Annotated in this window: 46 protein-coding genes and 4 tRNA genes (1 of these 50 only partly in view); 17 read left to right on the forward strand and 33 right to left on the reverse strand. The window is 32.9% G+C overall.

All coding sequences use genetic code 11. From position 1 onward, the window contains the following. Positions 1–330: the 3' portion of a YceI family protein gene (locus tag CHB81_RS16565; RefSeq protein WP_089352964.1), read on the forward strand. Its footprint begins 240 nt before the window's first position; 330 of the gene's 570 nt are visible here — the last part of the coding sequence; its start codon lies off the left edge, out of view; its stop codon occupies positions 328–330. Positions 331–333: 3 nt separating this feature from the next. Here the strand turns inward: CHB81_RS16565 and CHB81_RS16570 are convergent, their stop codons facing one another. Then, the gene (locus CHB81_RS16570; RefSeq protein WP_089352965.1) at positions 334–1,245 is read right to left on the reverse strand and encodes a TIGR01777 family oxidoreductase; all 912 of its coding nucleotides are present in this window, start codon (positions 1,243–1,245) and stop codon (positions 334–336) included. Between the two features lie 96 nt (positions 1,246–1,341). Here CHB81_RS16570 and CHB81_RS16575 point away from each other — a divergent pair, with 96 nt between their 5' ends. Both CHB81_RS16575 and CHB81_RS16580 read left to right on the forward strand, forming a co-directional pair. Then, positions 1,342–2,004 carry a TetR family transcriptional regulator C-terminal domain-containing protein gene (locus tag CHB81_RS16575; RefSeq protein WP_089352966.1) on the forward strand — a complete coding sequence of 221 codons (663 nt, stop codon included), beginning with the start codon at positions 1,342–1,344 and terminating at the stop codon, positions 2,002–2,004. After that, entirely contained in the window at positions 2,001–3,305 is a 1,305-nt protein-coding gene (locus tag CHB81_RS16580; protein WP_089352967.1) for an AarF/ABC1/UbiB kinase family protein, read from the forward strand. Before CHB81_RS16575 ends, CHB81_RS16580 begins: the two co-directional genes overlap by 4 nt. Before the next feature lie 156 nt (positions 3,306–3,461). On the opposite strand, the gene CHB81_RS16585 is transcribed toward CHB81_RS16580, so the two are convergent. The 12 genes from CHB81_RS16585 to CHB81_RS16640 all read right to left on the reverse strand — a co-directional run bounded on the left by CHB81_RS16585 (position 3,462) and on the right by CHB81_RS16640 (position 15,546). Further along, entirely contained in the window at positions 3,462–4,757 is a 1,296-nt protein-coding gene (locus CHB81_RS16585) for a deoxyribodipyrimidine photo-lyase (RefSeq protein WP_089352968.1), read from the reverse strand. A gap of 353 nt (positions 4,758–5,110) precedes the next feature. Then, a complete protein-coding gene (locus CHB81_RS16590) occupies positions 5,111–5,551 on the reverse strand; it encodes a sterol desaturase family protein (protein ID WP_089352969.1) in 441 nt (146 codons plus the stop codon). Positions 5,552–5,634: 83 nt separating this feature from the next. Beyond that, positions 5,635–6,474: a phytoene/squalene synthase family protein gene (locus CHB81_RS16595; RefSeq protein WP_089352970.1), complete on the reverse strand. Its 840-nt coding sequence runs from the start codon at positions 6,472–6,474 to the stop codon at positions 5,635–5,637. Positions 6,475–6,477: 3 nt separating this feature from the next. Beyond that, on the reverse strand, positions 6,478–7,944 hold the full coding sequence (locus CHB81_RS16600) for an NAD(P)/FAD-dependent oxidoreductase (RefSeq protein ID WP_089352971.1): 1,467 nt from the start codon (positions 7,942–7,944) through the stop codon (positions 6,478–6,480). A 37-nt stretch (positions 7,945–7,981) separates the two neighbouring features. Continuing rightward, the gene (locus CHB81_RS16605; protein ID WP_089352972.1) at positions 7,982–8,881 is read right to left on the reverse strand and encodes a MerR family transcriptional regulator; all 900 of its coding nucleotides are present in this window, start codon (positions 8,879–8,881) and stop codon (positions 7,982–7,984) included. Between the two features lie 72 nt (positions 8,882–8,953). After that, positions 8,954–9,916 (reverse strand): ion channel, encoded by a 963-nt coding sequence (locus tag CHB81_RS16610; RefSeq protein WP_089352973.1) that lies wholly within the window; start codon positions 9,914–9,916, stop codon positions 8,954–8,956. Positions 9,917–10,048: 132 nt separating this feature from the next. Further along, a complete protein-coding gene (locus tag CHB81_RS16615; RefSeq protein WP_254921142.1) occupies positions 10,049–10,549 on the reverse strand; it encodes a tetratricopeptide repeat protein in 501 nt (166 codons plus the stop codon). Positions 10,550–10,720: 171 nt separating this feature from the next. Then, positions 10,721–11,875, reverse strand: a complete 1,155-nt coding sequence (locus CHB81_RS16620; RefSeq protein ID WP_089352975.1) for an acyltransferase — start codon at positions 11,873–11,875, stop codon at positions 10,721–10,723. A gap of 101 nt (positions 11,876–11,976) precedes the next feature. Then, a complete protein-coding gene (locus CHB81_RS16625) occupies positions 11,977–12,879 on the reverse strand; it encodes a LytTR family DNA-binding domain-containing protein (RefSeq protein ID WP_089352976.1) in 903 nt (300 codons plus the stop codon). 414 nt (positions 12,880–13,293) lie between these two features. After that, positions 13,294–14,106 carry a hypothetical protein gene (locus tag CHB81_RS16630; RefSeq protein WP_141130414.1) on the reverse strand — a complete coding sequence of 271 codons (813 nt, stop codon included), beginning with the start codon at positions 14,104–14,106 and terminating at the stop codon, positions 13,294–13,296. A gap of 353 nt (positions 14,107–14,459) precedes the next feature. After that, positions 14,460–14,532: transfer RNA gene (locus CHB81_RS16635), tRNA-Lys, on the reverse strand. A 372-nt stretch (positions 14,533–14,904) separates the two neighbouring features. Then, on the reverse strand, positions 14,905–15,546 hold the full coding sequence (locus tag CHB81_RS16640; RefSeq protein ID WP_089352978.1) for a hypothetical protein: 642 nt from the start codon (positions 15,544–15,546) through the stop codon (positions 14,905–14,907). Positions 15,547–16,260: 714 nt separating this feature from the next. Between CHB81_RS16640 and CHB81_RS16645 the strand changes: the two genes are divergently transcribed. Further along, a complete protein-coding gene (locus CHB81_RS16645; RefSeq protein WP_089352979.1) occupies positions 16,261–18,201 on the forward strand; it encodes a right-handed parallel beta-helix repeat-containing protein in 1,941 nt (646 codons plus the stop codon). 487 nt (positions 18,202–18,688) lie between these two features. Here the strand turns inward: CHB81_RS16645 and CHB81_RS16650 are convergent. The 3 genes from CHB81_RS16650 to CHB81_RS16660 all read right to left on the reverse strand — a co-directional run bounded on the left by CHB81_RS16650 (position 18,689) and on the right by CHB81_RS16660 (position 18,999). Further along, a tRNA-Leu gene (locus CHB81_RS16650) sits at positions 18,689–18,771 on the reverse strand. Positions 18,772–18,812: 41 nt separating this feature from the next. Next, a tRNA-Lys gene (locus CHB81_RS16655) sits at positions 18,813–18,885 on the reverse strand. Between the two features lie 41 nt (positions 18,886–18,926). Further along, positions 18,927–18,999, reverse strand: a tRNA-Lys gene (locus CHB81_RS16660). 127 nt (positions 19,000–19,126) lie between these two features. Between CHB81_RS16660 and CHB81_RS16665 the strand changes: the two genes are divergently transcribed. After that, entirely contained in the window at positions 19,127–19,645 is a 519-nt protein-coding gene (locus CHB81_RS16665; RefSeq protein ID WP_089352980.1) for a shikimate kinase, read from the forward strand. Here CHB81_RS16665 and CHB81_RS16670 read toward each other — a convergent pair. Both CHB81_RS16670 and CHB81_RS16675 read right to left on the reverse strand, forming a co-directional pair. Further along, entirely contained in the window at positions 19,637–20,137 is a 501-nt protein-coding gene (locus tag CHB81_RS16670) for a phosphoribosyltransferase family protein (RefSeq protein ID WP_089352981.1), read from the reverse strand. The genes CHB81_RS16665 and CHB81_RS16670 overlap by 9 nt on opposite strands. Positions 20,138–20,206: 69 nt before the next feature. Continuing rightward, positions 20,207–20,596 (reverse strand): RNA-binding S4 domain-containing protein, encoded by a 390-nt coding sequence (locus CHB81_RS16675; RefSeq protein WP_089352982.1) that lies wholly within the window; start codon positions 20,594–20,596, stop codon positions 20,207–20,209. A 79-nt stretch (positions 20,597–20,675) separates the two neighbouring features. On the opposite strand from CHB81_RS16675, the gene CHB81_RS16680 reads away from it, so the two are divergent. Then, a complete protein-coding gene (locus tag CHB81_RS16680) occupies positions 20,676–21,857 on the forward strand; it encodes an FKBP-type peptidyl-prolyl cis-trans isomerase (RefSeq protein WP_089352983.1) in 1,182 nt (393 codons plus the stop codon). Between the two features lie 203 nt (positions 21,858–22,060). On the opposite strand, the gene CHB81_RS16685 is transcribed toward CHB81_RS16680, so the two are convergent. The 4 genes from CHB81_RS16685 to CHB81_RS16700 all read right to left on the reverse strand — a co-directional run bounded on the left by CHB81_RS16685 (position 22,061) and on the right by CHB81_RS16700 (position 25,470). Further along, positions 22,061–23,014 carry a transketolase family protein gene (locus CHB81_RS16685; RefSeq protein WP_089352984.1) on the reverse strand — a complete coding sequence of 318 codons (954 nt, stop codon included), beginning with the start codon at positions 23,012–23,014 and terminating at the stop codon, positions 22,061–22,063. Between the two features lie 78 nt (positions 23,015–23,092). Next, positions 23,093–23,941 carry a transketolase gene (locus CHB81_RS16690; RefSeq protein ID WP_089352985.1) on the reverse strand — a complete coding sequence of 283 codons (849 nt, stop codon included), beginning with the start codon at positions 23,939–23,941 and terminating at the stop codon, positions 23,093–23,095. Positions 23,942–24,184: 243 nt separating this feature from the next. Further along, entirely contained in the window at positions 24,185–24,484 is a 300-nt protein-coding gene (locus CHB81_RS16695; RefSeq protein ID WP_089352986.1) for a hypothetical protein, read from the reverse strand. A gap of 125 nt (positions 24,485–24,609) precedes the next feature. Beyond that, positions 24,610–25,470: a polysaccharide deacetylase family protein gene (locus CHB81_RS16700; protein ID WP_089352987.1), complete on the reverse strand. Its 861-nt coding sequence runs from the start codon at positions 25,468–25,470 to the stop codon at positions 24,610–24,612. A gap of 449 nt (positions 25,471–25,919) precedes the next feature. Here CHB81_RS16700 and tgt point away from each other — a divergent pair, with 449 nt between their 5' ends. The 11 genes from tgt to CHB81_RS16755 all read left to right on the forward strand — a co-directional run bounded on the left by tgt (position 25,920) and on the right by CHB81_RS16755 (position 37,424). Next, on the forward strand, positions 25,920–27,050 hold the full coding sequence (gene tgt / locus CHB81_RS16705) for a tRNA guanosine(34) transglycosylase Tgt (protein WP_089352988.1): 1,131 nt from the start codon (positions 25,920–25,922) through the stop codon (positions 27,048–27,050). A gap of 90 nt (positions 27,051–27,140) precedes the next feature. Then, on the forward strand, positions 27,141–28,229 hold the full coding sequence (locus tag CHB81_RS16710; RefSeq protein WP_089352989.1) for an LptF/LptG family permease: 1,089 nt from the start codon (positions 27,141–27,143) through the stop codon (positions 28,227–28,229). Continuing rightward, positions 28,216–29,103 carry a DMT family transporter gene (locus CHB81_RS16715; protein ID WP_089352990.1) on the forward strand — a complete coding sequence of 296 codons (888 nt, stop codon included), beginning with the start codon at positions 28,216–28,218 and terminating at the stop codon, positions 29,101–29,103. The genes CHB81_RS16710 and CHB81_RS16715 overlap by 14 nt, the downstream gene beginning before the upstream one ends. Before the next feature lie 111 nt (positions 29,104–29,214). Then, on the forward strand, positions 29,215–30,168 hold the full coding sequence (locus tag CHB81_RS16720) for an acetyl-CoA carboxylase carboxyltransferase subunit alpha (protein WP_089352991.1): 954 nt from the start codon (positions 29,215–29,217) through the stop codon (positions 30,166–30,168). 140 nt (positions 30,169–30,308) lie between these two features. Further along, a complete protein-coding gene (dnaB, locus tag CHB81_RS16725) occupies positions 30,309–31,853 on the forward strand; it encodes a replicative DNA helicase (RefSeq protein ID WP_089352992.1) in 1,545 nt (514 codons plus the stop codon). Between the two features lie 128 nt (positions 31,854–31,981). Beyond that, positions 31,982–32,338 (forward strand): hypothetical protein, encoded by a 357-nt coding sequence (locus tag CHB81_RS16730; protein WP_089352993.1) that lies wholly within the window; start codon positions 31,982–31,984, stop codon positions 32,336–32,338. A gap of 51 nt (positions 32,339–32,389) precedes the next feature. After that, a complete protein-coding gene (locus CHB81_RS16735) occupies positions 32,390–32,992 on the forward strand; it encodes a hypothetical protein (protein ID WP_254921144.1) in 603 nt (200 codons plus the stop codon). Positions 32,993–33,168: 176 nt separating this feature from the next. Continuing rightward, a complete protein-coding gene (locus CHB81_RS16740; protein WP_089352995.1) occupies positions 33,169–33,960 on the forward strand; it encodes a sensor histidine kinase in 792 nt (263 codons plus the stop codon). A 129-nt stretch (positions 33,961–34,089) separates the two neighbouring features. After that, complete coding sequence (locus tag CHB81_RS16745) at positions 34,090–34,851, forward strand: hypothetical protein (protein ID WP_089352996.1); 762 nt, start codon at positions 34,090–34,092, stop codon at positions 34,849–34,851. Positions 34,852–35,160: 309 nt separating this feature from the next. Beyond that, entirely contained in the window at positions 35,161–35,826 is a 666-nt protein-coding gene (locus tag CHB81_RS16750) for a response regulator transcription factor (protein ID WP_089352997.1), read from the forward strand. 338 nt (positions 35,827–36,164) lie between these two features. Beyond that, complete coding sequence (locus CHB81_RS16755) at positions 36,165–37,424, forward strand: asparagine synthetase B (protein WP_089352998.1); 1,260 nt, start codon at positions 36,165–36,167, stop codon at positions 37,422–37,424. A 1-nt stretch (position 37,425) separates the two neighbouring features. Here the strand turns inward: CHB81_RS16755 and CHB81_RS16760 are convergent, their stop codons facing one another. The 11 genes from CHB81_RS16760 to thrS form a co-directional block, all read right to left on the reverse strand. Then, a complete protein-coding gene (locus tag CHB81_RS16760) occupies positions 37,426–38,229 on the reverse strand; it encodes an endonuclease/exonuclease/phosphatase family protein (protein ID WP_089352999.1) in 804 nt (267 codons plus the stop codon). 114 nt (positions 38,230–38,343) lie between these two features. Then, a complete protein-coding gene (locus tag CHB81_RS26915) occupies positions 38,344–38,511 on the reverse strand; it encodes a hypothetical protein (RefSeq protein WP_158283865.1) in 168 nt (55 codons plus the stop codon). A gap of 143 nt (positions 38,512–38,654) precedes the next feature. After that, entirely contained in the window at positions 38,655–39,323 is a 669-nt protein-coding gene (locus tag CHB81_RS16770; RefSeq protein ID WP_089353001.1) for a response regulator transcription factor, read from the reverse strand. Between the two features lie 11 nt (positions 39,324–39,334). Continuing rightward, positions 39,335–41,110, reverse strand: a complete 1,776-nt coding sequence (locus tag CHB81_RS16775; protein WP_089353002.1) for a tetratricopeptide repeat protein — start codon at positions 41,108–41,110, stop codon at positions 39,335–39,337. A 2-nt stretch (positions 41,111–41,112) separates the two neighbouring features. Further along, positions 41,113–42,513, reverse strand: a complete 1,401-nt coding sequence (locus CHB81_RS16780) for a tetratricopeptide repeat-containing sensor histidine kinase (RefSeq protein ID WP_254921145.1) — start codon at positions 42,511–42,513, stop codon at positions 41,113–41,115. 489 nt (positions 42,514–43,002) lie between these two features. Next, positions 43,003–43,437: a carboxymuconolactone decarboxylase family protein gene (locus tag CHB81_RS16785; RefSeq protein ID WP_089353003.1), complete on the reverse strand. Its 435-nt coding sequence runs from the start codon at positions 43,435–43,437 to the stop codon at positions 43,003–43,005. Between the two features lie 78 nt (positions 43,438–43,515). Further along, positions 43,516–44,088: a Crp/Fnr family transcriptional regulator gene (locus tag CHB81_RS16790; RefSeq protein ID WP_089353004.1), complete on the reverse strand. Its 573-nt coding sequence runs from the start codon at positions 44,086–44,088 to the stop codon at positions 43,516–43,518. A gap of 143 nt (positions 44,089–44,231) precedes the next feature. Continuing rightward, positions 44,232–44,576, reverse strand: a complete 345-nt coding sequence (gene rplT / locus CHB81_RS16795; RefSeq protein ID WP_007810721.1) for a 50S ribosomal protein L20 — start codon at positions 44,574–44,576, stop codon at positions 44,232–44,234. Positions 44,577–44,677: 101 nt separating this feature from the next. After that, positions 44,678–44,875 carry a 50S ribosomal protein L35 gene (gene rpmI / locus CHB81_RS16800; protein WP_022827375.1) on the reverse strand — a complete coding sequence of 66 codons (198 nt, stop codon included), beginning with the start codon at positions 44,873–44,875 and terminating at the stop codon, positions 44,678–44,680. A 114-nt stretch (positions 44,876–44,989) separates the two neighbouring features. Further along, entirely contained in the window at positions 44,990–45,541 is a 552-nt protein-coding gene (gene infC / locus CHB81_RS16805) for a translation initiation factor IF-3 (protein WP_072974136.1), read from the reverse strand. Between the two features lie 22 nt (positions 45,542–45,563). Continuing rightward, entirely contained in the window at positions 45,564–47,510 is a 1,947-nt protein-coding gene (gene thrS / locus CHB81_RS16810; RefSeq protein ID WP_089353005.1) for a threonine--tRNA ligase, read from the reverse strand. Positions 47,511–48,200: the final 690 nt, after the last annotated feature.

Here is a 48,200-nt window from a genome sequence, read left to right on the forward strand (position 1 = left end):
GAAAATTATTTGGAAAGCCATCGATATCCTAAAGCTGTTTTTAAAGGTAAAATTCAAAAATTTGATTTAAAGGATGTGACTGAAGTTGAAAAAGAATATGAGATAAAAGGAAAGCTTATAATGCATGGGAAATCGAAAGAAGTCATCGTAAATGCTTTAATTAAAAAAACAGTTGACGGAATTCAGATAGTTTCTGATTTTCCTATTTTGGTAACTGATTTTAATATTCAAATTCCAAGCAGAATAGCAACTAAAATTTCACAAACAGCAAATACAGAATTAATTGGAGTTGTGCGAACTAACAACCCAGTGTATGTGACTTTAAAATAAAGATTAATTCAAACAACTTACCAGGGTTTTTTCAAGATCTGTAAACTGAAATTCAAAACCTGCTTTTTGAATCTTTTCAGATGAAACTCTTTGGCCTTTTAAAATGGCTATACTCATTTCGCCTAAAGCAATTTTTAAAATAAACGATGGAACTTTGGGTAACCAAATAGAATATCCAAACAAGTTTGCCAGCGTTTTTGAGAATCTTGAATTTGTTGTAGTGTCTGTTGTACAAGCATTATAAGCATCTTGCATTTGCTCGTCAAGAATTGCTTTGAGGTAGATTTGACATAAATCATCAATATGAATCCATGGTAAATATTGTTTTCCGGTGCCTAATACTGCGCCAAAACCAGATTTAAAGCTTGGTATAATTTTTTTCAGGAAACCTTCGTCTTTACCCAAGACGATTCCTGTTCGGATTTTTACAATTCTAACTCCTAATGAAGCAATTTTGTCGACAGTTTTTTCCCATTCCTTACAAGTATTGCCTAAGAAATCATCAGCTGCAGGTGTCGTTTCATCGCATATTTTGTGACTTGTAATGGCGCCATAAATCCCAACTCCTGATGCCGAAATAAAAGCATCCAGAGTTTTGTTTTTTTCTTTTAAAATAGAATGTATAAGATCAATTGGTTTAATACGGCTTTCTAAGAGCGCTATTTTACGTTTTTTAGTCCATCTTTTTTCTACAATACCTTCTCCTGCCAAATGAATAATATAATCTGCTTTTAGAATCGCTTCCTCATCAATAAAGTTTTTATTCAAATCCCATTTATAGTAGGTAATCGAAGGTGTGTTTTTTTGATCCGAACGGCTTAATACAGAGACCAAAAAGCCATTATTGATAAGTACATCAGTAAGATGCTTGCCAACAAATCCAGTGCCTCCGGTTAATAAAACATTTTTGGACATTATATTATAATATATTTAACAGTGCAAGCTGTTTGTGCATAAGTAAAGGTACTTAAACATTGCTTACCTTTAAGGCAAATTCTAAATTTTAATGAAATGGCAACTAAAAATAAGACAATCACAAGAGATGATATCGTTTCAAAATATATGGATGAGGTTTTAGAAAAAGGACAAAAGCCAAAATCAGTTTATCATTTTGCAAAAGAAAATGATTTTACAGAAGCTGAATTTTACTCGTTTTTTGGAACATTAGAAGGTTTAGAAAAAGAGATATTCAGGCTCTTTTTTGCCAATACAATCGATTTATTGCATAAAAATACAGATTATCAGGAATACGACATGAAGAACAAAATGTTGAGTTTCTATTTTACCTTTTTTGAGATTTTAACTGCCAACAGAAGTTATGTGCTGCAGGCATTAAAAATTGATAGAAATCCAATTAGAAATTTAGTGCAATTAACTTCGCTTCGTGAAGGATTTAAAGAATATGTTTCTGAAATCCTGACGGATGATTACAGACTTGAACAAGAAAAGTTTCAAAAATTTCAGGAAAAAGCCATTCAGGAATCTGCTTGGCTGCAATTAATGATGACCATAAAATTCTGGATGGACGATGAATCAGCGGCTTTTGAGAAGACCGATATTTTTATCGAAAAATCAGTAAATGCCTCATTCGAATTAATGAATGTTGCGCCACTGAATCATCTTTTAGATTTTGGAAAATTCTTGTTTAAAGAAAAAATATACAGCAAACAATGAAAACGATCGATTATATACCAACTTCAAAAATAGAACGAGCTGGTAAGCTAGTACAAACCGGCGCAAAAATTGGCGTAAACTATGTTAAACATTATGCCGAAAAAATGGTTAATCCAGACTTAACGAGAGATAAACTAAATGAAAATAATGCCGAGGATATTTATGATGGTTTAAAAAGTCTAAAAGGAAGCGCATTAAAAGTAGCTCAAATGTTAAGCATGGACAAGAATTTCCTGCCTCAGGCTTATGTTGAGAAATTCTCTTTATCGCAATTTTCCGTTCCACCACTTTCGGCACCGTTGGTTTTAAAAACTTTCAAAATTAATTTTGGTAAAACACCTTATGAAATATTTGATGAATTCAATGCTAATTCTGTTAACGCGGCAAGTATTGGTCAGGTTCATTTGGCATCTAAAAACGGTAAAAAACTAGCTGTAAAAATTCAATATCCGGGAGTTGCCAACAGTATTTCGTCAGATTTGGCTTTGGTGAAACCTATCGCAATTAGAATGTTTAACCTTCAGGGAAAAGACTCTGATAAGTATTTTAAAGAAGTCGAGGATAAACTTATCGAAGAAACCAATTATTTGCTCGAGCTCGAACAAAGTCAGGAAGTTGTTGCAGCTTGCAGTAAAATAGAAAATATATTATTCCCAAGTTATTATCCGGAGTTCTCGTCAGAGAAAATCATCACGATGGACTGGATGACAGGAATTCACCTTTCGGAGTTTACTGCAAAAAGTACAGATCGTGAAGTGGGCGATAAAATTGGTCAGGCACTTTGGGATTTTTACATGTATCAAATTCATGTTTTACGAAAAGTACATGCTGATCCGCATCCGGGAAATTTTTTGGTAGACGATCAAAATCGTTTGATTGCTCTGGATTTTGGTTGTATGAAACAAATTCCAGTTGATTTTTATGAGCCTTATTTCGAATTGATCAATAAAAATGTCATCACAGATCCAAAACTGTTCAATGAAAAATTGTTCGAATTAGAGATTCTTCGTCCAGATGATTCACCTTCGGAAATTGAATATTTCACGGAGATGTTTCATGATTTGTTATCGCTTTTTACGAAGCCGTTTCAAGATGAAACTTTCGATTTTGCCGATGAAACTTTCTTTGAAAGCATTGCCAAATTAGGCGAGCGTTTTTCTAACGATACAAATCTCAAAAAAATGAACGGAAACCGTGGTTCTAAACACTTTATTTACATGAATAGAACCTTTTTTGGTTTGTATAATTTAATGTTTGATTTAAAAGCTAAAATTAAAGTAGAGAATTATTTGAAGTATTAGACTGGAAAATTCCAATATAAAAATTCTAAATTCCAATGGTGTAGGAACCTTTGTAAAAGTTTTAAACTTTGACAAAGGTTTTTTTTATACATTTTTTGTCAGAAATGACAAGATTGCACAAAACAATTGGAATTTGGAATTTTAAAAATTTGGAATTTATTTAATTATTCCCCTTTTGTAAGTCTCAATTGCACGATCTCTTGCAAAAGCATGATTAACCATTGGTTCATAGTAACCCAAATCAAACTCAGGAATCCATTTGCGGATGTAGATTCCTTTTTCGTCAAATTTCTTTTGTTGAATCTCAGGATTAAAAACTCTAAAATATGGCGCAGCGTCGCAACCTGTTCCTGCAGCCCATTGCCAGTTTCCTACGTTTGAAGCCAATTCGAAATCTAGTAGTTTTTCGGCAAAATAAGCTTCACCCCATTGCCAGTTAATCAACAGATGCTTACATAAAAAACTGGCTACAACCATGCGAACGCGATTGTGCATGTAACCCGTTTCATTTAGTTGGCGCATTCCGGCATCAACCATTGGATATCCTGTAGTTCCGGAGCACCAACGTTTAAAATCGTCTTCGTTATTGTGCCACTGAATACCATCGTAAGCCGATTTGAAATTGTGATTCACCACATTTGGAAAGCTAAAAAGGATCTGAATAAAAAACTCTCTCCAAATTAACTCACTCAAAAATGTTTGGTTCTTTTTATTTGCCCAATTCACTAATTTCCGAATACTAACGGTTCCAAAACGTAAATGTGGCGAAAGATAAGAGGTGCTGTCTAAAGCCGGAAAATCTCGTGTTTCTTTATAATTGGCAATTTGAGTTAAATTGTGAGGAAGTACTTTTATGGTGCTTTTTTCAAAACCAATTTCTGATAAATCAGGAAATGGAAATTGCTGTTTGATAAAGTTTTTTAAGAATGGTTTCGTGTCATATTCCAGGGCTTGTCCCGTAAGATGGTATTTCTCGAGCCATTTGTTTTTGTATGGTGTGTAAATCGTATAGGGAAGTCCATCTGATTTGGTGATTTCTTTTTCTTCAAAAATAACATGGTCTTTAAACGGAAAGACTTCAATGTTGTTTTGTTTTGCTAATTCCTGAATAGCAAGATCACGTTTAATCGCAAATGGTTCATAATCTTTATTGAAGAAGATTTGCTGAATATTGTATGTTGAAAGAAGCGATTTCCAAACATCTAAAGTTTTTCCTTTTTTGATTAAAATAGAGGAATCAGTTGCATGAAGTTCTTGGTTTACTTTCTCTAGTGAATCGTAGATAAAAGCCACTCGCGCATCATTTTTTGGAAGATTTTCCAGGATATCTTCATCAAAAATAAAAAGCGGAATTACCGGATAATCTGATTGCATAACATGAAATAATGCAACATTATCGTCTAAACGTAAATCACGTCGAAACCAGAAAAAAGTAACTTTTTGTTTTGTCATTATTTTGTCTCCAGCTTTGTTTTAAGGAAATTTGATTTGGATTTTTTTCGCCACGAATTCACAAATTTAATCACATTTATATTGTTTTTAATTCGTGAATTCGTGGTTGTTTTTTTTAAGTAACTATGATTTTGAATTGGATAATTCTTCGATTGTGGCATTTACATGTTGTACGGTTTCTATTTTGTATAATTTCATAGTTTCAATTATTACGGTCTAGTCTTTTATATACGAGATGTTTGCGTTAGGGGTTGCAGTGGAGCTCTTTTTGTGTCAGGCTTTTTCTGCCTGATGCAAAAAAGCGGGAACGTAAAACCCGACCCGCTTTTTCTGCGGGTAACGCCCAAATTATTTTACATTTTATAATATTTAAAAGGAACGAATAACATTCCGAAACATTCTCCATCTTCTTTTCCTAAATGCTTGTGGTGTATTTTATGCGCTTTTCGTAAACCAATCAGGTATTTGTTTTTAGTGTTTTTGAACCATTTAAAACGCTGGTGAATCAATACATCGTGAATTAAAAAGTAACACAAACCATAAAAAGTTACGCCACAGGCAATAAAAAACAAATAGTTGAATCCGTCCTCAACGCCAAAATAAAAAAGAATAATGCTTGGTGTTGCAAAAATGACAAAGAAAATGTCATTGCGCTCAAATGTATGTTCGTATTTGGGTTTGTGATGATCTGCGTGAAAATACCACATTAATCCATGCATGATATACTTGTGCGTGAGCCAGGTAACACATTCCATGAAGAGAAAAACACTTAAAAAGATTAGAAAAGAAATCATTTTGTATATTTTGAAATATTAAAGTTATTACTCTGGTTTGTTATTTCTCCTCTGTCGAAATGATAAAAACCGAGACGAAATTATTAAACCAGTTTCAATTTGTAAGTTACAAAAGATTGTGCCAAAAGCCCTGCTTTGGTATAGTTTGAAACTCTGATTCTTGAACTTCCAATTTCGTAATAAGGCGTATTCTTGAGTTTTGTTAATAGTTTTTTATAATAGATAAAAGCAGTATAAACGCCAAATTTTGCTTCTATAGGGAGTTTTACAATTCCTTGATAAGCGATTTTGAAATCTTCCTCAATTTCGTTGATGATAGCTATTTTGCTATTTTCATCGAAAGAATTTAGGTTTATTCCGGGAAAGTAATTTCGGTTTAAAACCAAATTATCATCTTTTAGATCTCTTAGGAAATTTACTTTCTGAAAAGCTGATCCTAATCGCATTGCTTCGTTTTTTAGCTGCTCATACTTTTGATTGTTTCCTTTTACGAAAACTTTAAGGCACATTAAACCCACAACATCGGCTGAACCGTAAATGTAATCTTCGTACTCTGTTTGTGTGTTATAATCTGATTTGATAAGATCAAGTTTCATGCTTTTTAAAAATGCCTGAACAAGATCGTCTATAATATCATATTGTTTTACGGTATGTTGAAATGAGTTAAGAATTGGGTTTAAACTAATGCCGGCTTTAATGGCTTTGTAATATTCTTTTTCGAAATCATTGATGAGGTTTTCTTTGTTGTAGTCTTGAAATGAATCGACAATTTCGTCAGCAAAGCGAACAAAACCATAGATGCTGTAAATCGCTTCACGAATGCTTGGTGATAACATTTTGACTGCTAATGAAAATGAGGTGCTGTAGCTTTGAGTAACTAATTTACTGCATTTGAAAGATACGGTATCGAATAGTGATTTCATTTTTTAGGATCTAAAAGTTTTTTGAATTAACTCAGCTACTAGTTTTCCGGATATTAAAGCAGGCGGAACTCCTGGTCCAGGAACGGTTAATTGTCCTGTGAAATATAAATTCCTGACTTTTTTACTCTTTAGCTTTGGTCTTAAAAAAGCAGTTTGTAATAATGTATTAGCCATTCCGTACGCATTTCCTTTGTAGGCGTTATAATCAGTGACAAAATCGTTCTTGCAAAATGATCTTTTAAAGATAATATTATTTTTAATTTTTTGTTGAGTAAGCTTTTCAAAACGATCAATTATCTTTTTAAAATATTCTTCGCGAAGTACTTCCGTATCTTTTATTCCGGGTGCTAACGGAATCAGGAAAAATCCGCTCTCCATTCCTTCTGGTGCTGCAGACAGATCTGTTTTTGATGGAAAATTGGCATAAAATAAAGGCGATTCTGGCCATTTTGGATCATCATAAATATCAGCAGCATGTTGATTAAAATCGACATCAAAAAATAAAGCATGATGTGAAATGTTTTCTACTTTCTTATCGAACCCAACAAAGAACAATAGGGAAGAAGGTGCGAAAACACGGCTTTCCCAATATTTCTCAGAATAAGCGCGATGTTCCTTATCTAATAAAGTTTCGGTATGATGGTAATCGGCACCGCTTAAAACGATATCTGCTTTTATATGTTTTCCGTCAATAATAATTTCGGTTGCAGTTTTATGCTCAACAACTATTTTTTCTATTGTGGAATTGGTTTTTATTGTAACGCCAAGTTCTATGGCTAGTTTCTCGATTGCTCGGACAACATCAAACATTCCAGTTTTTGGATGCCAGGTTCCTAATCCAAAATCAGCATAATTCATGAAATTATAAAAAGAAGGTGTTTTGGAAGGTTTAGCTCCGAGAAATAAAACAGGAAATTCGAGAATCTGAATTAGTCTTTCATTTTTGAATTTCTTGCGGATATCATTACTAACGGTACTAAAAAACAGTGAGAGTTTTAAAGTGGTTTCAGGGGTGATTAATTCAAGTGGAGAAATTCCCGGACGATAAACTAAGTCTTTAATAGCAATGTCATAATTGCTTTTGGCTTGTTTAATGAAAGTTTCGAGTTCTTGGCCACTTCCTTTTTCAATAGTTTCAAAAGTGGCTTTTATAGTTTCTAAATTATCACAAATACTGATAAAATCATCAACGCCAAAATAAACCTGATAGGCAGGATTTAGTTTTATTAGTTCGTAATAATCGGTTGTTTTTTTGTCAAAATCCAGAAAGAAACGCTCAAAAACATCCGGCATCCAGTACCAGCTAGGTCCCATATCAAAGGTAAAGCCGTCTTTTTTGAATTGTCTTGCCCGTCCTCCAATAGAATCATTTTTTTCATAAATAGTTACTGTGTTTCCTTGTTTTGCCAAGTAACATGCAGCAGCTAAAGCAGAGAAGCCAGATCCTATTATTGCTATAGTTTTTTTCATTTGTTTAACAAATATACAAAAAACTTAAACAAAATTATTATAGCATGCTAATTGTTTCGTCCATGGTATCGAAAATTCGGATCCTTTCAGGTAAATTTTTCTGTTCGATATGTTCTGTCATGTTGCCCATAAGCCAGATTTCGTTGTTTTCCTGAAGTAATTTTTGTCCCATCGATTTTACGTATTGATTGATTACACCGCGATCTGGCTGAACAGTCATGAAAGATACAAAGGTAATATTTTCAAAATGTCTGGTTAAATCCTGCAGATTTTCGATTGGCATACTTTCTCCTAAATATATGGCTTTGTAACCTTTAGATAAAATTTCATATTGCAGATATAGCAAACCTATTTTATGAATTTCGTTTAATGGCAAAGAGAGTACAAAAATTCGATCGGTTTTTGTTGGTTTTTGTATTTGAAGACTTTCGGTGTAAATTAATATCTTTTGTTTAATCAAATGACTCATAAAGTGTTCATTTGCTGGAGTTATGGTTTCTGATTGCCATAATAATCCCAATTCTTTTAATAAAGGAAGAAAATGATCTTTGAAAACTTCTTTGAAGCTTTTTTCAGAAATCAACCAATCAAAAGTAGTAAAGAATAATTCCTGATCAAAATTCATCATCGCCATTTTGAAAGATGTAATAGCGTAGTTTTGAGAGTTTTTCTTAGAAATAATTTCGCGTACTAATTGTGGAATCTTTTCTTCGGGATACGTTGCGATTTTAGAAATTTTATAACCGTATTCGTGTAGTAATGTAATGTTTAAAAGCTTCTGTAAATTTTGTAGATTATAAAGTCTGATATTAGTGTCTGTTCGCATTGGTTCCAGAATGTTATATCTTTTCTCCCAGATGCGAATAGTGTGTGCTTTTATTCCAGATAAGTTTTCAAGATCTTTAATACTGAAGACTGTTCTTATGTTGTTTATCATTATAATACCATTAGATAAACAAAAATAGGATAAAATCTGAAAAAATCTTTAAAATTGGATTAAAATGATGGGTTATTGGAGGTTTATCCTTTCGTAATGGTTTAGTTTGTCTAAGTGTAGGATCGTTTTTGAATTGTCTTCGCTTCTGTTGTACATGGTTTCGAATTTTGCCCCATATATTATTTCATCAAAAGTATAAGAAGTTCTTGCGGCAACTGTATTACTAAACATATCGTCAAAAGTGGTGATGAAAACCAGTATTTCGCCATGTGTGTTCTTGAAATCTTCTTCGGTAAAATTGTATAATGGACTATTTTCTGTTATAGGATGTACTAATGTCCAGCTTAACGAAAGGGCATTTATTCGATCCAGTTCTAGTTCTAAAGTATAGAATTTGTTGGTTTTTTCGCCATTTTCTTCAAAGCTCATTCCAAGCGTAATTTTTGCTGTAGCATCTGTAAAATTGGTATTTTTAAAGGGAACTAGCCGAATCATTAATCCTTTTTCTTTTCCGTAAGGAGAAATCAAAGCATGATGCGAGAATTTTAAAAATGCTGTAGGTTTGCTAAATCTTCCAAAGAATAAACCGGTTGCGATGGCAAAACTTAATAAACCAATTAAAGCTTCAGCTGCAGAAAGCGCACTGGTCATAAATCCTGTTGGACTTATGTGTCCGTAGCCAACGGTGGTAAAAGTTTGTGCGCTAAAAAAATAAGCTTGTCCAAATTGAGTCAGTACATTTTGTGATTGTGAGATTCCATCAAGATGCTCAATTCCTATCGCATAATAGATAATTGCAAAAACAAAGTTGATTGCGATGTAAAAGGAGAACAAGATAAGCATGAATTTCCAGTTTGGCATGTCGATCATGGTGTGGTACCAACTAATGCGACGGAGTAAATGCATACCTCTTTTCTCGATATTTGGAGTTCCGTTCTTGTTTACAAATCTTCCTCCGTAACTGTTGGCATTGCTCCCAAATCCTGAATTTTTATCTGTTTTGACGTTGTAGTTTATTTTTTTTAAAAGTGCCATTATGGTTTGGTTTAAAGCGCAAATGTAAAGATATCTTTAATATGAAGAGAGATGTTGTTTTTAATGAAAAAAGCAGCCTGAAAAACTAAATTTACAGACTGCTTTTGTATTGATGCTTTAAGTGACTTTGTATTATTTACAAAAAGTAGCTTTGTTCTTGATGGCACTTTGGCTTCCTAGCTCGATTGCTTTTGAAAAGTCTTTACAACAATTTTTTTTGTCTCCGACTTTGTTATATGCCAAGCCTCTTAAGTTGTAAGCAATATAATCTTTTGGGTTTAAGCCCAGAGAAGAAGTGCAGTCTTCTATTGCTTCTTTATAGTTTAGCAATTTGTAGTTTACATTGGCTCGACCAGTAAGAGCATCTGCATTCATGTTGTCCAGTTCGATTGTTTTGTTAAAATCAGCTAGAGCGCCTTTTAAGTCGTTTAGTTTTACTTTTGCAACACCGCGATTTTGATAAGCCTCAACAAATTTAGGACTCATGTTAATGGCTTTTGTGTAATCTGTAATGGCGCCTTTTGTGTTTCCGGCTTCGGCCTTTTTCATGGCTTTGTCAAAATAAGCTGTTGCAGATTGTGCCCATGTAGAGCAACTGATCATAATAAGTAATAGAGGTAATAATTTTTTCATAAACCAATTTGGGATTAGGTTAGTAGGTTAATAATTCAGAAACGAATTTAAGAAAGTTTTATTTTGTAGGAGAAATTTTGTTGTGAAATAATCGTAATTTATTTGTTGGGCGTTTTGATAGAAAAGGAAGGAGTAAGTAAGGTATTGTAGCTTTATTGATTTAAAGTGATGTTAAATGATTTTTTTAACTCCCGGGATTAATAGAATAAGTGAACCAAGTACAAAACTGCCTAAAACTATTAATGGTGCTGCTACAAGAAGTTTTATTGCAGGATCAATATCCCAGTTTCGTACGGCTAAAGTGAATGCGACAATTACTAATGGGTGAAAAATGTAAACGGCAAAACTACTACGAGATAATTTACTAAGAAGTTTTGATGAAGTATTCCAGCTTCTTTTTCCTTTGATTAATAATGCAGTAAGTATAGAAATACCAATCCATTGCTCCCAGACTGCATATAATAATGCTTGCCAGTGAAAGCCTCCGGAAAACCAAGATGAAGGACTGTTTAGTTTAAATTTGATTATAAGGAATATGGGGAAAAACAATAAACATAGTAAAGCTGATCTTTTGAGTTGTTTGCCTGTTTTGTCTGGAAGTTGTTCAAACCAATTATTTTTGGCAGCCAGTAATCCAATAATAAATAAGAAGATATATTGCGAAAAATGCCCAAGCTGAAAACCGATTGGTTCAAGAACCCGTCCTACTGGAAATGGAATTCTGACCAAAAAACTAATAATTCCTAATGCTACTGAGAACAATAATATTGTACTTGAATTAGGTGCTGTTAATGGTCTTTTTAAGCTAGTATTAAATGTTTTTTTAGCTGCAGCATAAATTAGAGAAAAAAGTAACAATGCAGCTAGAAACCATGTAACTCCTAAATCGATCCAACTATCATAGCCTTTTAAATAATCAAGATAGTTGATATGCTGTGCTTTGGTAAAATAGTAAACAAGATAAGAGATGAAAGGTGAAAGAATAAAAGAGTTAAATATGATTGGAGTTCCTAATCTAATAAGTCGGTCTTTGATGAATTTTGAGGTTCCTTTTCTGGAGTAAGAAGAACTGGTAAAATATGCGGCCAGCATAAAGAAATAGCCCATAAAAAAGGACTGATTAATGCTTATAAACATTGTCATGGGGATTCTTGCTCCTAGTAGTTTAGTTTGTTCAGTGTAATACCAGCCTTCAGAAGTACTGTAAGCGATAAAAGTATGATGAAGGACCACTAATATGGTTAATAGAATTTTAATGTTGTCTATGTATAATAATTTGTTTGGAGAATCAGAGCTCTGATTTTGGGTCGCAGTTGCAGTTGACATAATAAATTGGTTTAGCGTTATTGATGGCAAACGTACAACAGTAAAAGACAGTGATAGCAAGGCTTGTTACTGATAACTAGCTTTTGTGATGAACAACTAGCTTAGGCAATATATTTACTGCGAAGCTCTTGATAATAGTTGTTGAAGCTGTCGATTTGTTTTCTGGAAACGGGAATCTTTATGTTGGTTTCATTAAATGATAATAGGTAGCCTTGGGAGTTTCCGGATACTTTTTCAACCTTATACATGTTTACTAAATAGGTTCTGTGACATCTAAAAAAGTGTGGGTAATCAGTTATTTGAGTTTCAAATTGTGTTAAAGAAATTCTTTTTACTTCTGTGGTGATTTGGTTGCCATTTAATTTTGTTAACTCAATATAATTACCATCTGCTTTTACGAAGAGTAATTGATGAATGTCTAAGTTGAAGTTGTCTTGCTTTACCTGTGTATTAATAAAAATATTAGATTCAAGGGTTTTACTTTCTGGTTCAACTGCCAGCGGAATAAACTGAAGAACAAATGGGGATCCTTTTTTTGATTCAAAATAAAAGCTGGATAATCTTAGAAAAAAATAAAAAAATATTCCCGCAACAAGGCAATTTCTAATTTCTTCAAAAAAATAGTTCCACGACCAGTTGTTTGGATTGTTATAAAGTAAATCACGCATTAAAAAGCTCGATGTGCCTATTAAAATTAATAGTATTCCAATTTGAATATATTCTTTGAGTAAAGTCCATTTAATTTGGCTTTTTACTTTTCTGAAATTCAATATTCCAAAATAAGTTAGCAGAACCAATGCCGGGGTTAAGGCGTGGAAAAAGCAAATGAGTAAATAATGCATTCTGAGTTCCGGGTCATAAACTCCAAATGGTTTGAATAATAAAAGAAATGCCAGAATAATTAGAAATACAACAACCGAGCTTTTGATTAGATTTTGAGATTGATATCGTTCCGGATATTCAATTTCTTTTGTCAAATGTTGGGTGTTGATGTACGATCTCATGATTATTTTTTTTCGGGATTAAAAATAAGAAAAAAGAATAGGTTTGTTGTTTGTTTTTTGAAGGGCATGATGAGTAGTAAGGGGCGATTTTGTATTTTGTTTTCGCATATTTTGCAGACAGGCTGTCATCTATTTTTGTTGTCAATGTATCTCCAAGCAATTGAATTTATTTTTGGATTCTCCTAAGTCTTACTTACCAAATATAAAATTTTCAAACTATTGTTTTCGATTTTATATTTAGTTGGGTTAATTTAAATTTAAAAAGCGGAAACCTTTATAAGTAAAGATTTCCGCTTGTGTATGACTTCCTTAGTGTGAAATCTGAACCTTTTACTTTAAGTTTTTAAACGACTTAACAGAAGCGTGAAAAGAAAAGTATTTGATTTTCAAAGTTTATAATGCGCATTGAATCTCTTAATTATGTAACTGGTTTTTGAGAGCGTACAGCTTGCTTCTAAGATTTTTTAACATTAGAGGATCGGAAACTTTGCCTCGAACCCTAGTTAAAAAAATGGCTTCTCCGATAGTCATCTTTAGGGAGTGTCCTTGTTTGTTGAAGAGTTCTGAAATCAGTTTTGAAGTTTGCAACATAGGGTGAATTGATTTTAACATACTGAAGAAAAAACCATTATTTCCATGAAAATATATAGGTAGAATAGGAACGTCTGCTTTACAGATGATTTTGCCTACCACCGGATGCCACTCCGGATCTGTGATTTCACTCGTCTTAAAATTATATGATGAAACTTCTCCGGCGGGAAATATTGCAACAGGAATGCCTTCTGATAAAGCTTTGAGTGTCATTTTTAATCCAGTGATGCTCGCAGAATTTTGTATGTTTTCAAATGGATTTACCGCAATAATGCATTTTTCAAGATTTGGAATTTCCTTTAATAAAAAATTCCCCATATACATTGTATCAGGACGTATTTTTGCGATTGTACTTAATAAAGCTAATGATTCAATACCTCCATAAGGATGATTTGCAATAACAATAAAAGCTCCTTCACGAGGAATGTTTAGTAATTCGGCAGCATCAAATTGGACTTTTACGCCAATTTTCATTAAGACATAATTGGCAAAATCTGCACCCTCAAGATTACCTGCTTCTTTTACAATAGTATTTAAATTGTCAATTTTCATTACTTTCATTAAATAAGAAGGTAATCCTGGGATAGGAATTTTAGAAAGGCCGGCAGCTTCGGTAAACTTTTCTTTGGATATCAATGTCATATATTATAGGGCATTAGGGTTGAATGCGAAAACTAATAAAAAACCTAAAAGGAAGAAAACTAGCAATAGGTCAATGTTTATTATTGAGATTTTGTTATTATAACTTTATGACTTGAAACAGGGATTTGGAGTTATGAAAAGGAAAGATGGTCAGTCATTTGCATATTCTTTATCGCAATCGTGGGTAAAGATACTCTGATTTTGTATGCGAACATTTAATATATAAATAAAACAATGTTAAGAGAAAGTATATTTCCTTGATATCCAAAATTTGGATGTGATTACATATTCTTCATATGGTCTAAAATGAAAAAAGGTCAGATAAATTAATATCTGACCTTTTTTTGTGACCCGACTGGGGCTCGAACCCAGGACCCCATCATTAAAAGTGATGTGCTCTACCAACTGAGCTATCGAGTCATTCATTTCTTGAACGCGGGTGCAAATATAAGGAGTTATTTTTTATATATCACTACCTTTTTTTAAGTTAATTTAATGTAAAAGTATTGTTTCTAATTAACGAATTGAAATAGAGGTAGAAACAAAATAAAATAAAATACATTTTATGTGTTTTTAATTTTTGGAGACCTTAATGATGCTAAAGAATAGAATCGTTTGCTTGAAGATTTGAGGTTTTAAAAAATATAGTTTAGATTTTTTGTCACTTCCTGTTTGCATTTTGACTTGCTGGTATGATAGTGTTCAATGCAAAAGTTCAAAAGAATTAATGCCCCTGAATCTTGTAAAAATGCTACACGGAACAACTTCTGTAGTTATATTACTGAATCGAATTTATATTTTTAAAATATCACCAATTACATTAACAAATCCATATTCTTCAAAGCTACTCCAAAGAATAGGAACTACTAAATTGTATTCTTTTCCTTTTGTCCATATAAGCCTGTATCCGCTATCTTCCATGTAAATACACCCATAATCTGCTTCTGCGGCTCTGCATAATTCTTTAAAATATTTGTCGATTGATGTTGACTCTGCAAAAAGTCGACTCATACTACTTGTAACAGCCCAAAATTGAAGTTCTATGTAATTTGGCATTTTAGAAGAATAGTCTTTAATGTGAATTTCAACGTTACCTATCCACCATTTGTTATCTGCGTATTTATAATATTCAATGAACTTAGATTCATCAACAGAGTCTGGCTGATAATGTTGTGTCAAATCATACAAATGATACTCAATTATACTGTTATCTTCGTCAACTAAAATACATGTATCTATTCTTTGATTTATTCCAAAGTTGTCAAGTAAGGTTTTTGATATTTGTCCGTTTGCAAATTTGTCAATTTTATATAGCTGGTCATTAGTTATTTCGAATAATACCCTTTTTTTGTCTGCATGCTCATAAACGAATTTTAGAGCCTCTTTAAGTTTTTCTTTCTTAATGTATATTCGGTAATCGTAATCTAGTCCCATTTGTGTAATTCGTTTAAATTCAAATATATTGTTTTTAATTTAAAAAGGTTAAAAGGATTTTGATTGAGTATGCTTTTTTTTTGGATGGGTTTATATTTAATGTTTTGCAACTCGAAACATTTAACAAGTCACAGAATTAAGGGGGGAGTATAATGTTTTCCTGATCTTTTATAAAAATTGAAGGCTTGGAAATTGAAAACCTTTGGCGTAGTTTTAAGTAATATTTACTTAGAAATACTGATTTTGTGGAAAATAAAATTTATCAAAAGAGTTTTTTAGTGATCTTGACGGTACAGAATTCGAACCTCTTATTGGAAGATTTAAAGATTTTAAATGATTTCTAATTTTGCTATTTGAATTTAATATCACTATTGGTTAGAATCGCGCTCCCGCCAATTCATCAAAGTAGCAAAATCATCGAAATTTGCATTTCCGTTAGTAAGAAAAATATTTAACTGATAAATGTTTTATGAAATAAAAATCCTACTTTTGATAACAAATAAACACTGATATTTGTCGGACATATCGATTCAATTTAGGGTAGATAAGTCGGGCATCGTCAGACATATATACAAGTTAGCGTATTTGGGATGATTTGGCAAATCCGAAGAAAATGGGCTTAATTTAGTCCCAAACCCGCTGTAGCGCCAGAACGTTAACTGTTATTTTAAAAAATGAACGTATAAAAAATGAGTGTAAAGAAAAAAAAATGTTATGGATATTTGGAATAAAGACAACGGATTTATTGAACTTGAAAGTGGTAGGCAATCAAACGATGCAATTTTAAAAAACTTTGCATTGTCACTTCCGGACACGACACAGACGGCTGAGGTGATTCAGGTGGATCGCTTTATGGAGAAGGATAATAAGGCTGCGGCAACGACTAACGCGCTTGGATGGGCAAAAATATTGGAAGCGATTAATTCGAACGAGGATAGCACGACGATTCAGTTTGGAGCGGGAAAATATTACGTTGATAATACTTTAAAAGTCCCATCTAATGTGATTATCAAAGGAGCAACGGCGAATACGAAAGATAGTGAACTCGTTTTTACAGCACCGAGGCAAGGTTTGACGACAGAGGCGGCGAATATTGTGGGGCCTAATTACATAAAGAACGTGTTGATTCGTGATATCAGCATTAGGTATGAGATTGATCCAGTCATTATGAGTAGACATGCTTACGCGTTTTCGATGATTAATTTTGCGGGTGCTTATAAGGATGATGGCACATCGCTTGCTGAACCTTATGAGCTCCTTGATAATATCCATATAGATAACATTATTGCGGATGGGAATGAGCAGGCGAACTCGATTATTTATTTGGGAGGTATTAAAAATGGTTCGGTGAAAAACTCGGAAATTCGGAATTCTAATTTGCAGAGTGGGATTGCGCTGGAGTATTGCCAAACGATGATTATAGAGAAGAATAAGATTGGAAATGTTGGTCGTACAGGCATCGTGATGTATCGCGGGAATGGTGGCAGTGGTACGAAGCAGATCTCGATTATTGGGAATGAGATCAAGGATTGGATGCAGCGCTATGGTACGCAGCACTTTTATGCACCGGCCAACATGGAATATTCAGCGGATGATCGGAAATCGATGGTGGACGGTGGAATTGATAGTTACGGTGCGGCAAATAATAATATTATCATTGATAGCAACCGCCTTATAAGTGGTGAGGGCGGTAATAAATATAACCCGAGTAATATTCAAATCAACAATATAGAACGAAGAAAGAAGAATCCTCAAGCAACGGATTTAAGTTTGCAGCATGAGGTGCAGACGGATAATAATGGTAAAATTGTGGTGGATAGTTTGGACGCAGCGTTGCAGAAAAATATGACGGGTTACACGGCAATTCGTTTGTCCGGCGCGGAAAATGTGCGGGTTACAAATAATTTTGTTCAGTTAGACAGCTATGATAATTTTGCGTTTATGGCGCTGTACGAACGGGATCGTCAAGGTGTGAAAACGACGCCGAAAAATATTATTATCAAAAACAATGATTTCAATGCGAGTGGCAGGATTCGCTATCCGGTTCGAATTTTGACGGGTGCGGTGAATAAGTCGCGTGGTATCAGTATCGAGAACAATCGTTTTGATGTGGATGGATTGGTGGATAACTATTATAAGGTAATGATAGAGGTTCGAAATCCTGTGGAGCTGCTTAGTGTTACGGATAATACGGCTTCTTGGGATAAGCAAATTAATGGTTGGGTAACGGTTGCAGATACGGCGACTTCGAATTATATTGATAATCTCTTGATTTGGGGGAATTCTGGTACGAAGAAGACGGATATGACGCGTGTGCTGAATAATACGATGCCGTCGACGCTAAGAATTGCGCCACTTGAGCTTCTGAGTCCAGTGACGCCTTTTATTGGGAATTTATACACGGGATATGCGGATTATAAGGTTGGTGAAACGAATATTAAGGGCATGTTGGTGAATAACCAAGGGCGTTATCAGATTGTGATGGTCGTTATTAATGGTATTGGTATTAAAAATGCAACGGTGAACACTGATGGAAGTTTCTTGATCAATGTGAAAGCGAATAATATCATGAAGGATACACAAGTTGCAGTGCGCTACCGGGTGAATGGAAATGAGACGTATGATTCTGAGATGCAGGTGAAAATTACAGAATAAGGGGTTGAAACACGTCATTCTGTGTTAAAAAAGTAGTTGCAAGATAGGCAGTGTGTGTGCTATACTAAGGTTAGAGAAAAGAATGTGGGCAGCACTCCATTGGGCTACAAATTGATGAGTACTGGCTAAATGCTCAGGAGTTGTTGTGTAGACATAAGGTTTGTAGTTTCGTAGGCTCTGGCAGGTAAAATTGTGGTTCGTAGTGTTCTGCTAAATCAGCCAGGGTTTCATTGTATTTAGTATCAAAAAATTACGATAAACCAAAAGAGAAAAAAATGCATTTAGATCAAAATTCAGAGGTGTTAGAAATGTAGAATTCTTCCTTTTTAGATTAACCAATATTTATGCTTAATTTTTGCTGCTCCACAGGTTTTCGTGTTGATCCGTAAATACTGATATTACAAAAAATTAAAATTTTAGATAATAATTTTCGAACCATAAAAAAGTCTGCAAAATATACACTTTGCAGACTTTCTTTTTTTTCTAGTGACCACGGTGGGATTTGAACCCACACGCCCTTACGAGCACCACCCCCTCAAGATGGCAAGTCTACCGTTTCTCCACGTGGCCTAAAATAAAAAAGGTCAAGTAAATTAATACTCGACCTTTTGTGACCCGACTGGGGCTCGAACCCAGGACCCCATCATTAAAAGTGATGTGCTCTACCAACTGAGCTATCGAGTCATTGCGATCAAGGAAAGTATTTTGTTAAATCACAAATTTTGTGACCCGACTGGGGCTCGAACCCAGGACCCCATCATTAAAAGTGATGTGCTCTACCAACTGAGCTATCGAGTCATATTCTTTCCTTGAATGCGGGTGCAAATATAAGGAGTTATTTTTGATATTTGCAAGCTATTTTATTATAAATTTGTCTTTTTTTACTCAAAATTCACAACACCTTAATTTTTAGGTTCTTATTAAAATGAAAAAGATTATATTATTAGGATATATGGGCTGCGGAAAGTCAACAATTGCCCAAAATTTGTCAAAAAATACAAATATTCCGTTTCTTGATTTAGATAAATGCATCGAAAAAAAGGCAAATTTATCGATAAATGAGATTTTTGAACAACATGGTGAGATTTATTTTCGAAAATTAGAGCATGAAATGTTCGTAGAATTACTTCAATCTTCAGGAAATTGTATTATTGGTTTAGGCGGAGGAACACCTTGTTATGCCAATAACCATGAATTGCTAAAACGAGATGATGTTACCTCTATATATTTAAAAGCTTCTATAGAGACTTTATATAATAGATTAGTGCATAACAAAAGTAAGCGCCCGCTTATTGCTAATATGGATGAGGAAGAAATGAGAGAGTTTATCGCAAAACATTTGTTCGACAGAAGTTTTTATTACAATCATGCGCAACATAAGGTTGCAGTTGATGATAAAACTGTCGAAGAAACTGTCGAAGATATTTTAGGGATTCTAACTTAAAAAGGCATAATCACCGCCGTTTTCGTCAAAAACAACCTGAACATGCTCTAGTAAAGATGTAGATAGTGAAATTCCTTTGAAATCGGCTTTTACAGGGTATTTTTTGTGATTTCTATCTACAAGGACTGCTGTTTTGAATTTCTTAAGCGGAACGTCTAAGAAATGACGAACAGCATAGATTAGGGTTGTGCCTGAATTTAAGACATCGTCAACAAGGACTAATCCTTTGTTTTCGTATTCAGATGCAGACAAAGAGGTTTGTATTGGTAATTGCGGATTTTGTTTGTCGACTTTGACTTCACAAAGTGATACTTTAAGTGTAGAGATATTGCTTAAAGCTACAGCAATTTTTTGGGCAAAAACAGATCCATTAGAAGCGATTCCGGCAATCACAATTTCTTCTTCATCTACAAACGTTTCGTAAATTTGATACGCAATACGTTTTATTTTGTGTTCAATTTCCTGATTGGTTAAGATGATGTTTTTGCTCATGATTTATTTTTTTGCTAAAGTACAAATTGAATTTTAGATTGTAGATTGTGGATTTCAGATTTTTAAAATTTATTCTGTTTCATCCTCGTCAAAAATTTCATTGCCATATTCGTCAATGTCTCTTCGGTCTTTTTTGGTAGGTCTCCCAGTTCCGCTTTTGCGATAATGCTCTTTAGAAAGCTTTAATAGTTCTAAATGTGCGTAAGCTTCAGGTGGCGTTTCATTCTTTCTGTATATATCAACAAGTTTTGCCCCAACACGACTTTCGGGAATATCAAGTACGGTTATAATTTGTGTAATCTGATCTTTTCTAAAAGTAATTTTGTCTGTAGGGAAAACTTCTTTAGAAGGCTTGGCAACTTGCCCATTTACAGTGATATGGTTTTTTTTGCAGGCTTCAGTTACCATGTTTCTGGTCTTATAATAGCGCACGCACCATAAGTATTTGTCTATTCTCATAATTTTTCTAAAATCAAAGTTAAATTCTTTACAAAAATAAATCAATATTGTATCTTGCGCACCTAAAAAATTAACAATAATGAATAAATTTAAATTTTATTTTATTTTATTGCTTGCGGGTATTTCTTTCGTTTCTTGCTCTAAAAAAGATGATGATGAGGTGGTGACAGTTCCTTTAAGGGATTATGCAACACAGTATAAAGCTGATAATGATTCGATTGAAAAATATCTTAAAACCCATTATATTAAGGAAGTCACTGCTGATTTTGATATTACTATTGAAAAAATCACAAAAGATACACCACAAATTTCTATTATGGACCAGAAGGTTTATAAATTAGAAACTAGAAAAGTTTACAGTCATGGTGTTAATTATGAAGTTCGTTATTTGATTTTAAATGAAGGAACAGGGAAGTCGCCTTGTAATACTGACCGGGTTAATGCAGCATATTCAGGAAATTTATTAGACGGAACTGTTTTTGATACTTCTTATGATTTAGGAAGAAGCTTCGAGCTATATGTATATGTGAATGGCGCCGTTATCGATGGTTGGGGAGAGATTTTTCCTCAGTTTAAAACAGGTACTTCGAGTACCTCAGATAATGGTACGGTTACTTATAAGGACTTTGGAGCTGGAGTTATGTTTTTGCCTTCAGGGTTAGGTTACTATGGAAGTGCTCAGACTAATATACCTTCTTATTCTCCATTAGTATTTAGTTTTAAATTATTCGATCTTCAAAGATTAGATCATGAATACACAGTGTCAAATGGTAGTGCAATAACAGTAGGAGACGGTATTCCCGATTATTTAGAAGATCTTAATCATGATGGTTATCTTTATGACTTAAGAGATACAGCAAGATTTCCAAGTCCTCCTGATAGTTATAAAAAAGATTATGATACAGATGGTGATGGAATTCCTGATTATTTAGATTTAGATGATGATGGTGATGGTTTTACAACAAGATTTGAGCTTACTAAACCAACTGGTGAGATTGGTATGGGTGTAAAAGATGGACAGCCTTTTAATTATGGGACTAGTTTGTTTTATCCTTGGGATTCTACTGTTGATAATCCATTAACTCCAAATACAGATGAAACAGAGCCTAGAGGAATTCCTAGAAGACCAACGGGAGCTCTTACAGATCCTAACCAAGTTGAATCTGCAACTAATCCCAGAAAGTTTATAGAAGCAGATTATACAACTAATCCAAGATTGAGAATTCATTTGGATAAAACATATCCTATCAAACAAAAATAGATCTTAGGATTAATATAATATTTAAAACCTCGAAATAATTTTCGAGGTTTTTTTATGCCTAAAATAATCGGTTTGCTTCTGTCTAGTTGAAACTTAAAGGTATTTAGTGTTGAAGTCTTGATTTTATATTGCTCATTGCTAAAAACAAAAAACCTCGAAAAGTAATTTTCGAGGTTTTTTTTATAAGTAAGAAAATCTAAAAATTATTTTCTTTTGATAACTCTTTCTACAGCTTCAACAATTGCTTGATTGTTCAATTTGTATTTGTCCATTAATTGCTCTGGAGTTCCAGATTCACCAAAACTATCGTTTACGGCAACAAACTCTTGTGGAGCCGGAGTGTTTAATGCTAATACCCTTGAAATGCTTTCTCCAAGACCTCCAAGAATATTGTGCTCTTCTGCAGTTACAACACATTTAGTTTTTGCCAATGATTTTAGAATAGCTTCTTCGTCAAGTGGTTTGATAGTGTGAATGTTGATTACTTCTGCAGAAATTCCTTTTGCTTCTAATGCTTCAGCAGCAATAAGAGCTTCCCAAACTAAATGTCCTGTTGCTACGATCGTAACATCAGTTCCTTCGTTTAATAAAATTGCTTTTCCAATTACGAAAGGCTCATCAGCAGGAGTAAAGTTAGCTACAACCGGACGACCAAAACGTAAATAAGCAGGACCATGATGATCTGCTAATGCTAATGTTGCTGCTTTAGTCTGATTGTAATCACAAGTATTGATTACAGTCATTCCCGGTAACATTTTCATTAAACCAATATCTTCAAGGATTTGGTGTGTTGCTCCATCTTCACCAAGTGTTAAACCGGCGTGAGAGGCACAAATTTTAACGTTTTTATCAGAATAAGCAACTGATTGACGAATTTGATCGTAAACTCTTCCTGTAGAGAAGTTAGCAAAAGTTCCAGTAAAAGGAATTTTCCCTCCAATTGTTAAACCTGCAGCAATACCAATCATATTTGCTTCTGCAATACCAATTTGGAAAAAACGCTCTGGGTGATTTTTCTTGAAATCATCAAATTTTAATGATCCAATTAAATCAGCACAAAGTGCTACAACATTTTCGTTTTTTTGACCTAGTTCAGTCATTCCCGCTCCAAAACCCGAACGAGTATCTTTACTTCCTGTATTTATATATTTTTTCATTTTTTTTTCTTTTGAGATGCTAAGTTTCTAAGTGGCTAAGTTCCTAAGTTGAAAACTGACACTGAGACTGAGCACTTTTTAATAATCTGCTAAAGTTGAGGTATTTTGAGCTAAAGCACTTGCTAACTGATCGTTGCTAGGTGCTTTACCATGCCAGGCATGAGTATGCATCATAAAATCGACACCATTACCCATTTCAGTATGTAATAAAATACAAACCGGTTTACCTTTTCCTGTTCTTGATTTAGCATCATTTAAACCTGCAAGAATAGCATCGATATTGTTTCCTTCTTTGATTTCAAGAACGTCCCAGTCAAAAGCTTCAAATTTTGCACGGATACTTCCCATTGGTAAAACTTCGTCAGTTGTACCGTCAATTTGTTTTCCGTTAAGGTCAATAGTTGAAATAATGTTGTCAACTTTTTTTGCAGAAGCATACATGATAGCTTCCCAGTTTTGACCTTCTTGCAATTCTCCGTCTCCGTGTAAAGAAAAGATCAAATGATTGTCTCCATTTAATTTTTTAGCTTGCGCTGCTCCAAGAGCTACAGATAAACCTTGTCCTAATGAACCAGAAGCGATACGAACTCCAGGCAATCCTTCGTGAGTCGTTGGATGTCCTTGTAAACGAGAATTTAATAATCTAAAAGTTGCAAGTTCTGAAACAGGGAAATAACCGCTACGTGCTAATACGCTATAAAATACAGGTGAAATATGTCCATTTGAAAGGAAGAAAAGATCTTCTCCAATTCCGTCCATATCAAAACCTTCTTTACGCTCCATGATATTTTGGTAAAGAGTTACCAAAAATTCAGTACAACCTAGTGAACCACCTGGGTGACCTGAGTTGACAGCATGTACCATTCGAAGAATATCTCTTCTTACTTGGATAGTTAAATCGCTTAATTGTTGTGTGTTAGGCTTCATTTTATGTGTAAAAGTTAAACTGATGCAAAAGTAATTGTTATTTTGCGGGCTGACAAATGATTTTTTGCTTTAGTTTGCTGGAATTGTTAAATTGTACTTGTTTTTTTGTTGATCTCAGAAAAATACGTGCTTTGGTTCAGAATTTTTAAACATGAAGTCTTTATCTGACTTATTTTTGATGAAAATTTAAAATAAAAAAGCCCCAAATTGGGACTTTTGTTCTTTTAACTGATTTTGATGCGCTTATTCTGTATCGCCTTCACTGTAAAAATTATTTTCTTCGTCTTCAGATCCAATTTCTTCCTGCTCGTCATCAAGTTCTGAACCTGGAATATCCAGATCATTTCCTAGTTTATCACTATTTTGTTTCCATTCATGATCGCTTGGAGTGATTGTTTTTTCGGTGGAGATTTCCTCGGGATCAATGTCTTCCAATTTGTCTTCCTGATTATAAATATCTTCGTTTGCCGGATAATCTAAGTTTTCAAGATTTCTCTCAATTTGATCTTCTTTTATTGGATTGTTATCTTCTGAATTTATCATGATTTCTACTTTTTTAAATGGATATTAAAGTTATGGAATTATTGAATTCAGAATGTTATATGTTTTAATTACAAAGTTTTAGTATTCACATAAAAGGCAATTATCTCATTATCTAAATTGACTCATTATCTAATTGAAAGAATCTCTTTCCATGTTATCATTTGAATGTTATTCTCCTGAAGTTTTGTTTCGCATTCTTGACTTGTAAAAAAATCAAAATCTATCTGGCGCCATTCTGATCCAAAATTAGGATGATTGATTGTAATACCTTGCATTTCATGATCATCAAAAGCGGGATGAAGCAGAAAAACATTAAATCCAGGTTTTACTGAATCCAATACTTTTTCGTAAGATTTTCTAAGTTCGCCTTTTTCGAAATCTGCAAAATATCCAATCAGAAGATTATCTGCTAAAAGATTGTTTTCGAAATTATATTTTTCGTCAGATAAACTAATTGATTGTACAAATTGTTTGTTGATGAAAACGGGTAGATGATAAGTTTTTCCGAGTTCTTTATAGATTTCTAAAATTTCCGGAGTAACGCCAACGCTGCACATGTGAGAATCAAGATGCGTAGGTTGGATTCCGAATTGTAATGCTTTTTCGATTTGGGCGGTTAGTTCTTTTTTTATTTCGGATGGTTTTGCGTTGTTTTTGAAGTCTGCTCTGGTTTTGTAGAAATAACCGTTTTTATCGACTAAACTTGGTACTTCAGTAATTGGAAGTACCGGTCCGAATTTATAATTTTCCCATTCGCAGGTTAATGTGAGATGTACGCCGCAATCGAATTGTGGATTCTCTTTGGCGAATGTTGCCATTTCGAAAAACCATGCGCACGGAACCATTATACTATAGGAGTTTACAGATCCGTTTTGGAGTGCTTTTATGGTTGCCTGATTTTCGGAATGTGATAATCCGGCATCGTCGGCATGGATGATTAATAGTTTTGTGTTTTCGGGATATCCTAGTTTTTGAGCTAAGTTCATGTTTTATTTGTGTTGTGTTGAATAAATGGCACGCAGATTTTCGCGGATTTAAACGGATTTTTATTTTTTATATTACAAGTAAAGAATCTTTGCTTGTGTTTGTTTTTGCTCGCAGATTTTGCAGATTAAGCAGTTTTTTTTTGTTTCCATTCAAATTTAGAAATTTCTATTGGAACTGTCATTTCTTTTTTTGCGTTAGGGATAGGAGCGGTATCTCCCGATTTAGAAAAACAAGGCTTTTTAGCCGTAGTTTTTGTTAATTGGGAATATAGTGGATAGCCCGACCGGAGGGAACGCTCATAAGAAGTTATAAGTTAGGTGTAATACGTTTATTTGGTCTAAGTTTTAGGTTGAGCAAAATCATTCTCTCATTTTCTAATTGACAAATTATCTAATTAATTAATTTTCCCTGAAATTAGCTTATCTTTGCCGACTGAAAAAAGAAACAGATGAAGTTTGATTTATTACAAAAAGATCCGCAATCTAAAGCTAGAGCGGGAAGTATCACTACAGATCACGGCGTAATTGAAACGCCTATTTTTATGCCTGTCGGGACGGTTGCTTCTGTAAAAGGAGTGCACCAACGTGAGCTAAAAGAGGATATTAATCCGGATATTATTCTAGGAAATACATACCATTTATATTTACGTCCGCAGACTGAAATTCTTGAAAAAGCGGGTGGATTGCATAAATTCATGAATTGGGATCGTAATATTTTGACGGATTCTGGAGGATATCAGGTTTATTCTCTTTCGAATAATAGAAAAATTAAGGAAGAAGGAGTAAAGTTTAAATCGCATATTGATGGTTCATATCACTTTTTTTCACCAGAAAGTGTAATGGAAATTCAACGTACAATTGGGGCTGATATTATTATGGCTTTTGACGAGTGTACGCCTTATCCTTGCGATTACAGATATGCACAACGCTCGATGCACATGACGCACCGTTGGTTGGATCGTTGTATCAATCATTTGGACAAAGTACCTTATAAATATGGTTACGAGCAAACATTTTTTCCGATTGTTCAGGGAAGTACTTACAAAGACTTACGTCAACAATCGGCTGAATATATTGCAAATGCAGGACAACAAGGAAATGCAATTGGAGGTTTGTCAGTAGGAGAGCCTGCGGAGGAAATGTATGCTATGACTGAGGTTGTTTGCGAAATTTTGCCAGAAGATAAGCCTAGATATTTGATGGGTGTTGGAACGCCAATTAATATTCTGGAAAATATTGCTTTAGGAATTGATATGTTCGATTGCGTTATGCCAACTCGAAATGCGAGAAATGGTATGTTGTTTACGGCAAACGGAACAATTAATATTAAGAATAAAAAATGGGAAGCTGATTTTTCTCCAATTGACGAAATGGGACATACTTTTGTAGATACTGAATATACAAAGGCTTATTTACGTCACTTATTTGCGGCTAACGAATATTTAGGAAAACAAATTGCTACGATTCATAACCTTGGTTTTTATATGTGGTTGGTTCGTGAAGCCAGAAAACATATCTTAGCAGGAGATTTTAGACCATGGAAAGAAATGATGGTTAAAAATATGAGTCAAAGACTATAAAAAAAGTTTCAAGTTTTTTTAGTTTCAAGTTTCAGGTTATTTAGCAACTTGAAACTTGAAACCTGAAACAAAAAAAACAAAAAGAAATATATGCTGACGATAATAGATAAGTATATTTTAAAAAGATATTTAGCCACTTTTTCGGTGATGATCTTGTTATTTATTCCCATTGGAATTGTAATTGATGTCTCTGAGAAGGTGAATAAAATGCTGGAAAATAAGATTCCGTTTACGCAAATCGCAATCTATTACTACAATTTTACCGTTTATTTTGCGAACTCATTGTTTCCGATATTTTTGTTTTTATCGGTTATCTGGTTTACTTCAAAATTGGCAAATAATACAGAGATCATCGCTATTTTAAGTTCGGGGATTTCATTTACGCGTTTTTTACGACCTTATATTATTGGTGCATCTATTGTTTCGGTTTTTGTGCTTTTAATGGGATTTTTTATTGTTCCTGCTGCAAGTGAAGGCTTTAATAATTTTAGATATACCTATTTAAAAGGTGGAGGTAAAGAAGCAATGCGTGGTGAAAATACAAACGTATACAGGCAGCTTAACGATAACGATTTTATTTTTGTAAATAGCTTTAATGAAGAATCGAAAACGGCTTTTAATTTTTCGTTAGAGCATTTTGAAAAAGATCGATTAACCTATAAAATTACTGCAAGTCGTATTAAATGGGATCCAAAAGCAAAGACCTATATTTTATACGATTATACTAAAAGAACGGTTGGAGAATTGGAAGATAAAATTGAAAAAGTACCGGAAAAAAAGGTGGCTTTTAAATTTGAATTGGCTGATTTAACTCCTGTAGTTTATATTGCAGAAACACTTCCGTTAGGAAAATTAATTGATTTTATCGATAAAGAAAGAAAAAGAGGTTCAGGAAATATAAATACTTATTTAGTTGTACTTTATAAGAAATATAGTGTACCGGTTTCAGCTTTTATTTTGACTATTATCGCGGTGGCAGTTTCGTCAATGAAACGTCGTGGTGGTATGGGAACGAATCTGGCTATTGGAATTGCAATTGCGTTTTCTTTCGTATTCTTCGATAAAATATTCGGTACTCTTGCCGAAAAATCTACATTCTCACCTTTATTAGCTGTTTGGTTCCCGAATATTGTTTTCGGAATTCTGGCAGTTTACTTATTACGTAATGCGAAACGATAATTTAAAAAGTTATTTAAATCTTCATTTAATTGTTTTTATCTGGGGTTTTACAGCCATTTTAGGCGCTTTAATCACCATTGATGCCGAAAATTTAGTTTGGTTCAGAATGCTTTTAGCAGGTATTTTTCTGGCTGGGTTTATAGTTTATAAGAAACAGTCTTTTGTTATTTCGGCGCAGTCTTTTGCCAAATTAATTTTTGTTGGATTGCTGATTGCACTGCATTGGATTTTCTTTTTTAGGGCAATTCATGTTTCGAATGTTTCAATTACACTGTCTATATTTTCATTAGGAGCTTTTTTTGCATCCTTATTAGAGCCGCTTTTTTATGGCAGAAAGATATTATTCTATGAAGTTTTCTTCGGATTAATTATTATCGCTGGTTTGGCGCTTATCATGCAAGTCGAAGTTAAATATCTGCACGGGATGTATTATGCCTTGGCTGCAATTATTTTGGGTGTTTTGTTTACTTTAATGAATGGTAAGTTAATTACAGAACATGATCCGTCGGTTATTACATTTTATGAATTTGGTGCAGGAGTTTTCTTTATTTCTATTTATTTTTTAGTGCAAGGAAAATTTACTGCTGATTTTTTTACAATGTCATTAAACAACTGGATTTTGTTGCTTGTATTGGCTTCTGTTTGTACGGCATATGCTTTTACGGCATCAGTAAAAGTTATGCAGAAATTAACACCTTATACGGTGATGTTAACGACTAATTTAGAGCCTGTTTACGGAATTGTTCTGGCTTATTTTATTCTTGGAGGAAAAGAAAAAATGAGTACAGAATTTTATATTGGCGCCCTTATAATTGTTATTACGGTTATTTTAAACGGCGTTTTTAAACATTATAAAAATAAGAAAGAACTGTAATAGTTTACTTATTTTTAAATCACAAATTGATACTTTACTAACAATTAACTGTGCCAATGATATAATATTTTTATATTTGCGGTTCGATTTACAAACAAAATTCAAAAATCCATGGAATATTTAGATTTTGAGCTTCCAATCAAAGAACTTGAAGAACAGTTAGAAAAATGTGTTATAATTGGAAAAGAATCTGATGTTGATGTAACACCTACCTGCAAGGAAATCAACAAGAAATTAGTAGAAACTAAGAAAGAAATATACAAAAACCTTACAGCTTGGCAAAGAGTTCAGCTATCAAGACATCCAAATAGGCCTTATACTTTAGATTATATCAGAGCAATTTGCGGAGATACATTTTTAGAACTTCACGGAGACAGAAATTTTAAAGATGATAAAGCTATGGTTGGCGGACTTGGAAAAGTAAACGGACAGTCGTTTATGATCGTAGGTCAGCAAAAAGGTTTTAATACAAAAACACGTCAGTACCGTAATTTTGGTATGGCAAACCCTGAAGGATATCGTAAAGCTTTGCGTTTGATGAAAATGGCAGAGAAATTTGGTATTCCGGTTTTAACTTTGGTAGATACTCCGGGTGCATATCCAGGACTTGAAGCCGAAGAAAGAGGGCAGGGAGAAGCTATTGCTAGAAACATTTTTGAAATGGTTCGTTTACAAGTACCAATCATTACCATTATTGTTGGTGAAGGTGCTTCTGGAGGAGCTTTAGGAATAGGTGTTGGAGATAAAGTTTATATGTTAGAGAATACTTGGTATTCTGTAATTTCTCCGGAATCTTGTTCTTCGATTTTATGGAAAAGCTGGGAGTACAAAGAACGTGCTGCCGATGCTTTGAAATTAACTTCGTCAGACATGAAAAAACAAAAATTAGTTGATGATGTTATCCCGGAGCCACTAGGCGGAGCACACTATGACCGCGAAACTACTTTCAAAACGGTTGCCGAATACATCACCAAAGGATATAATGAATTGAAAGACTTATCAACAGCCGACCTGATTGCCCAAAGAATGGACAAATACAGTAAAATGGGCGAGTATAAAGAGTAAATTCTTACAAGATTAATTAAAATCCGAAGCCTTACAGTTTCGGATTTTTTTTTGGTTATGAACAAAAAAAACTTATTTATAAACAATTAATAGTTATAACTCGATAGCGATCTCTTTTTAAATTTCGCTACTTTCGTCATATGGAAAATTTCAAAAGTGTAAACCCTGCAAAGGTAAATAAACCCTCAATTATTAGTTTAGAAAAAGGGAAACTTCCTCCCCAAGTTCTTGATTTAGAAGAAGCTGTGCTTGGAGCGATGATGATTGATAAAAAAGGAGTTGATGATGTAATTGATATTTTGCAAGGAGATGCTTTTTATAAAGAAGCACATAAATTTATTTTTGAAGCAATTGTTCAACTTTTTACAGAAACACAGCCAATTGACTTGTTGACGGTTTCGACTCAGTTGAAAAAAAATGGAAAATTAGAATTGGCTGGAGGAGATTTTTATTTAATTCAGCTTACGCAAAAAATTGCATCTTCGGCCCATATCGAGTTTCACTCGCGTATCATTCTTCAAAAGTTTATTCAGAGAAGTTTGATTCGTATTTCTACTGAAATTATTGAAGCGTCTTATGATGAAACTGCCGATGTTTTTGATTTGCTTGATCAAGCCGAATCAAAACTATATGAAGTAACACAAGGTAATATTAAGCGTAGTTCTGAAACTGCTCAGAGTTTAGTACTTCAGGCTAAAAAGAAGATTGAAGAAATTGCAAAACAAGAAGGTTTAAGTGGTGTTGAAACTGGTTTTCATAATCTGGATAAACTAACTTCCGGATGGCAGCCCAGCGATTTAATTATTATCGCAGCGAGACCTGCGATGGGAAAAACTGCCTTTGTACTTTCAATGGCTAGAAATATCGCTATTCAGTATGGACATGGAGTGGCTTTGTTCTCTCTGGAGATGGCATCAGTTCAGTTGATTACAAGGTTAATTTCGTCAGAAACAGGATTGTCATCAGAGAAATTGCGTACCGGTAAACTAGAACCTCACGAATGGGAAATGTTGAGTACTAAAGTGAAAAACTTAGAAAAAGCTCCTTTGTTTATTGATGATACACCGTCACTTTCTATTTTCGATTTAAGAGCAAAATGTCGTCGTTTAGTTTCGCAACACGGAATCAAGATTATAATTATTGATTATTTGCAGTTGATGACTGCCGGAGGAAATAATAAAGGAGGAGGAAATCGTGAGCAGGAGATTTCGACAATTTCCCGAAACTTAAAAGCATTGGCAAAAGAGCTTAACGTTCCGGTAATTGCACTTTCGCAGTTATCGCGTGCCGTTGAAACACGTGGATCAAGTAAACGTCCGTTACTATCGGATCTTCGTGAATCCGGAGCGATTGAGCAGGATGCTGATATTGTTTCGTTTTTATATCGTCCTGAGTATTACAAAATAGAAGAATGGGATGATGATGAAGCATCGCCTACTGCAGGCCAGGCTGAGATTATGATTGCTAAACACCGTAATGGGGGTATTGAAAACATTCGATTGAAATTTATAGGACACCTTGGTAAGTTTGATAATCTTGATGATTTTTCAGGTAGTTATGACGATTTACCATCCAAAATGAATCATGAAGATAATCCGTTTATAACGAAGAATCTACCTTCTGCAAATGAAGCTTTTGGAAGCAATTTGAATGACGATGATGATGACAGTGATGTTCCATTTTAACAAAAAATTAAAAAGCCTTTTTATAAGGCTTTTTTTATACCCAAATGTTAATTTTTTTACTAAAATTGAGTAGCTTAGCCGAACCATTAACAAATCTAATATTTATTAACTAATTTAAATTGTAAATTATGAATGAAGAAACCTTTCCGGGGCCTATTGAAATTCCATTAAGCACGGCTAAAGTGTGGGAAAAGAGATTCGATGAAGATAACACGATTGAAGATCCAAAGAATAAAGTAAAAGCTTTTTTAATACCAAGAGAAAGTCTGGAGAAAGTCTTACAATTAGAAACTGAGGCTGTTTGGGCTTATATTGGTATTAATGACGATAAAGAAAAAACTTTGCTTTTTGTTGGAGCAGAACTAGATCCAGTAACAAAGAAATATGTAAATGTTTATGGACCACCAAAATCAGAGCAAAATAAATCTGCTGACGGATCTATAGAAATTGTTTATGATGGAGCTCGTCCTAGTCCTCCATTTTAATTTTAAAGAAAACATATAAAAGTGGTCGATTTTTTAATTTTCTCAGGTTATTTGATTTTATTAATAAATCTAATACTATATTTATTTAGCTTTTTCCGAAAGGGAAAAGCTAATGTTTTTTTTGTTTCATATTTAGCATTTGTATTTGTAATGCAAATTTCTTTGGAATTAATGTATCGATTTGAAATCAATAATTTATTTGCGGTTAATATATTTTTTATTGGTCAAATGATATTATTGGGGTTGTTTTATAATTCGTTATTGCCGATAAAAGGCCAAAAGATTTTTGTAAAGATTTCCCTTGTTATTGCATTGTTGTTTTTATTTGCACAATTTGTTATAGATTCAAATCAATTTTTAAAATTTAATTTGTTTGAAATCACTTTGACATCTTTACTTATTGTTGTTTTCGCTTTGTTTCATTTTTACAATATGCTTACTGATGGTAAAAACTTTTATTATGTAAGTTTTGGTATTGTATTTTATTTATTGGCAAGTACAGTTTTATTTTTAATTGGAAACCTTTCTATGGAACTTAGTAATGATGTGAAATATTTAACATGGACATTAAATGCATTTCTAATTGTTATTTATCAGTTGTTTATTTTATATGAATGGAAAGTGAGCTTCTATGAAGATAAGATTGAAAAATAATTATCTTTTCTACTAGCCCTAATTTAAATTTATATCGAAAAAAATACCTGATTGGTCTATTGTAAATCTTTACTAATATACATCTAATAGAGATTTTGTTTTTTAAAATTATTATATTAAATGTGTCAGGGATATATGATTTTGAAATAGATAAAACCAAACACTAAAGAGTTCATATGAGTGGAAATTCAATTCCGGATAAAGAAATTGTTGCGATAATCTTATATATATCATGCTTTTTCATGATTCTTGCCGTTTTTTTAATTGCATTCTTTTATTTCTCGAGAAAGAAAATCATTCAAAAAGAAATTGAAAATAAGAACTTAGAAATTCAATATCAAAAAGACCAATTGCATGCTGTTATTGTGACTCAGGAAGAAGAGCGAAAAAGAATTGCTCAGGATCTTCATGATGATATAAGTTCCAAACTTAATATTGTGTCACTAAATAGCCATTTGCTTACCTCACCAAATTTGACAGAAGCAGAAACATTAGAGATTACCGGAAATATCATTGCACTGACTACCAAAGCACTTGAGAATTCTAGAAAAATTGCCCATAATTTATTGCCGCCAGTTTTTGAAAAATTCGGATTAAATGCAGGGGTTGAAGAATTGTGTGAAGAATTTGAAAGCAGTAAAGCAATAAAAACGTATTATAAGAATGAAATTGATTTTGACGAAAAAGAGATTGATCGTCATTTGCATGTTTTTAGAATTTTGCAGGAATTAATGAATAATTCATTGCGTCATGGAAAAGCAACTGAAATTTGGATTGCTTTTAAAAATATAAACGGAATTGACACCTGTAATTATGAAGATAATGGAGTTGGTTTTGATAGTAAAAGTATTGAAAATCAAAAAGGCTTAGGTATGAAGAATATTGATAGCCGCATTTCGTTTTTAGACGGAACAATCAAAATAAACTCAGAAGTTGGTAAAGGAATAGCCGTAATTTTCACTTTTTAATTTAAAAATAGGATAATAAATAATTTTTGACACTATTAATAAAACTCTATTGGAATGAATGTTTTGATGGAGATTTTTTTGATTTCCCCGTTTTAATTTTAATAACCATTTAACTAACAATTACAAAGAATGAAAAGATTAAGTTTATGTAGTGCTATTGCAATAGCGCTTTTAATGTTCTCTTGTCAAAAAGAGAATTCGCAAGAGGATAGTTCCATAGTCTCAAAAGTAGAGCAGGAGAATTGGCAAACAGCAAAACTGGATGCTAAATTTGCAGATTCTCAAAAACAAGTTACAGCGTATTTATTTCCAAAAGAACAAATGTCTAAATTGGTAGAAACGCCAAATGTAGAATTCGTTCAGTTTGTTTTGGGCTACAGTGATAATACTTTGCAAATTAAAGTTATTGGAGTTGATAAAGCAGGAAAAGAGTTTGCAAGCGTTGATGCTAACATCCTTAAAGAACCTTCGGACGCAGATAAATTGTCTGTATTAAAAGAATCAAATAACAAAACAAGCAAAGGAACAGCGCTTCTAAATAAACACTTAATTTCCCCTGATGTTGCGTTGGATGGTATTAAGGCATGGCAAGGAAAATTAAAAACTGTCACTGGTTTAGACGAAGTTCTTTCTTATGAAGGTACTCGTTTTAAATATTATAGTTTAGAAGCCGCTATTATTACAGACATGCTTAAAAACAAGAACACAGCAAATATTGGTTTGTTTCTGGGACTTAATCCTGTTGGAAAAGTAACTACCATTTTGATCGGATTAGATAATAACAATTCGATTAAAAAAACATCATTTGCAGGTAAAGCAGCAGATGCTACTGTATATGATGCAACACGTCCTTGTCCTCCTTACGGAGATCCAGTTCCGCCTGTTGAATAATTAGAATATTTAAGATTAACCACAATTAATAAATCTCTATCAGGATGAATATTTTGATAGTGATTTTTTATTTCTCAAACAAAAAGATTAAAAAATAAAGGAGGTTTAAGAATGAAAAACATTGACAGCTGAATTTCCTTAAAAAAACAAAATAAATTCAGAAGCAAGTAACGGCATGACCTTAATTTTTGCTTTTTAACTAAAAATCGAATAATAAATGTGTTTTTAACGCAATATAATACGGGATAACGTATTTTTTTGGTTCATATTTTGTAATTTCGACGAACCAAATGACCAAAAACAAAAATAATGAGTACGGCTATTAAAATTGCTTTAGTCGATGACGAAGTTTTATTCCGTAAAGGGATTTCTTTTTTGTTGCAAAGAGAAGATAATATCGAGATCGTTTTTGAAGCCTCAAACGGCGAAGATCTTATTTCTCAATTAGAAGAGATCGAAACAAAACCAGATATAATTATCATGGATTTGAAAATGCCAGTATTGAATGGCGTCGAAGCGACAAAAATAATCAGAAAATTATTCCCCGAAATTAAAATAGTGGCTTTAACAAGTTATGACACTAAATCATTTATTGCCAATATGATTCAGGTTGGTGCTGTTGCATACTTGATAAAGAGCACGACCCCAAAAGATTTAATTAGAACTATTAATGAGGTTCACAGAAAAGGATTTCATTATAATGAAAACGTTTTAAAAACAATTCAGGAAACAATAGTCTCTTCTAAAAATACAAAAGGAAATTTAGAAACTAGTTTTCTATCGCCTCGCGAAATAGAAATTCTTCAGCTTATTTGTCAGCAAAAAACAACTTCTGAAATTGCCGAATATCTTTACTTAAGTCCCCGAACTGTTGAAGGACATAGAAATAACTTATTGCTTAAGACTGAATCTAGAAACATTGCTGGTTTAGTTGTATATGCTATTCAAAACGAAATTGCAGATCTAACACTGTAAATTTTAGCTAGTCAGAAATTGGATTGATAATACATAGTATATAATAATTGTTAGTGCCAGTAAACAAAGACCTATTTTTTGTATTGCATTTAATCCCTTTGGCGGGTTATTACTGTCATTAAACTTCATAGTTCCGGTTTTTCATTGATTAGGTTTATGATTTGGAAAACAAATTTAAGTAGAAAAAGCTTTTCTGGTCCACGTGTTTTTACCTGTTTTTGTAACTTCATGCAATAGCATTAACGGAATCTGTATTTAACGTTTCAGCCTGTTATAAAACTAGAGATCTGTTGTGTTTTTTGGTAGTTCCTTTATATCTTTACTAAAATAATTTTCTAATGAATAAGAGTTTAGTTTATATTTTCATATTTCTACTTTCATTTACTGCAAAAGCTTCGTTTATCTTACTTCCGATGGACGAAACAACTCAGCAAAATCATTTAAAAGCATACGGAATTACCTACTGGTGTTTGAGTAAAGATTATAAAGCAAGTTGGTTGCTTAATTATCGTGGTGGCTCATTTTTATTGCCTGATGTTGCCGAAATTAGAAAAGAATGTCAGATTCGTGGTGTTAGTTTTGAGGTTCTTTCAGATAGTGAAGAAGCTTCACTTTTAGAAGAGATCTCGAGCCCTTCACAAAATATGGAATCTGTTATTCTCGAAAAAGCGCCTAAAATTGCAGTTTATACTCCAAAAGGAAAACAACCTTGGGATGATGCTGTAACATTAGTATTGACATATGCCGAGATTCCTTTTACACCAATTTATGACGAAGAAGTTTTAAGTGATCAGTTGCTGCTTTATGACTGGCTGCATTTGCATCATGAAGATTTTACAGGACAATACGGAAAATTTTACGCAGCTTACAAAAATACACCTTGGTACATTGATCAAAAAAAGGATGCCGAAACTTTGGCAACAAAACTAGGTTATGCAAAAGTGTCTCAAGAAAAAGGAGCGGTTGCAAAAAAAATAAGAGATTTCGTGATAGGTGGTGGGTTTATGTTTGCCATGTGTTCAGCAACGGATAGTTTTGATATTGCTCTCGCTGCTGATGGAGTTGATATTTGCGAAGCTATGTTTGATGGTGATGCCAGTGATTCTAATTATCAGTCAAAATTAAACTATTCAAATTCGTTTGCTTTTAAAGATTTTACCTTAGAAAGAAGACCGGAAGTTTATGAGTTCTCAGATATTGATATGACATCAAAACGCCGAATTCCTGTTGAAAAAGATTATTTTACGTTAATGGAATTTTCTGCAAAATGGGATCCAATCCCAAGTATGTTATGTCAAAACCATACACAGTTAGTTAAAGGTTTTATGGGACAAACAACCTCATTTGATTCTGCATTTATAAAATCAAATGTTTTGGTCATGGGAACTTGCGAACTAAATGGTGAATCAAGATATATTCATGGTGAAAAAGGTAAAGGGATGTTTACTTTTTTTGGAGGTCATGACCCTGAAGACTTTCAACATCAGGTTGGGGATCCGCCAACGGTTTTAGATTTACATCCAAACTCTCCTGGATACAGATTAATTCTTAACAATGTATTATTTCCTGCGGCAAGAAAGAAAAAGCTGAAAACATAATTTAATTCAAAGAAAATTCAAACCAAATAGGAATATGATCTGATATTTTTCGGGCTTCTTTTAATGAATTGAATTGTTTATGAAATGAAATTATTCCTGAGTTGATGTGTTTTACTAACTCAGGTTGGTAAAATACATTGTCAAATTCGGATGCTAAACAATTATCAGCGAAGCATTTTTGTTTTAATGTCGTTTTTTGATTTTGTAAAATAGACATATACCCCATTTTTTTTAAAGGATTGAAAACAGTATGAGATTGAGGACAATTAAAATCTCCCAGAAAAACCAGATTGAGGTTAGGATATTCCTGAGGCAAAAACTTAAAATATTTAATTTCTGTTTCAGGTTGCTTGCTTTTAGTAATAGCATGAAAATTTACTAGGGTAATTGATTTTTTATCAATTTCAAAAGTGGCAAAATATGGCTCACGATCAATCTCTAAATTGTATTTTTTTTCAAGCCAGGTATTTCCTTTTAACTTTATTTTAGAGCTTTTCCAGATAAATGCGTAACGTTCTCTTTTGTAGCTGCTGCCACTAGTTGGGTCACTAATCTTATAATCCCATTTTGAACCTTTTTGGTCTAGAATTGCTGTGAGTTTTGCAATTGCCTGAGCACCGCCATAACCAGCCACAACTTCTTGAATTGCTATAATATCATAGTTATTTATAGTATTGGCTATAAAATATAATTCAGATTCAGATTTTGATTTGCCAAAATTTTCTAAATTCCAGGAAAGAACTTTGGTTTGTGAAAAAGAGAAGAAACAAAAAAATAAGAGAATAAAGCTAAGAGTTTTTTTCATGAAGAATTTAAAAATTCAAATATAAGAATTTCAAAATTGGATAATAGATCCTTTTATTCTAATTGTTTAGAGCTTTTTAATTTTGAATAAAAAAGAATAAGATAGAAAATAGTCTTATTCTTTTTTATATCTGTTTTTTAAGGCAGTACTTATAATTATAATCTGTAAAACAAGAAGAGCGGGAATAAATATAATTTTCCAATCTACTTCAATCCATCCTGTTTTTTCTGAAATGAAAGCAAAACTCATTGAAAGTAAAAGACAAAGGAGCATTGTTTTCATGATAATCTTGTTTTTGGTTGTGTTAATTTTTGAGATAAAATTAATTCTATATCTGGTTTTCATCGGTTAGTCAATAGATTAAGTACAAATCTAAGGCTATAAAAAAGTTTTTCCTTACGTGAATCCGTAAAATCACTAAAATTTTAGACTAAACCAAAATCTTTAGCAATAGCAATTAAGTGAACGTTATTGTTTGCCTTAAAATATATTTTTAGCTTGTTGATTCTTTTTTCAATACTACTTGTTCCGTTTGGAGTTATGCAAGAAGCCTTAAATTCATTTGAGATGTGTTCTAATATATATCCTTGGGCTAAAAGTTTTAAAATTGAAATATCATAAGATTCAATTTCAATCAAAGCTTTGTCATTAAAACTAAACGATAACCCTGAAGAAAGGATTTTATCTTCATTTCGAAAAGTTCCTTCGATTGCTTTTCTTAATTCTCCGATACTATTTCTTCCTTTAGAGACATAAGCATTAATGCCTAAATCATTAAAGAGAGATTTTATTCGGTATGATTTGTCTTCAATAGAAAAAACTATTTTTTTTAATTGAGGCTGAACACCATTTATTGCTTTGATCAAATCTTCACCGCTGGTCAAGTTCGTTTTTCTGTGGTCAGTTTTAAAAGACAAATCACTTATGAGTAAATCATATGGTTCGTTTTCTATCAATGCTTTCTTCGCTTTTAATAAGCCGTCGTCACAATACTTTACATGATGAATTGTTGGGATTTTAAGGTCTTCAAGTACTTGTATAACTGCTATACTTATACTATCTAAATCTTCGGCAACTAAAACTTTTTTGAACATACTATTTTTATTTATATGGGGAAAGTGAAACTTAATTTAAAACCTTTTTCATAATTAGGGTCAAAAATAATAGTTCCATTTATAGTTTTAATACGGCTTTCCACATTTTGCAATCCATTTTTTAAAATTAAATCACTTTTATCGCTTCCAATGCCGTTATCATTATAAGTAATGAGAATATTTTTTTCATTTATTTTGAACGTGATACTTACTAAAGTGGCCTGGCTATGACTTTTCATGTTAAAAAAAAGCTCTTGTAAAACTCGATATAAGATAATTTTTTTATTTCTTTCGACCTTATTCCATAAAATTGAATCGAAACCATTTAATAAAATATTAATCTGTGGAGTTTTAAATCCGGCAATCATTTCTTTTAATGCGATAGCATAGTTTTCATTTGTCGTAATTTTACTGTTTTCTTGCGAAATGTTTCTTGTTCGCAGGTATATATTCTCTAAATTGTTTAGTAAATACTCTTTGTTTTTATCCAGTTTAAGATCTTTATTTTCTGCAAAAGCCATAGTTTGATAAACATCATATGCAAGTTCATCATGCAGTTTTTTAGAGATTCGAAGTTCGCTTTTGATGATCGCATCATCTTTTTCTTTTTTTCCTTTTGATTTTAAATGGAAACAAAGAAAAGTAACCGATCCCAGTATAAATACAATTATTATATAGGATATTATAATTCGTTTTTTTTGTCTTTCTAATTGAAGTCTATTTTCTGCCCTTTGTTCTTTAAGTTTTAGATTCTCTTCTTTGTCTTTTTTAGAAATGTATTTAATGTTAGTAAACTGATTTTTTGCAGTTTGCTTTGCAATAGTAATACTGTCTACAAGTTTAATGTAGGATATTGCATGTTGTTTTAGTGTATTTCCGTTGCTATGTTTAATTAATAATCCCAGAGTTTCGACTTTGTCTGTGGAATTATTTATTTCCGATGCGTGTTCATAAGCTTTTTGAGCATATTTTAGAGATATACCAGGATCAGTTTTTTCAAAATACATAGAAAGATTTTTATATGTTGTAACTAACCCTTCTTGTGTTTCTGGTTTTAATCTAATTTTTAATGCTTCGTAAAAATAGTTTAATGCTTTTTTAGAATTTCCGAGTTTATAATGACAAAAACCCAGATTATTTATTACAAACGAATAGTTATTATGATTGATAACGTCGTATTTTGAAATGTTTTTTTGTAAGGCCAGTATATTAAATATTTTCATAGCCTCTTTATATTTTTCCTGATTAATATAAATTGCACCTAAATTATTTAAAGCAATATATTTTCTCCATGCACTAGTTTTTAAGGCTATGGCTTTTTTAAAGTATATGATAGCAGTAGTGTTGTCATAATTATTTGTGTAGTTAATGCCCAATAAATTGTATATGATCCATGAGTATCTTGGATTTTTGATCCGTTTTAAATATGGCAATGCTTCTGTTGCATTGGCTTCACTGGCAATGTAATTTCCTTGCTGAAGCTGAAGTTCAGCAATACAAGATAATGCATAAACATAATCTATAGTGTTTGTATTAGGATCACAAAGTTTTTTTGCTTTATTGAAAAAATAAATTGCGCTATCTTTTTTGTTTGTGTCAAAATAGACATCTGCAATATCAGATAATCTTTTTATTTCTACAGTATTGTCCTTTTTTTTGGGCTTTATTTGATTTTCGTTTTTATAAGATTGAAATAATAATAAAGAACCTCCTAATAATAAAAATTGTATTATTAGGAGATACTTTAAAATTGTTTTGTTAGGAATAAAACGTAATTGTTTTTTCATAGTTAAACGGGGAATTTAATAAAAACTTTAAACCCTTTGCCAAGAGTGGAATCAATGTCAATTTCTCCTTTAACTGCGAGAATTCTATTCTCAATATTATGTAATCCGTTTTTAAAAGTTATACTGTTAATATCTATGCCTTTTCCGTTATCACTATAAGTGATAATGATGCTGTTATTTGTTTTTTTGAAGTTAATGCCAACTAAAGCTGCATTACTATGTTTTTTCATATTTACAAGTAATTCCTGTACTACACGATAAACAATTATTTTCTTGTTTTTTTCAATTTCACTCCACGAAATAGTCTCAATGTCATTTAGGAGTAGATTGATATTTGGTGTGTTAAAACCCGAAATCATCTCTTTTAAATAAAAAATGTATTTTTCTGATGTTACAATTGGACTGTTTTCTTTTGAGATATCTGTTGTTCTGGAATATATAATATCTAGATTATTCAATAATTGCTCCCTGTTTTCTGGTAAAGAAAGATTGTTGCTTTCCGCAAAAGCCATGGTATGATATATGTCGTTGGCAAGTTCGTCATGTAGTTTTTTTGCGATACGGGTTTCGCTGTTATAAGTTGCCTCAATTTTTTCTCGATTTCCTCTGGAAGTTAAATAGAAGTATAGGACTATTATTAAGCTTAGACTTAGAATAATCATGATGTATGAGATAATATTTCGGTTCTTTTGCCGCTCTAGCTGAAGTTCGTTTTCGGCTTTATGTGTATTTAGTTTTAAATTTTCTTCTCTTTCTTTTTTGGAGTCATATTTAATTTTTGCAAATTGATTTTTAGATTTTTGTCTAATTTCAAAAACACTATCAGTTAAGTCAACATAAATTGTAGCATACTTTTTTAATTCTTGATTAGAGCTATTTTTGATTATCAGTTGTAATGTTGCTAATCTTTCGTCAATACAGTTTATTGCACTAAATTTTTTATAGCTATTCAGCATGTATTTCTTTGCAAGGACAGGGTCGCTTTCTTCATAGAACTTAGCGTAATGAATGTAGATTTTTCCCAAATCGAACGATTTGTTTGCCTTTTTTCTTATTTCAAGACTTTTGCTTAAATAAGAAAGAGCTTTTTTTGAGTCACTTATTTTAAAATAGCAAAAACCAATATTGTCTAAAGTTTTTCCCAGGAATTGATAGTTTTTACTAACTTCTTTTTTTGTTATTAAAGAAAGAAAGATTTGAATAGATTCTTTGTGCTTTCCTTCTTCCATTAATATAACAGCAATATTGTTTTTTGCAGCAAGTTTTCTCCATTCTTCTGTTTTTAATTGTAAAGCCCTTTCATTGTAGAATATAGCCTTTTTATAGTCAAATGTATTTAGATAGTTTATGCTTTGAATAATATATGAATTCCATCTTTGAGAAACTTTTTTTACATATTTCAAGTAAGGAAGTGCTTCATTAATTGTGACCTCACTTCCGGCATAATCCCCATGTGTTTGCTGAATTTCTCCCATAGAGTTTAAAACAGAGACATAATTATCTGCATCAGTTACTGGATTGCAAATAGATTTAGCCTTGTTATAGTAGTAGAAAGCACTATCTGACTTGTTGTTCTTATGAAGTAATTTGTCCGCAATTGTAATGAGTTTCTCAACTTCGGCTCTAGTGTTTTTAACCGTTGTTTTTTTACAATCCTTTTTTTGACAAGAGAAGAAAAATAAAAACGAAAAAAGTAAATATATAGAAGTGCGCAATCTCTGTGGTGTCATGCGCCAAAAATAAAGAATTTTAGCTTTTAAAAAAGAGTATAAATACGGTATTTTGTGTATTGATGTGTTTTTTTAGTTTCTTGCTCACATTTAGAAGTATATGAAAGAAAACCCTCGAAATAGAGAGTTTTCTTGTGGTATTACTACGGTATTTCTAGTGTATTATACTGCTCTTAATCCTGTAGTTATTGCTAATCTATTCCATGAATTAATAGTAATGATCGAAAGAATAATTTCGGCAAGGTATTTTTCGTCAAATAGACTAGCAGCATTTTGATAAACTTCGTCAGATACATGATTACTGATCAGAGTAACTTGTTCAGTCAAAGCTAAGATCGCTTTCTCTTCTTCAGTATAAACATCCGCTTCACTCCATGCATTTAGCAAGTAAATTTTTTGCTCAGTTATACCATGTTTTCTACCATCGATAGTATGCATGTTGATACAGTATGCACAACCATTTATTTGTGAAGCGCGAATTTTAATTAGTTCTTTATGTATAGGTGTTAATGAAGTAGTCGAAATGTATTTTTCTAAATTCATTAAGGCTTGATAAGCTTCTGGGGCAACTGTTGGGATAACGATTCTTGGTTTCATTTTTCTTGTTTTTTAAAGTTTGATACAAAGTTGCGGCTTATCTGCTTTAAAAAACTTGAAGTACTTCAAGAAATACGTTTATATCTTTCCGGCCCTTATTTTACTCATAAATTCTGCAGAAAAATCGAGATAGGAGGCAAGCATATATTGTGGAACACGTTGTACAAATTCTGGATTTAGACCATTAAAGTGATGGTATCTTTCTTCGGCAGACATGGTGAATAAAAACTTAATCCGCATTTGAGCAGCTCCAAAGGATTTTTGAGAAACGATTCTAAAGTAACGTTCTAGTTTTGGAATCTGAATTAAAAGAGATTCAAGTACAGACTTTTCTATAGCGATTATTTCGCAGTTCTCAACAGCCTGAATATAAAAGTGAGAAGGAGCATTGTTATGATAACTTAGATAATCAGTAATCCACCAGTTTTCGACCCCAAATTGAAGTGTTTGTTCGCTTCCTTTATCGTTAATTATATATTGTCGCATGCATCCTTTAACTATAAAGTATGCAGTATCACAAACCTGGCCTTCCTGTAATACAAGGGCTTTCTTTTTGATTGTAGACAAACTTAAACTCGATTCAAGAATACCAATCTCTGAAGATTCGAGAGGCACGAATTTTTCTATGTGATTAAAAAGAGATTCAAACATTTATTACTATTTGATTTTATGCAAATGTACTTTTTAAATTCAAATCTTAAAGATTAGAATTAGCTATAAAACAAAAAACCATCCGCCGTGGCGGATGGTTTTTCTATGATAAGTAAGTAATCTAAATTGAGTTTATAAAACGTTTATTTTACTTTATTAAGTATTGCTTTGAAAGCTTCAGGGTGGTTCATCGCTAAATCTGCAAGAACTTTACGGTTCAATTCGATTCCGTTAGCTTTTACTTTCCCCATGAATTGAGAATAAGACATTCCTTCCAATCTAGCTCCAGCGTTGATACGTTGAATCCATAATGCACGGAAATTTCTTTTGTTTTGTTTTCTATCGCGGTAAGCGTAGCACATTGCTTTCTCTACTGCATTCTTAGCAACTGTCCAAACGTTTTTACGTCTACCAAAGAAACCTTTGGCTTGCTTCATTATTTTTTTTCTTCTTGCTCTTTTAGCAACTGAATTTACCGATCTTGGCATAATTTTAATGTGTTTTTGTAGCAGGCGTCCTGAATTAAATCAAAGGAACTTAATGGCCATACTCCAAGGTTATATAAATAATTTTTTAACCTAAAGAATTATTAGATAATTCTTAATTGTTGTTTGATGCTTTTCATATCTGTTTTGTGAACTAACGCTGAGTGAGTCAAAGCTAATTTACGTTTTTTAGATTTTTTAGTCAAGATGTGACTTTTAAAAGCATGCTTTCTTTTAATCTTTCCAGAACCAGTAACTTTGAAACGTTTCTTGGCGCTAGATTTTGTTTTCATTTTAGGCATTTTTCCTAGTGTTTTAATTTATTCTTACTTACTTATATTTTGGTCTGAAAGTTTAAATATCAAAAGCCAAAAGCAGTTTATGACTTTTGACTTCAAAACTTGTAACTTTAAGACTTATTTCTTTTTCTTCGGAGCAATGAACATGATCATTCTCTTTCCTTCCAAAACTGGCATAGCTTCTACTTTACCATGTTCTTCTAAATCTGTAGCCAAACGTAGTAATAAAATCTGTCCTTGATCTTTATAGATGATAGAACGACCTTTAAAGAATACGAATGCTTTTAGTTTAGCACCTTCTTTCAGGAACTTCTCAGCATTTTTTCTTTTAAACTCGTAATCATGCTCATCAGTCTGAGGACCAAATCTAATTTCTTTTACTACAACTTGCGTAGATTTAGCTTTTAAAACCTTATCACGTTTCTTTTGTTCGTAAACAAATTTCTTGTAATCCATGATTTTACAAACCGGTGGCTCAGCGTTTGGCGAAATCTCAACTAAATCCAATTCAAATTGATCCGCTAATCGTAAAGCTTCAGCAAGCTTAAATACACCTGGTTCGATGTTTTCGCCTACTAATCTTACTTCTTGTACACCACGAATATTATTGTTTATTCTGTGTGCATCTTTTTTTTCTACTCGAGGTTGGTAACCTCTGTTGCTTCTTATTGCTATGACTTTATAATTTAAGTTAAACTGTAAAAACTTTTAATGTCTTTTTTATTTCTTCGTTTACAATAGCGACAAATTCATCAATTGTAACTGTAATATTCCCTTTTCCTTCTTGACCGTGACGACGGATAGAAATTGTTCCGTTTTTCTCTTCTTCCTCACCTACAATAAGCATAAACGGTATTTTCTGCATTTCAGCATCTCTAATTTTCTTACCAATAGTCTCGCTTCTGTTGTCAATTAGGGCGCGAATTTCGTGATTTTCTAGCAAATCTAAAACTTTTTTAGCATATATTTCGTATTTCTCGCTCAAAGACAAGATTATAGCCTGTTCTGGCATAAGCCAAAGTGGGAAATTTCCTGCCGTATGTTCTAGTAAAATTGCGATAAAACGTTCCATTGATCCAAAAGGAGCTCTGTGAATCATAACCGGGCGATGTAATTCATTATCAGCACCTTTATAAGTTAACTCAAAACGCTCAGGTAGGTTATAATCCACTTGAATTGTTCCTAATTGCCATTGTCTTCCCAAAGCATCTTTTACCATAAAGTCAAGCTTCGGACCGTAAAAAGCAGCCTCGCCATATTCTACCACAGTATTCAGTCCTTTGTCAGCTGCAGCATTGATAATTGCATTTTCAGCTTTCTCCCAGTTTTCATCAGAACCAATATACTTATCTCTGTTTTCCTGATCTCTCAACGAAATTTGAGCAGTAAAGTTTTCAAAACCTAAAGAACCAAATACATAAAGGACTAAGTCAATTACTTTTTTGAATTCCTCATCCAATTGCTCTGGAGTACAGAAAATATGTGCATCATCCTGAGTAAACCCTCTTACACGGGTTAAACCATGTAATTCACCAGATTGCTCATACCTATATACAGTACCAAATTCGGCATAACGCTTAGGTAGATCTTTGTATGACCAAGGTCTTACATTATAGATCTCACAGTGGTGAGGACAGTTCATAGGTTTTAATAAAAACTCTTCACCTTCAGCGGGAGTGTTTATAGGTTGGAAACTATCAGCACCATATTTTGCATAGTGACCAGAAGTTACATAAAGCTCTTTCTGACCAATATGTGGAGTAACCACTTGTTCGTATCCAGCTTTCTTTTGAGCTTTCTTTAAAAATTGCTCTAAACGATCTCTAAGTGCAGCACCTTTTGGCAGCCATAAAGGTAAACCAGCACCAACTTTTTGAGAGAAAGCAAACAATTCAAGTTCTTTACCTAATTTACGGTGATCACGACGTTTTGCTTCTTCAAGAAGTTCAAGATATTCAGTCAGGTCTTTTTGTTTAGGAAAAGAAGTTCCATAAACACGAGTTAACTGTTTGTTTTTCTCATCACCTCTCCAGTAAGCACCAGCAACGCTCATGATTTTAAAAGCTTTGATAATACCGGTATTTGGAATATGTCCACCTCTACATAAATCAGTAAAAGTAGCGTGATCGCAAAAAGTAATAGTTCCGTCTTCAAGATTCGAAATCAATTCAGTCTTGTAAACGTTATCTTTATATAGTTCTAAAGCATCAGCTTTACTAACCGGACGCATTTTAAACTCATGTTTACCCCTTGAAATTTCAAGAACACGATCTTCAATCTTTTTAAAATCAGCATCAGTAATCTTTTGGTCTTCAAAATCTACATCATAATAGAAACCGTTTGAAATTGCAGGTCCAAGAGTTAGTTTAATTCCAGGATACAATTCCTCAAGTGCTTGCGCCATGACGTGCGAAGTCGAATGCCAGAAAGCTTTTTTACCTTCCGCATCATTCCAAGTATATAAAATAAGACTACCGTCGGTCGTCAATGGAGTTTCGGTTTCAATTGTTGTACCATTAAAAGATGCCGAAATCACGTTTCTTGCAAATCCTTCACTAATGCTTTTCGCAACCTCCATCGGAGTTATGCCTGAAGCAAACTCTCTAATTGACCCATCGGGTAAAGTAATCTTAATCATTGTTTATAATTTTGTGAATGCAAATATAACGCATTACAAAAACACATACAATACATAAATAGATGTTTATACTATAATATATATGACTAAAATGTATTCAATAATAATTGGATCGTTTTCTATACGTATATATAAGGGGAGGTTCTATTGCTCAACCGGATATTTTTCAAAACTTGTCGGGTTTATTTTTGTCCTTAATATATGAGGAGGAATTTCTACTATAATATATTAAGAGTAATTCTGTGTCTAGCTGAGCGTCCCGAGGCTTCTGGAGAAGCATCGCCATAATTAGAAGTTGGAATTTAATAAAGATTAGGAGCTATTTCCCGCTATGCACTACAATCTTTTGCTTTTTAAAGTAAAAAGCAAAAGGATTTCCGTTACTATCGGGGCTAGGGCAGTAGTTTTCATAAGAAACAAACCCGTCAAAAGAGAAAACTTAGCGCCTTTGCGTCTTTGTGCGAGATAAAAACCAGCAAAGAAACGAGCTCAGAGACTTTTCAAACCCCAATAACTCCAATAAAAAAAGAAAGAGCAACCTTAGCGCCTTGGCGGCAAAACCCCATAAAACAGGACAAAACCTCCAAATTCCCACAAACGGTAAAAAACTTGAAAAGTTAAAAATCACCATACCAGACACTTATAAAAAAGATTAAAAATAGTTAAGAAAAGCCATTGTTTAACTAAACA

The organism is Flavobacterium sp. ov086 (genome assembly GCF_900187965.1).
Taxonomy (GTDB): domain Bacteria; phylum Bacteroidota; class Bacteroidia; order Flavobacteriales; family Flavobacteriaceae; genus Flavobacterium.

Excerpts from the sequence above, each read along its gene's own strand:
- CHB81_RS16570 (WP_089352965.1), bottom strand. The coding sequence starts at position 1,245 with ATGTCCAAAAATGTTTTATTAACCGGAGGCACTGGATTTGTTGGCAAG.
- CHB81_RS16575 (WP_089352966.1), top strand. The coding sequence starts at position 1,342 with ATGGCAACTAAAAATAAGACAATCACAAGAGATGATATCGTTTCAAAA.
- CHB81_RS16580 (WP_089352967.1), top strand. The coding sequence starts at position 2,001 with ATGAAAACGATCGATTATATACCAACTTCAAAAATAGAACGAGCTGGT.
- CHB81_RS16585 (WP_089352968.1), bottom strand. The coding sequence starts at position 4,757 with ATGACAAAACAAAAAGTTACTTTTTTCTGGTTTCGACGTGATTTACGT.
- CHB81_RS16590 (WP_089352969.1), bottom strand. The coding sequence starts at position 5,551 with ATGATTTCTTTTCTAATCTTTTTAAGTGTTTTTCTCTTCATGGAATGT.
- CHB81_RS16595 (WP_089352970.1), bottom strand. The coding sequence starts at position 6,474 with ATGAAATCACTATTCGATACCGTATCTTTCAAATGCAGTAAATTAGTT.
- CHB81_RS16600 (WP_089352971.1), bottom strand. The coding sequence starts at position 7,944 with ATGAAAAAAACTATAGCAATAATAGGATCTGGCTTCTCTGCTTTAGCT.
- CHB81_RS16605 (WP_089352972.1), bottom strand. The coding sequence starts at position 8,881 with ATGATAAACAACATAAGAACAGTCTTCAGTATTAAAGATCTTGAAAAC.
- CHB81_RS16610 (WP_089352973.1), bottom strand. The coding sequence starts at position 9,916 with ATGGCACTTTTAAAAAAAATAAACTACAACGTCAAAACAGATAAAAAT.
- CHB81_RS16615 (WP_254921142.1), bottom strand. The coding sequence starts at position 10,549 with ATGAAAAAATTATTACCTCTATTACTTATTATGATCAGTTGCTCTACA.
- CHB81_RS16620 (WP_089352975.1), bottom strand. The coding sequence starts at position 11,875 with ATGTCAACTGCAACTGCGACCCAAAATCAGAGCTCTGATTCTCCAAAC.
- CHB81_RS16625 (WP_089352976.1), bottom strand. The coding sequence starts at position 12,879 with ATGAGATCGTACATCAACACCCAACATTTGACAAAAGAAATTGAATAT.
- CHB81_RS16640 (WP_089352978.1), bottom strand. The coding sequence starts at position 15,546 with ATGGGACTAGATTACGATTACCGAATATACATTAAGAAAGAAAAACTT.
- CHB81_RS16645 (WP_089352979.1), top strand. The coding sequence starts at position 16,261 with ATGGATATTTGGAATAAAGACAACGGATTTATTGAACTTGAAAGTGGT.
- CHB81_RS16665 (WP_089352980.1), top strand. The coding sequence starts at position 19,127 with ATGAAAAAGATTATATTATTAGGATATATGGGCTGCGGAAAGTCAACA.
- CHB81_RS16670 (WP_089352981.1), bottom strand. The coding sequence starts at position 20,137 with ATGAGCAAAAACATCATCTTAACCAATCAGGAAATTGAACACAAAATA.
- CHB81_RS16675 (WP_089352982.1), bottom strand. The coding sequence starts at position 20,596 with ATGAGAATAGACAAATACTTATGGTGCGTGCGCTATTATAAGACCAGA.
- CHB81_RS16680 (WP_089352983.1), top strand. The coding sequence starts at position 20,676 with ATGAATAAATTTAAATTTTATTTTATTTTATTGCTTGCGGGTATTTCT.
- CHB81_RS16685 (WP_089352984.1), bottom strand. The coding sequence starts at position 23,014 with ATGAAAAAATATATAAATACAGGAAGTAAAGATACTCGTTCGGGTTTT.
- CHB81_RS16690 (WP_089352985.1), bottom strand. The coding sequence starts at position 23,941 with ATGAAGCCTAACACACAACAATTAAGCGATTTAACTATCCAAGTAAGA.
- CHB81_RS16695 (WP_089352986.1), bottom strand. The coding sequence starts at position 24,484 with ATGATAAATTCAGAAGATAACAATCCAATAAAAGAAGATCAAATTGAG.
- CHB81_RS16700 (WP_089352987.1), bottom strand. The coding sequence starts at position 25,470 with ATGAACTTAGCTCAAAAACTAGGATATCCCGAAAACACAAAACTATTA.
- tgt (WP_089352988.1), top strand. The coding sequence starts at position 25,920 with ATGAAGTTTGATTTATTACAAAAAGATCCGCAATCTAAAGCTAGAGCG.
- CHB81_RS16710 (WP_089352989.1), top strand. The coding sequence starts at position 27,141 with ATGCTGACGATAATAGATAAGTATATTTTAAAAAGATATTTAGCCACT.
- CHB81_RS16715 (WP_089352990.1), top strand. The coding sequence starts at position 28,216 with ATGCGAAACGATAATTTAAAAAGTTATTTAAATCTTCATTTAATTGTT.
- CHB81_RS16720 (WP_089352991.1), top strand. The coding sequence starts at position 29,215 with ATGGAATATTTAGATTTTGAGCTTCCAATCAAAGAACTTGAAGAACAG.
- dnaB (WP_089352992.1), top strand. The coding sequence starts at position 30,309 with ATGGAAAATTTCAAAAGTGTAAACCCTGCAAAGGTAAATAAACCCTCA.
- CHB81_RS16730 (WP_089352993.1), top strand. The coding sequence starts at position 31,982 with ATGAATGAAGAAACCTTTCCGGGGCCTATTGAAATTCCATTAAGCACG.
- CHB81_RS16740 (WP_089352995.1), top strand. The coding sequence starts at position 33,169 with ATGAGTGGAAATTCAATTCCGGATAAAGAAATTGTTGCGATAATCTTA.
- CHB81_RS16745 (WP_089352996.1), top strand. The coding sequence starts at position 34,090 with ATGAAAAGATTAAGTTTATGTAGTGCTATTGCAATAGCGCTTTTAATG.
- CHB81_RS16750 (WP_089352997.1), top strand. The coding sequence starts at position 35,161 with ATGAGTACGGCTATTAAAATTGCTTTAGTCGATGACGAAGTTTTATTC.
- CHB81_RS16755 (WP_089352998.1), top strand. The coding sequence starts at position 36,165 with ATGAATAAGAGTTTAGTTTATATTTTCATATTTCTACTTTCATTTACT.
- CHB81_RS16760 (WP_089352999.1), bottom strand. The coding sequence starts at position 38,229 with ATGAAAAAAACTCTTAGCTTTATTCTCTTATTTTTTTGTTTCTTCTCT.
- CHB81_RS26915 (WP_158283865.1), bottom strand. The coding sequence starts at position 38,511 with ATGAAAACAATGCTCCTTTGTCTTTTACTTTCAATGAGTTTTGCTTTC.
- CHB81_RS16770 (WP_089353001.1), bottom strand. The coding sequence starts at position 39,323 with ATGTTCAAAAAAGTTTTAGTTGCCGAAGATTTAGATAGTATAAGTATA.
- CHB81_RS16775 (WP_089353002.1), bottom strand. The coding sequence starts at position 41,110 with ATGAAAAAACAATTACGTTTTATTCCTAACAAAACAATTTTAAAGTAT.
- CHB81_RS16785 (WP_089353003.1), bottom strand. The coding sequence starts at position 43,437 with ATGAAACCAAGAATCGTTATCCCAACAGTTGCCCCAGAAGCTTATCAA.
- CHB81_RS16790 (WP_089353004.1), bottom strand. The coding sequence starts at position 44,088 with ATGTTTGAATCTCTTTTTAATCACATAGAAAAATTCGTGCCTCTCGAA.
- rplT (WP_007810721.1), bottom strand. The coding sequence starts at position 44,576 with ATGCCAAGATCGGTAAATTCAGTTGCTAAAAGAGCAAGAAGAAAAAAA.
- rpmI (WP_022827375.1), bottom strand. The coding sequence starts at position 44,875 with ATGCCTAAAATGAAAACAAAATCTAGCGCCAAGAAACGTTTCAAAGTT.
- thrS (WP_089353005.1), bottom strand. The coding sequence starts at position 47,510 with ATGATTAAGATTACTTTACCCGATGGGTCAATTAGAGAGTTTGCTTCA.